Annotated in this window: 51 protein-coding genes and 2 tRNA genes (1 of these 53 running past the window's edge); 29 read left to right on the top strand and 24 right to left on the bottom strand. The window is 63.4% G+C overall.

Features of this window, described 5'->3' with window-relative positions; genetic code table 11:
• A protein-coding gene (locus F6X42_RS00770; RefSeq protein WP_246529902.1) for an AAA family ATPase crosses the window boundary here: on the top strand, positions 1-280 show its 3' portion. Its footprint begins 1652 nt before the window's first position; only the last 280 of its 1932 coding nucleotides appear in the window; its start codon lies off the left edge, out of view; it ends in the stop codon at positions 278-280.
• Positions 281-856: 576 nt separating this feature from the next.
• Here the strand turns inward: F6X42_RS00770 and F6X42_RS00765 are convergent.
• Positions 857-1762 carry a hypothetical protein gene (locus F6X42_RS00765; protein WP_187632373.1) on the bottom strand — a complete coding sequence of 302 codons (906 nt, stop codon included), beginning with the start codon at positions 1760-1762 and terminating at the stop codon, positions 857-859.
• A 596-nt stretch (positions 1763-2358) separates the two neighbouring features.
• Between F6X42_RS00765 and F6X42_RS00760 the strand changes: the two genes are divergently transcribed.
• Both F6X42_RS00760 and F6X42_RS00755 read left to right on the top strand, forming a co-directional pair.
• Positions 2359-2907, top strand: coding sequence for a hypothetical protein (locus F6X42_RS00760; protein WP_187632372.1), 549 nt, complete (start codon positions 2359-2361; stop codon positions 2905-2907).
• 39 nt (positions 2908-2946) lie between these two features.
• Positions 2947-3999 carry a hypothetical protein gene (locus F6X42_RS00755; RefSeq protein ID WP_184061692.1) on the top strand — a complete coding sequence of 351 codons (1053 nt, stop codon included), beginning with the start codon at positions 2947-2949 and terminating at the stop codon, positions 3997-3999.
• A 630-nt stretch (positions 4000-4629) separates the two neighbouring features.
• Here F6X42_RS00755 and F6X42_RS00750 read toward each other — a convergent pair.
• A tRNA-Lys gene (locus tag F6X42_RS00750) sits at positions 4630-4705 on the bottom strand.
• A 203-nt stretch (positions 4706-4908) separates the two neighbouring features.
• Here F6X42_RS00750 and F6X42_RS00745 point away from each other — a divergent pair.
• Positions 4909-5313, top strand: coding sequence for a PaaI family thioesterase (locus F6X42_RS00745; protein WP_187632371.1), 405 nt, complete (start codon positions 4909-4911; stop codon positions 5311-5313).
• Positions 5314-5387: 74 nt separating this feature from the next.
• Entirely contained in the window at positions 5388-6266 is an 879-nt protein-coding gene (locus F6X42_RS00740) for a patatin-like phospholipase family protein (RefSeq protein ID WP_187632370.1), read from the top strand.
• A 51-nt stretch (positions 6267-6317) separates the two neighbouring features.
• Here F6X42_RS00740 and F6X42_RS00735 read toward each other — a convergent pair whose 3' ends face one another.
• A complete protein-coding gene (locus F6X42_RS00735; RefSeq protein WP_187632369.1) occupies positions 6318-7331 on the bottom strand; it encodes a D-2-hydroxyacid dehydrogenase family protein in 1014 nt (337 codons plus the stop codon).
• Positions 7332-7716: 385 nt separating this feature from the next.
• On the opposite strand from F6X42_RS00735, the gene F6X42_RS00730 reads away from it, so the two are divergent.
• On the top strand, positions 7717-9573 hold the full coding sequence (locus F6X42_RS00730) for a phosphoenolpyruvate carboxykinase (GTP) (protein WP_187632368.1): 1857 nt from the start codon (positions 7717-7719) through the stop codon (positions 9571-9573).
• A 113-nt stretch (positions 9574-9686) separates the two neighbouring features.
• Here the strand turns inward: F6X42_RS00730 and F6X42_RS00725 are convergent, their stop codons facing one another.
• Entirely contained in the window at positions 9687-9857 is a 171-nt protein-coding gene (locus F6X42_RS00725) for a hypothetical protein (protein ID WP_187632367.1), read from the bottom strand.
• 60 nt (positions 9858-9917) lie between these two features.
• Here F6X42_RS00725 and F6X42_RS00720 point away from each other — a divergent pair, with 60 nt between their 5' ends.
• Positions 9918-11024, top strand: coding sequence for a LysR family transcriptional regulator (locus F6X42_RS00720; protein WP_187632366.1), 1107 nt, complete (start codon positions 9918-9920; stop codon positions 11022-11024).
• Positions 11025-11152: 128 nt separating this feature from the next.
• Here F6X42_RS00720 and F6X42_RS00715 read toward each other — a convergent pair whose 3' ends face one another.
• The 3 genes from F6X42_RS00715 to dprA form a co-directional block, all read right to left on the bottom strand.
• Entirely contained in the window at positions 11153-13822 is a 2670-nt protein-coding gene (locus F6X42_RS00715; protein WP_187632365.1) for a DNA topoisomerase III, read from the bottom strand.
• Positions 13823-14132: 310 nt separating this feature from the next.
• Positions 14133-14510: a thioredoxin family protein gene (locus F6X42_RS00710; protein WP_187632364.1), complete on the bottom strand. Its 378-nt coding sequence runs from the start codon at positions 14508-14510 to the stop codon at positions 14133-14135.
• 101 nt (positions 14511-14611) lie between these two features.
• Complete coding sequence (dprA, locus tag F6X42_RS00705; RefSeq protein ID WP_187632363.1) at positions 14612-15841, bottom strand: DNA-processing protein DprA; 1230 nt, start codon at positions 15839-15841, stop codon at positions 14612-14614.
• Positions 15842-16119: 278 nt separating this feature from the next.
• On the opposite strand from dprA, the gene def reads away from it, so the two are divergent.
• From def to F6X42_RS00635, 14 genes are all read left to right on the top strand, one after another.
• On the top strand, positions 16120-16623 hold the full coding sequence (gene def / locus F6X42_RS00700; protein ID WP_187632362.1) for a peptide deformylase: 504 nt from the start codon (positions 16120-16122) through the stop codon (positions 16621-16623).
• 28 nt (positions 16624-16651) lie between these two features.
• Positions 16652-17647 (top strand): methionyl-tRNA formyltransferase, encoded by a 996-nt coding sequence (gene fmt / locus F6X42_RS00695; RefSeq protein WP_187632361.1) that lies wholly within the window; start codon positions 16652-16654, stop codon positions 17645-17647.
• Positions 17648-17761: 114 nt separating this feature from the next.
• Entirely contained in the window at positions 17762-18403 is a 642-nt protein-coding gene (locus tag F6X42_RS00690; protein ID WP_187632360.1) for a LysE family translocator, read from the top strand.
• 105 nt (positions 18404-18508) lie between these two features.
• Positions 18509-19366 carry a zinc metalloprotease HtpX gene (gene htpX, locus F6X42_RS00685; RefSeq protein ID WP_187632359.1) on the top strand — a complete coding sequence of 286 codons (858 nt, stop codon included), beginning with the start codon at positions 18509-18511 and terminating at the stop codon, positions 19364-19366.
• 199 nt (positions 19367-19565) lie between these two features.
• Positions 19566-21005, top strand: coding sequence for a 16S rRNA (cytosine(967)-C(5))-methyltransferase RsmB (gene rsmB, locus F6X42_RS00680; protein ID WP_187632358.1), 1440 nt, complete (start codon positions 19566-19568; stop codon positions 21003-21005).
• Complete coding sequence (locus tag F6X42_RS00675) at positions 21002-21601, top strand: DUF4390 domain-containing protein (protein ID WP_187632357.1); 600 nt, start codon at positions 21002-21004, stop codon at positions 21599-21601. The genes rsmB and F6X42_RS00675 overlap by 4 nt, the downstream gene beginning before the upstream one ends.
• On the top strand, positions 21591-24017 hold the full coding sequence (locus F6X42_RS00670) for a sensor histidine kinase (protein WP_187632356.1): 2427 nt from the start codon (positions 21591-21593) through the stop codon (positions 24015-24017). The genes F6X42_RS00675 and F6X42_RS00670 overlap by 11 nt, the downstream gene beginning before the upstream one ends.
• The gene (gene esaR / locus F6X42_RS00665) at positions 24018-24707 is read left to right on the top strand and encodes a response regulator transcription factor EsaR (protein WP_187632355.1); all 690 of its coding nucleotides are present in this window, start codon (positions 24018-24020) and stop codon (positions 24705-24707) included.
• A gap of 95 nt (positions 24708-24802) precedes the next feature.
• Positions 24803-24878: transfer RNA gene (locus tag F6X42_RS00660), tRNA-Phe, on the top strand.
• Positions 24879-25230: 352 nt separating this feature from the next.
• Positions 25231-25962, top strand: a complete 732-nt coding sequence (queC, locus tag F6X42_RS00655) for a 7-cyano-7-deazaguanine synthase QueC (protein ID WP_187632354.1) — start codon at positions 25231-25233, stop codon at positions 25960-25962.
• Between the two features lie 72 nt (positions 25963-26034).
• A complete protein-coding gene (queE, locus tag F6X42_RS00650) occupies positions 26035-26667 on the top strand; it encodes a 7-carboxy-7-deazaguanine synthase (RefSeq protein WP_187632353.1) in 633 nt (210 codons plus the stop codon).
• A 9-nt stretch (positions 26668-26676) separates the two neighbouring features.
• Positions 26677-27120 (top strand): 6-carboxytetrahydropterin synthase QueD, encoded by a 444-nt coding sequence (gene queD / locus F6X42_RS00645; protein ID WP_187632644.1) that lies wholly within the window; start codon positions 26677-26679, stop codon positions 27118-27120.
• A 200-nt stretch (positions 27121-27320) separates the two neighbouring features.
• Entirely contained in the window at positions 27321-28103 is a 783-nt protein-coding gene (locus F6X42_RS00640; protein ID WP_187632352.1) for an HpcH/HpaI aldolase family protein, read from the top strand.
• Positions 28100-28822, top strand: coding sequence for a tetratricopeptide repeat protein (locus F6X42_RS00635; protein WP_187632351.1), 723 nt, complete (start codon positions 28100-28102; stop codon positions 28820-28822). Before F6X42_RS00640 ends, F6X42_RS00635 begins: the two co-directional genes overlap by 4 nt.
• Before the next feature lie 65 nt (positions 28823-28887).
• On the opposite strand, the gene rodA is transcribed toward F6X42_RS00635, so the two are convergent.
• The 5 genes from rodA to F6X42_RS00610 form a co-directional block, all read right to left on the bottom strand.
• Entirely contained in the window at positions 28888-30036 is a 1149-nt protein-coding gene (gene rodA, locus F6X42_RS00630) for a rod shape-determining protein RodA (RefSeq protein ID WP_187632350.1), read from the bottom strand.
• A 10-nt stretch (positions 30037-30046) separates the two neighbouring features.
• Positions 30047-32434 carry a penicillin-binding protein 2 gene (gene mrdA / locus F6X42_RS00625; RefSeq protein WP_187632349.1) on the bottom strand — a complete coding sequence of 796 codons (2388 nt, stop codon included), beginning with the start codon at positions 32432-32434 and terminating at the stop codon, positions 30047-30049.
• 79 nt (positions 32435-32513) lie between these two features.
• Positions 32514-33026 carry a rod shape-determining protein MreD gene (gene mreD, locus F6X42_RS00620; protein WP_187632348.1) on the bottom strand — a complete coding sequence of 171 codons (513 nt, stop codon included), beginning with the start codon at positions 33024-33026 and terminating at the stop codon, positions 32514-32516.
• On the bottom strand, positions 33023-34159 hold the full coding sequence (gene mreC / locus F6X42_RS00615) for a rod shape-determining protein MreC (protein WP_187632347.1): 1137 nt from the start codon (positions 34157-34159) through the stop codon (positions 33023-33025). The genes mreD and mreC overlap by 4 nt, the downstream gene beginning before the upstream one ends.
• Before the next feature lie 150 nt (positions 34160-34309).
• Positions 34310-35353: a rod shape-determining protein gene (locus F6X42_RS00610; RefSeq protein ID WP_004189550.1), complete on the bottom strand. Its 1044-nt coding sequence runs from the start codon at positions 35351-35353 to the stop codon at positions 34310-34312.
• Between the two features lie 374 nt (positions 35354-35727).
• Here F6X42_RS00610 and gatC point away from each other — a divergent pair, with 374 nt between their 5' ends.
• The 5 genes from gatC (at position 35728) to F6X42_RS00585 (ending at position 40963) form a co-directional block, all read left to right on the top strand.
• Positions 35728-36027 (top strand): Asp-tRNA(Asn)/Glu-tRNA(Gln) amidotransferase subunit GatC, encoded by a 300-nt coding sequence (gene gatC / locus F6X42_RS00605; RefSeq protein ID WP_187632346.1) that lies wholly within the window; start codon positions 35728-35730, stop codon positions 36025-36027.
• 154 nt (positions 36028-36181) lie between these two features.
• Positions 36182-37669, top strand: a complete 1488-nt coding sequence (gatA, locus tag F6X42_RS00600) for an Asp-tRNA(Asn)/Glu-tRNA(Gln) amidotransferase subunit GatA (RefSeq protein ID WP_187632345.1) — start codon at positions 36182-36184, stop codon at positions 37667-37669.
• Between the two features lie 5 nt (positions 37670-37674).
• Positions 37675-39150: an Asp-tRNA(Asn)/Glu-tRNA(Gln) amidotransferase subunit GatB gene (gene gatB, locus F6X42_RS00595; protein ID WP_187632344.1), complete on the top strand. Its 1476-nt coding sequence runs from the start codon at positions 37675-37677 to the stop codon at positions 39148-39150.
• A gap of 141 nt (positions 39151-39291) precedes the next feature.
• Complete coding sequence (locus tag F6X42_RS00590) at positions 39292-40131, top strand: PPK2 family polyphosphate kinase (RefSeq protein WP_187632343.1); 840 nt, start codon at positions 39292-39294, stop codon at positions 40129-40131.
• Positions 40132-40183: 52 nt separating this feature from the next.
• Complete coding sequence (locus tag F6X42_RS00585; protein ID WP_187632342.1) at positions 40184-40963, top strand: exodeoxyribonuclease III; 780 nt, start codon at positions 40184-40186, stop codon at positions 40961-40963.
• A 59-nt stretch (positions 40964-41022) separates the two neighbouring features.
• On the opposite strand, the gene F6X42_RS00580 is transcribed toward F6X42_RS00585, so the two are convergent.
• The 7 genes from F6X42_RS00580 to argB all read right to left on the bottom strand — a co-directional run bounded on the left by F6X42_RS00580 (position 41023) and on the right by argB (position 48354).
• On the bottom strand, positions 41023-42345 hold the full coding sequence (locus tag F6X42_RS00580) for a M48 family metallopeptidase (protein ID WP_187632341.1): 1323 nt from the start codon (positions 42343-42345) through the stop codon (positions 41023-41025).
• Positions 42327-43721 (bottom strand): AmpG family muropeptide MFS transporter, encoded by a 1395-nt coding sequence (locus F6X42_RS00575; protein ID WP_187632340.1) that lies wholly within the window; start codon positions 43719-43721, stop codon positions 42327-42329. The genes F6X42_RS00580 and F6X42_RS00575 overlap by 19 nt, the downstream gene beginning before the upstream one ends.
• A 14-nt stretch (positions 43722-43735) precedes the next feature.
• A complete protein-coding gene (metW, locus tag F6X42_RS00570; RefSeq protein ID WP_187632339.1) occupies positions 43736-44344 on the bottom strand; it encodes a methionine biosynthesis protein MetW in 609 nt (202 codons plus the stop codon).
• The gene (gene metX, locus F6X42_RS00565) at positions 44341-45486 is read right to left on the bottom strand and encodes a homoserine O-succinyltransferase MetX (RefSeq protein WP_187632338.1); all 1146 of its coding nucleotides are present in this window, start codon (positions 45484-45486) and stop codon (positions 44341-44343) included. Before metX ends, metW begins: the two co-directional genes overlap by 4 nt.
• Before the next feature lie 318 nt (positions 45487-45804).
• Complete coding sequence (slmA, locus tag F6X42_RS00560) at positions 45805-46488, bottom strand: nucleoid occlusion factor SlmA (RefSeq protein WP_187632337.1); 684 nt, start codon at positions 46486-46488, stop codon at positions 45805-45807.
• Between the two features lie 41 nt (positions 46489-46529).
• Positions 46530-47297: a pyrimidine 5'-nucleotidase gene (locus tag F6X42_RS00555; RefSeq protein ID WP_187632336.1), complete on the bottom strand. Its 768-nt coding sequence runs from the start codon at positions 47295-47297 to the stop codon at positions 46530-46532.
• Positions 47298-47454: 157 nt separating this feature from the next.
• Positions 47455-48354, bottom strand: a complete 900-nt coding sequence (argB, locus tag F6X42_RS00550; RefSeq protein ID WP_187632335.1) for an acetylglutamate kinase — start codon at positions 48352-48354, stop codon at positions 47455-47457.
• Between the two features lie 264 nt (positions 48355-48618).
• Here argB and F6X42_RS00545 point away from each other — a divergent pair, with 264 nt between their 5' ends.
• The 3 genes from F6X42_RS00545 to F6X42_RS00535 all read left to right on the top strand — a co-directional run bounded on the left by F6X42_RS00545 (position 48619) and on the right by F6X42_RS00535 (position 50896).
• A complete protein-coding gene (locus F6X42_RS00545) occupies positions 48619-48843 on the top strand; it encodes a cysteine-rich CWC family protein (RefSeq protein ID WP_187632334.1) in 225 nt (74 codons plus the stop codon).
• 203 nt (positions 48844-49046) lie between these two features.
• Positions 49047-50357, top strand: coding sequence for an ATP-binding protein (locus F6X42_RS00540; protein WP_187632333.1), 1311 nt, complete (start codon positions 49047-49049; stop codon positions 50355-50357).
• Positions 50354-50896, top strand: a complete 543-nt coding sequence (locus tag F6X42_RS00535; protein WP_187632332.1) for a response regulator transcription factor — start codon at positions 50354-50356, stop codon at positions 50894-50896. Before F6X42_RS00540 ends, F6X42_RS00535 begins: the two co-directional genes overlap by 4 nt.
• A 134-nt stretch (positions 50897-51030) precedes the next feature.
• Here the strand turns inward: F6X42_RS00535 and hslU are convergent, their stop codons facing one another.
• The 5 genes from hslU to F6X42_RS00510 form a co-directional block, all read right to left on the bottom strand.
• The gene (gene hslU, locus F6X42_RS00530; protein WP_187632331.1) at positions 51031-52377 is read right to left on the bottom strand and encodes an ATP-dependent protease ATPase subunit HslU; all 1347 of its coding nucleotides are present in this window, start codon (positions 52375-52377) and stop codon (positions 51031-51033) included.
• Positions 52378-52387: 10 nt separating this feature from the next.
• The gene (gene hslV, locus F6X42_RS00525; protein WP_187632330.1) at positions 52388-52924 is read right to left on the bottom strand and encodes an ATP-dependent protease subunit HslV; all 537 of its coding nucleotides are present in this window, start codon (positions 52922-52924) and stop codon (positions 52388-52390) included.
• Positions 52925-53262: 338 nt separating this feature from the next.
• The gene (dksA, locus tag F6X42_RS00520) at positions 53263-53682 is read right to left on the bottom strand and encodes an RNA polymerase-binding protein DksA (protein WP_008923580.1); all 420 of its coding nucleotides are present in this window, start codon (positions 53680-53682) and stop codon (positions 53263-53265) included.
• A 679-nt stretch (positions 53683-54361) separates the two neighbouring features.
• On the bottom strand, positions 54362-55468 hold the full coding sequence (locus tag F6X42_RS00515; RefSeq protein ID WP_187632329.1) for a CobW family GTP-binding protein: 1107 nt from the start codon (positions 55466-55468) through the stop codon (positions 54362-54364).
• Between the two features lie 234 nt (positions 55469-55702).
• Entirely contained in the window at positions 55703-56905 is a 1203-nt protein-coding gene (locus F6X42_RS00510) for a class I SAM-dependent rRNA methyltransferase (protein ID WP_187632328.1), read from the bottom strand.
• Positions 56906-56914 lie beyond the last annotated feature (9 nt).

The following is a 56914-nucleotide window of genomic DNA, read 5'->3' as shown; positions in this document are numbered from 1 at the left end:
CGACGATAGCGAGGCTCCGGCCCCGGTGCGTCGACTCGGGCCGACACAAAAAATCGTTCACGACGTTTTGCAGATGTTACTGCGAGAGTCACCGCATTCCGGTGAAGCTGGCGCGCCGGCTGGACAGTCGTGCGTGCGTGAAGCTGACGTGGTTCCAGTCATTGCGGAACGGCTGTCGTGCGATCCCACCCGGCGAAACACGATGGTGCGACGGGCGCTAAACGATTTTTGCGCTTCTCGAATCGTTCATTTGCGCGACGGGTGGATTTGGGCCGTGTGACCCGTGCGAAGCGGAGGTGAGTCGGGCCGCACATCTTGCACAAAACTGCACAAGTGCAAGATGTGCAGCCTTCCCCTCGCACACACTGCACAACACCCTATAGGGGTGTGCAGTTGTGCAGAAGCGCCGCGCGGTATCTGCTGACTTTTGAAAGGGATTGGCAATGGCATCGACAAACGCTGCCCGACTGGCGCAGCATAAGGTCCGACTCCGGGCGGCGGGGTTCAAGCGGCTATCGCTTTGGGTCTGTTCTGACCTTGTATCGATGCTCGCGGCCGAACGGCGGCCGGGCGAATGCACCGGTCGAACACTGGAGCGGCTCTTGTTGGGCGCGGCGGCAGGGCGGCCGGAATACTGGACCGATGAGGAGCGGGAAGCCCGAAAGCGAATCGATCAACAGTAACAAGCTACGCGCGCGCTCGTAAGTGTGAACACGCTCACTTCCGTCGGGCAGAAACCGACCCATTGCAGACCTTCGTCGCGCCGGAAAGCGGTCATCCATTGGTCGACTAGCATCCAGCCGCACGTGACAAACAGAACCCAAGCCGAATCGGCGGGATTAGCTGTTCATTTAGCTTATGAAGTCGGCGACCCTGAGTAGAAATTTTCCATGGCTTCTAGAATACTTAAGTAGTCTGCCATTTTTTGGGCATCATTCCTAAAGGCAAGCTCAATGTAGCGAGAGAAATATGGTCTAATGTCCTTCGCAATTTCTTCATCGACGCCCACTATTTTCCATGTGTCATTCTTGCCATCGACGACCTCTCGTGACACAAGGCCAGTTGCGTACATGCAATGCATAAACCCGGTTAAAAGGCTGGGATAATTTCGCTTTATCAACTTGCAAACTTCTTCGATAGAAAGCTCTCTGTCGTGTTTGTTGGCGAGTACGCATGCATACGTTATGAAATTCCCCGAAACGGGGGCTGCGGCATTAAAACTGCTAGCTTGTTCGGGCGAAAAACCTTGCGGATGATTAGATTGCGGCACAGTCGCGACCGGTTGCTTCTCCTTTTCGATCATCTCTTTAAGCGAGTCGAGTCGCATTGGAACGATGCGTATCGTCTGTTGCAACTCATCCGTTTTGCTGGACATTGCAGCAAGTGTTTCGGAAAGAGTCAAAACACTTGACTGAACATGCTGCGAAATGTCGCGCATGTTCTTGATATTCTCGTCATGGTTTCCAATAAGTATCTTCGATTGATCTAGCACATTTCCGATTTTTGATTCAGATAGCTTTAGACTCTCGGAGACGCCGGTTATATTGCCTAAGCTCGCAGACAAATTGTTATTGGAGATAAAGGAATAAAAAATGGCGACGACGCCAAGAACTATCGAAATTCCAGCGGCAGCATTCCCAAGATATTCGGTGAATTTTGGCTCAGGTGTAAATTTTGATACTGCGGAGTAGATAAGTAAAGAACTTAAAATTCCTATCCAATACAGATAATGTATTCTCTCGCTGCTTTTTCCGCTGTCCACGTCAACTCCAAATATCAAATTATTGATTAGTTTTAATTCGCCTTGCAAATTTATCGCAAAGCGCTTCGGATTAGTTGCAAAACGACCCGCTTTCTGCGTCGATTTGGCGAAGAAGATACTAGCACCAGCTTTGGCGGGATGCGATAAGGATCGCGCAGCGAAACGTCTGCGCTATCGACCCGCTGGCCGCTTCGTGCTGTCATTCATCGCCGGGCGCAAACACATGGAGAAGTCGAGCGTCTTAAATTGGCCGGTCACTGCCTCAGACAAAACCTCATGCGCCCGCGAATCTCGCAAGGTCGCGATCGGCGGCACGCGACCCGTTTCGGTCTGCGGAAATAAGTCCACTGCAAGGGCGGCTCTCTGACTACAGCGGACATTTACCCGGCACCTTTGAGCCAACCGCCTTCACACGGCAGCGACGCCCCGCGCCCCAATTCCAGCAACCGCGCACCCTCCGAAATTCTCAGACGCGTTCGAAGGAGGGCCAATGGGGGAAAGCGGAGGGCCGCGCGCGGGCGCTGTCCTCACGGATTATCAGACCAATTTTCGGTCCGGGTGCGCTACAGTTCTGCCAAACCACACTGGGGGAGACCATGAACAAATGGACCGTGCATTCTGTCGTCGCGCTGCTGGTCTGCGCTTGCAATGTCGCGGTTGCTGAGTCGCCGCCAGCTCGCATCCTTCACTGCGAGGGCACTATGAAAACCTCAGGCATCAACGCCCCAAGTGATGTCCAGACGGGCGATGCCACGACCGTCACGGCGATCTACACGTTGAAGGACAACACGTTGATCGAGAACGACGATGGGACACACGAGATTCGGTATCCGCTCTGCCGCACGACCGACACGAGCTACGTCTTCTCGGACGACTGCTCGACAAACCGCAATCGCTACATCGGGGAGTGGTTAAAAGTGTCAGACCAGTCCTCAGTGGATCGCTTCCTCTCGCAGCATCAAAACACAGAGTTCGCGATGAACATTGTGGTGATTGACAGAGTAAGCCTTCAGGTGAACGGCGAACAACTCGACACTCAAGAGCGTACCGAGGTAGATCGAAAGAAGATGAAGGCGTGGTTCAAGCCGTACCTTATATCTCAACAGTTCGTCGGGAGTTGTCAACTTGCGACGCCGAAGCTGTAACCCGAAGCGCGCTGTCCCGGCCTCAATCGAAGGGTAAATATGAAGCGAATTGCCAGAACCCCGGAAACCTTCGAGGCGCTCAACCTTTTCACGGCTGTTGGCTTGAAAGAAGGGTACCGGGTCGACAACGAAGCTCACCAGAGGCAATTCATCACCGCGATCGAAAATTCGCTCAAAGCTGCGCACGGGAATCTCAGAATACTCTACGGAAAGCGCATCGAGGCGCTATTCGCTCACGTGGCCGGGGCCTTGGGACAGTGTTTGATGGTAAAGGTCGAAGATTCCGGCGATATCTTCACCGCTGATGGAGATGTGAAGGCTCCCGACTACCGGCTAACACTCCGGGACCGCCGCCAAATGCTGATCGAGGTCAAGAACTGTCACGCAGATGGTCTGGACCGGCCGTTTTCTTTAAAACGAAGTTATTTCGAACAGTTGGATCGATACGCGGACATCAATTCGACACCGCTGAAGATTGCTATCTTTTTCTCCCGTTGGAATCGATGGTGCCTGCTCTCACGGCACTCTTTCGAAGAAAAGGGAGACAGCCTTATTACAGGCGTAATGAACGCAATGGCAAAAAATGAGATGTCCGCAATCGGGGATGTGTCGCTCGCTACATTGCCTGAGCTTCGGCTTGAGTTATTAGCAAATCCCACAGAGGCGAAGGAGATCGACGATGACGGTCAGGCGCAGATCATCTTCCGAAGCTCCCGATTGTTTTGCCGCGGTATGGAGATCATCGAGCCGGCGGAGAAAGAAATTGCCTTTCGGCTGATGAGATACGGGGATTGGCCTGACACCTCTGAGGCCATTGTCGAGAATGGAAAACTGCTGGGGATGGTCATCACTGCAACGCCGCGCGAAACACACGAAGGGCAGGATTTGGAGGTGATTGGCAATCTCAGTTCGATGGTGAGTGCCGCCTTTGCAGAAATGACGGTCGCTGACAGGCGTCCTGTCGCACTTGATGTCGCTGTCGATCCGAGCGCGTTTGCTCTTTACATCCCGGAGGGTTTCAAAAGCGACGTCTTCCCCCTCCTGCGGATCGTTCAGAAGCCAAATTTTGAATATGAGGCCCGAGAGCAGTAGTGCCGACATTCGGGACCGGTCGATATGTCGCCCCGTGAGCCATCCGCTTCCGAATGCGTGCCAGCGCAACAGGGCCAACGATCGACAAGCAAAACTTCGACGGGTTGAACGGCCGGTGTCTGAGTGGAGCCGACGCCTGAATGCCTGGGCGATGGCACGATCGGATGACGCTTCCTGGCCGCCTGCTGCCTGACGCGTATGCTCCTAGCGACGCGAAGCGGTGTTCGCGGTGGTCGCGTGCGGACTCGCTGGCCGGCGGCGTCCTTTTCTTTACGGCGCGAAGCGGATTCGCGCGGCGCTCGCATACCGGGCGCAACGAAAAGCGGAACAGAATGGGCTTTAGGATGAACGTGAGCGGCTCACGGTCCACCGTCGGCAGCAGATATGCGACGAAAACGGCTACATGCGCTTTGGTGACGGCCGCGACGCGTGCATAGCGCGGTTCGGGTTCACGCATGCCATTCTCGCCGGCCTCACGCGCTTGGGTCAGGGCGGCAGTGCACCTCAGCACCTTTCGGGCAGGGAGGTCGTGTCGACTCGTGTTGACCGAATCCGGTTACATGGCGGTTACACGGAAGCCAGAAAGCAAAAAGCCCGGTCGCAATGACCGGGCTAAGTGCTTGATTTCTTTGGTGGGGCGTGAGTGACTCGAACACTCGACCTACGGATTAAGAGTCCGCTGCTCTACCAACTGAGCTAACGCCCCGACAGAAACGAGATTATGCAGGATGTTTTCGAGATTGCCAACCCCATTTAGTAGTTTTATTAAAAGGATCACATCGCCCGAGATTGAGTCTTTCCTCGACAAAGCCGCCGTCCGGAAAGCACCGACGCGTCCAATCCTGCCGGTATCATGTCGCGGACATCTCGCCGCGCGCAGCATCGTGTGGCTTTCGACCGGGGACTGCCATGGATGACAAAGAGATCACCGAGTTGCTCGACCGAGTTCTCGCGCCATGGGTCCGAGCGCTCACGCTGACGCCGGTCAACGTCGACGAGGAAAGCGCGACGCTGCGTCTGCCGTTTTCCGGCGAGTGGCGTCACTCAGGCGGCATGATCAGCGGCCAGGTGTTCATGGCGGCCGCGGATACGGCGATGGTCGTCGCCATCACAGCCGCGCTCGGCGGCTTCAAGCCGATGAGCACGGTGTCGCTAAACATCAATTTCATGCGCGCGGTCCGCAAGGGCGACGTGTTGATCAAGGCGCGCGTGCTGCGCATGGGCCGTAATCTGGTGTTCGGCGAAGTCGAGCTGTTCGACGAAGGCGGCAATATGGCCGTTCACGCCACCACGACTTACGCGCTGCTGGGGTGAGTGCCCGCCGGACCCGAGCCGGCGGCCACGCAACCTACCCGTAGCAAGAGCAAAGGAAAGCAAGGAAAAGCAGCATGTTCGATCAGGTCGTATTCGCAGGCGGGGGCAACCGCTGTTGGTGGCAGGCGGGTTTTTGGGACGTCGTGCAGCCGCAACTCGACATCCGCCCGCGCGTGATCACCGGCATCTCGGCCGGCGCCGCGACCGCGTGCATGATTTACACGCGCGGCGATTCCGACTGGGTCATGCGCTATTACGAGGACGCGCTGCGCCACAATACGCGCAACGCCTACTGGGGCAATCTGCTGCGCGGCGAGTCGGTGTTCCCGCATTACCGGATCTACCGGCAGGCGCTGCTCGACATCTACGGCGACAGGTTTTCCAGGCTCGCGCAGGCGCCGGAAATCCGCATCGGCGTGTCGCATCTGCCGCGCTGGCTGGGCGCGAGAAGCGCGGTCGCGGCGGGGCTGGTCGCATACAACATCGAAAAATACGTGCGCAAGACGCTGCATCCGACGCTTGGTCGGACGCTCGGTTTTCAGCCGGAATTCGTGCGCGCGCAGGATTGCGCGAGCATCGACGAGTTGGCGGACCTGATCCTGCAATCGTCGAGTACGCCGCCGTTCACGCCGGTTCTGCGGCGCAACGGCCGGCCGGTGCTCGACGGCGGCATGGTCGATAACGTGCCGGTCGGCGCGCTCGACGCCGATGCGCCGGGCAACGTGCTCGTGATGGTCACGCGTCTTTATCCGCGGCCGCAGATGTTCGTCGTCCCGCACGGCGTGCAGCAGCGGCTATACGTGCAGCCGTCGCGCAAGGTACCGATTTCGAGTTGGGATTACACGAGTCCGTCGCAGATGGTGCACGCGTACAACCTCGGCCGCGCGGACGGCGAGACCTTCCTTGGGCGCATACCCGCATTGATGGAGGCGGGAGCGCACGAAGCACGGTGAGCGACGCGGCCCGGCGGGCCGAACCTGGCCGCCAGCCGCGCCACCCGCCAATCATCGCCGACGGCCGCCCTGCAATGCCTCCGGATTCGCGACACTGGCGGTATCGCCGGCATCGAACGCGAGAATGTTCCTGAACGCCGCGGCGAAATACAGCTCGTAGCTCTCACGCTCCACATAGCCAATGTGCGGTGTGCAGATCACGTTTTCCATGCGCAGCAGGCTGTACCCCTGCAGGATCGGCTCGCTTTCGTAGACGTCGATCGCGACCATTCCTGGACGATTGTGCGACAGCGCGCTCACCAGCGCATTCTCATCGAGCAGTTCGGCGCGGCTCGTGTTCACGAGCAGTGCGGTCGGCTTCATGCGCATCAGGTCGTCCTGCTTGACGATGCCACGCGTGTCGTCGTGCAGACGCAGATGCAGCGACAGCACATCGCTGTTCTCGAACAGCTCCTCACGACTCGCCTCGACACCGTAGCCGTCGGCGCGAGCGGCTTCGCGCGAATGCTCGCGGCCCCACACCAGCACGTTCATGCCGAAGGCCTTGCCATAGCCGGCCACGAGCCGGCCGATCTTGCCGTAGCCCCAGATCCCTAGCGTCTGTCCGCGCAGCACCTGACCCAAACCGAAGTTCGGCGGCAGCGCCGATGTCTTTAGCCCCGATTGCTGCCAGGCGCCCTGTTTAAGGTTTGCCACGTATTGCGGAATACGCCGTTGGGCGGCCATGATGAGTGCCCACGTCAGCTCGGCCGGCGCGACCGGCGAACCGCTGCCCTCGAGGACGGCGATGCCGCGCTCGGTACAGGCCGCGAGATCGATGTGGCTCGACACCTTGCCGGTCTGACTGATCATGCGCAAACGTGGCAGCTTGTCGAGCAGTTGCGAGGTGATGCGGGTACGTTCGCGAATCAGGACGAGGGCGTCGACTTCCGCGAGACGGCTCGCCAGTTGTCCGAGACCGCGCACGGTATTGTTGAATACTTTGACTTCCTGGTCGGCCAGCAATTGAAAGCAGTCGAGCTTGCGAACGGCGTCCTGGTAATCGTCAAGGATGGCAATCTTCATGGTATGTACTTTGCTGCGCACCTCGGTGGTGCGAACAGAATGTTATGCTGACTGTCCCAGCATGTGATGTAGGTCACACGCTGGTCTGGCTGAATGTCCTACCGTAGAAGCTTTCGCACGCAAAAGAACGGTAGCGCTACGTGAAGGCGAATTGAGAACGTTTTTAGCAGTTTGTTGCGTGTTGAGGCAAGCCGCTTTACACAAGGTTGCAGAAGCCGTGTACGAAGCGCGCCTCCGCCTGGCAAGCTGTGTGGCCCAGGACGATCTGCGCAATCGTGCGCGGCAGTCGAAAGTTGACACGTCATCGCGATGAATTCAATGCCTCTCGCATGCAGCGTCCCCGGGCTTGTACCGTTTTTCCATTGCTTCAAACGGAGACAAGTCGATGAATCATCCCTCGTTCGAAGGACAGCCCACTATCGAGGCGCCCACATGGGTCAAACACCGCAAGCTGATCGACTGGGTCCAGCGCATCGCCGCGCTGACCAAGCCCGAAAAAGTGGTCTGGTGCGACGGCTCGCAGGAAGAATATGACCGCCTGTGCGCGCAGATGGTCGAAGCCGGGACCCTGAAGAAACTCAACCCCGCCAAGCGTCCCAATTCCTATCTCGCCTGCTCCGATCCGTCCGACGTCGCGCGCGTCGAGGATCGTACCTTCATCTGCTCGCAGCGCGCCGAGGACGCGGGCCCCACCAACAACTGGGTCGCCCCGGCCGAAATGCGCTCGACGCTCGACGGCCTGTTCGACGGCGCAATGCGCGGCCGCACGATGTACGTGGTGCCGTTCTCGATGGGTCCGCTCGGCTCGCCGATCGCGCACATCGGCGTCGAACTGAGCGACAGCCCGTACGTCGTGACCAATATGCGCATCATGACGCGCATGGGCCGCAAGGTGTACGACGTGCTCGGCGAGGAGGGCGAGTTCGTGCCGTGCGTGCATTCGGTCGGCGCGCCGCTCGCGGCGGGCGAGCAGGATGCATCGTGGCCTTGCAACAAGACCAAGTACATCGTGCATTTCCCCGAATCGCGCGAAATCTGGAGCTTTGGCTCGGGCTATGGTGGCAACGCACTGCTAGGCAAGAAGTGCTTCGCGCTGCGCATCGCATCGACGATGGGGCGCGACGAGGGATGGCTCGCCGAACACATGCTGATTCTCGGCGTCACCTCGCCGGAAGGGCGCAAGCATCACGTCGCGGCGGCGTTCCCGTCGGCGTGCGGCAAGACCAACTTTGCGATGCTGATCCCGCCGGCGGCACTGAACGGCTGGAAAATCTCCACGATCGGTGACGACATCGCGTGGATCAAGCCGGGCAAGGACGGCCGCCTGTACGCGATCAATCCGGAAGCGGGTTATTTCGGCGTCGCGCCCGGCACCAGCGAAAAGACCAATTACAACGCGCTCGCCACGTTGAAGGAAAACGTGATCTTCACGAACGTTGCGCTGACCGACGACGGCGACGTCTGGTGGGAAGGCATGACCGACGAGCCGCCGGCGCACTTGATCGACTGGCTGGGCAACGACTGGACGCCGGCCGACGCAAAGGAAACCGGCCGTAAAGCGGCGCACCCGAACGCGCGCTTCACGGCACCTGCGTCGCAGTGCCCATCGATCGATGCGGACTGGGAAAACCCGGCCGGTGTCGCGATCGACGCCTTCATCTTCGGCGGTCGTCGCTCGACCACCGTGCCGCTCGTCACCGAAGCGCGCAACTGGGTCGAGGGCGTCTACATGGCGGCGACGATGGGCTCCGAAACCACGGCCGCGGCGGCGGGCCAGCAGGGCGTGGTGCGTCGCGATCCGTTCGCGATGCTGCCGTTCTGCGGCTACAACATGAGCGACTATTTCAGCCATTGGCTGAAAACCGGCGAGCGTTTGCAGCAGCTGAGCGCGAAGCTGCCGAAAATCTTCTGCGTGAACTGGTTCCGCAAGGGCGCGGACGGCAAGTTCGTGTGGCCAGGCTTCGGCGAAAACATGCGCGTGTTGAGCTGGATCGTTGGGCGCGTCGAGGGCACCGCGCAGGGCGAAGATCATGCGTTCGGTATTTCGCCCCACTACGAGGACATCGACTGGAGCGGCCTGAACTTCAGCCGCGAGCAGTTTGAGCAGGTCATTTCCGTCGACGACGCTGCATGGCGTGACGAACTCGTGCTGCACGCAAAGCTGTTTGACACGCTGCAACAAGGTCTGCCGCCGGCACTGACTGAAGCGAAGCACGCGTTCGAGGGAAAACTCACGGCCTGATCATGTGAGTGCTCACTTACAGTTAAAAAGCCGCCCGTTGGCGGCTTTTTCTATGTGCGCCTCGTTAATGGTCGACCCTTCGACTCCCGCAATGCCCTGAACGACGTTTGCGTCTATTCGAACAAAAAACATCGAGCAAGCTGCGGCGCAGTAAATTGTTTTGTTTTTGGGAATAATAGCTGTTCAGGCCCCGGTTGAATTGACACAGTAGTACCAAAATTGACAATATTTTCCGGTTCGCGGGCAACTTCTGCACGATTTTGCGAGTCGTAGGAGAATTCCAAGTTCGCTTCCACTGGTTTCCACCAATTGTCAGGAAGCAGTAACAAGGCAGGAGTTGTCCTATGGATCATTTGCAGTCGATGCGAGTTTTCGTCAAGGTGGCGGATCTCGGCAGTTTTGCCCGCGCCGCGAGCGCAATGGATATTTCCAACGCGGTCGCCACCCGCCACGTTGCAGACCTCGAGGGCCGTCTTGGTACGCGGCTGCTCAATCGCACGACCCGCAGCTTGTCGCTGACCGAGTCCGGTCAGGTCTATCTCGAGCGCGCCCGTCAAATTCTCGACGAACTGGAAGACGTCGAACAGATGGTGGTCGCGCGCAATCACGAACCCGTCGGCACGCTGCGCATCGTCGCGCCAGTCGTGTTCGGGCTGCATAACCTCGCGCCCGTGCTGCAAACGTACGCGGAGCGCTATCCGAAGGTCATTCCCGACGTCACGCTGGTTGACCGTCAGGTCGATCTCGTCGAGGAAGGTTTCGACGTCGGCGTCGTCATCGCGCGGCAAATGCGCAGCGCGAGCATCGTCACGCGGCGTCTGACCACGGGCTGCATGACCGTCTGCACGACCCCGGCGTATCTGGAAAAGCATGGCACGCCGAGCCGCCCTGAACATCTGCTCGAACATCCGTGCCTGAGCCTGCCGTCCGAATACTGGGGCGACGAGCGCGTGTTCACGGGGCCCGAAGGGGAAGTGCGCGTGCGGCCGTCGAACGTGATCGTCGCGAACAATACGGAAATGCTGCGCCAGTTTGCGCTGCTCGGCATGGGCATCGCGATCCTGCCGAGCTACCTGATCGGCCGCGACATGACGCGCGGTCGGCTCGTGCGTCTGCTCGGCGACTACCGTTTGCCGCAGGTCGAGATCAACATTGCGTACCCGAGTCGCCGTCACCTTCCGGCCAAAGTGCGCACGTTCATCGACCATCTGGTCGAGCATTTCAACCAGACGCCGAACAGCGTGCTCGGCGAACAGTGGATCAAGGACGGTCTCGAACGCCCGGCGACGTCGGCCGCGTTCGAGACAGCCGAGTCGCGCGCGCCGGAAGCGTTCGATGGCGCCGAGCCGCTGTCGCGGCTACTCGATAGCGAGCTGTCGCCAGCCGTGCCAAAGCCGCTGGCGAAGTCGCCCAACCGCAGCACACGGCCAACGGCGTTGTCGCCGCTGTAAGTCTCCGGATGTCAAAGCCCGCGGGGATACGGGCGGCCGATAAAAAAGGCGCGGTCACTTCGAGTGACCGCGCCTTTTTTCATGGACACTTGCGGCTGCCACCGCGCGCCGCCGATCCGAAGCCCGGCTTACGAGCCGGTCTTACGCGCGGCAGTTTTCTTCGCGGGCGCCTTCTTGGCCGCCGCGGTCCTGGCGGCGGGCGCCTTCTTGGCCGCCGCCTTTTTTTCCGCTGGCTCGGCCTTCACGGCCACGGCGGTATCGCCTTCGTCCGCTTCCGGCATCGCTTTCGCCGTGGAACGAGCACCCGAAGTCTTGGCCGCCGCGGTTTTCGCCGCCGCCGGTTCCTTCTTCTCGAACTCGAAGCCGATCTTGCCGTCGTTCTGCTTGACGAGGAACGCCTTGAAGTTACGACCCGTGCGCGACGATTTAAAGTTCGTCAGCAGATCGGTGCGACCTTCCTCGAGCAACTTGGACATCTGCTCGCGGGCGATTTCCTGCTGCAGAATCACCTTGCCGGAGCGAAAGTCGCACGTCTTCGGACTCGCCACCGAGTTTTCGCACACGTAACTCATGCCGTGCTCGAACACGCGGCCGTGACACTTTGGACACGCGCCGACCGGCTGCTGATCGGAGAAGTCGGGCGGTTCGCCGTCTTCGCCGGCCGCATCCTGGCCGAAGTCGAACTCGAGCTTATAGTTCTTGATTTCATCGTCGAGCGACAGTTTCAGGATCGCCGAGAACGGCCGACCCATCTTGCTGCGGAAGCCCGACAGCGGCCCGATCGTCTTGTTCTGAAGCAGTTCTTCGACTTCGGCGATCTCGAACTGACGACCGCCCGGAATCTTCGAGATCGAGAACTCGCATTTCGAGCACGCGAAACGCCGGTAGTTTTCCTTCACCTGGCCGCCGCAATTCGGGCAAGGGGTCTGCAACGTCGCGTAATCGCCGGGTATCGTGTCGGAATCGTATTCCTTCGCCCGCTTGACGATGGTCTGCGTCATGCGCGCGATTTCCTGCATGAACGCGTCGCGCGGCAGGTTGCCGCGCTCCATCTGCGAGAGCTTGTATTCCCATTCGCCGGTTAGCTCCGGCGCGGTCAGCTCTTTCACGCCGAGGCCGCGCAGCAGCGTCATCAGCTGGAAGGCTTTGGCGGTCGGAATCAGATCGCGGCCTTCGCGGATCAGGTATTTTTCGGTGAGCAGACCTTCGATGATCGCCGCGCGCGTTGCCGGCGTGCCGAGCCCCTTGGCCGCCATCGCTTCGCGCAATTCGTCGTCTTCGACCAGTTTGCCCGCACCTTCCATCGCCGACAGCAGCGTCGCTTCGTTGTAGCGTGCTGGTGGCTTCGTGACCAATTGATGCGCGGCGATCTTGTCGGTCTTGACCTTTTCGTCTTTCTGCACCGGCACGAGGTTCGCGTCATCGCCGCTGGTTTCGCGGCCGTAGATCTGCAGCCAGCCCGGCTCGACCAGCACCTTGCCTTCGGTCTTGAAGTGATGGCCGACCACCTCGGTGATACGCGTCGTCACACGGAATTCGGCGGCCGGGAAGAACACCGAAAGGAAGCGCTTCACGACGAGGTCGTAGAGCTTCTGTTCGGGTTCGGACAGATTCTTCGGCGCCTGCAGCGTCGGGATGATTGCGAAGTGGTCGCTGATCTTCGAATTGTCGAAGATGCGCTTGTTCGGTTTCACCCAGCCCTTATCGAGCGCCTGCTTCGCGAACGGCAGGTAGTTGTTGCTCTCCTTGAGCATCCCGAGCGTCTGCTTGACCGTGTCCAGATAGTCTTCCGGCAGCGCGCGCGCGTCGGTTCGCGGATAGGTCAGCACCTTGTGCTTTTCGTACAGCGCCTGAGCGAGACCCAGCGTGTTCTTCGCCGAAAAGCCGAAGCGGCCGTTGGCTTCACGCTGCAGACTGGTCAGGTCGAAGAGCGCGGGCGACAGCTGCGTTGACGGTTTCGACTCCTCGGTCACCGTGCCCAACTGACCGCGGCAAGCCGCGACGATCGTCTCTGCCGCTGGCAACGCCCAGAGGCGCGAATCGCGCTTCTCCGGATCGAACTCGTCGCGCTTGAATTTCGGATCGAACCAGCGGCCTTCGTAGAAGCCGCCCGCGCAGACGAACTCCGCCTTCACTTCCCAGTAATCGCGCGGCACGAAGCGTCGAATCTTCTCTTCGCGCTCGACGACGATCGACAGCGTCGGCGTCTGCACGCGCCCGACCGTGGTCAGGAAGAAGCCGCCGCCCTTGCTGTTGAAGGCGGTCATCGCGCGCGTGCCATTGATGCCGACGAGCCAGTCCGCCTCCGAGCGGCACCGCGCCGCATCGGCGAGCGGCTGCATCTCTTCGTCGCTGCGCAGACGCGCGAAACCGTCGCGGATCGCGCCGGCCGTCATCGACTGCAGCCACAGCCGCTGCACCGGCTGTTTGGCTTTCGCGTGCTGCGCGATCAGGCGGAAAATCAGCTCGCCCTCGCGTCCCGCGTCGCATGCGTTGATCAGACGGTCGATGTCCTTGCGCTTCAACAGCCGGGTCAGCAACTTCAGACGCGACTCGCTCTTCGCGATCGGATTGAGATCGAAATGCGGAGGAATGACGGGCAGATTGGCAAAGCTCCACTTGCCGCGCTTGACTTCGTATTCGTCGGGCGCGGCAATTTCCAGCAGGTGGCCCACTGCCGATGAAAGCACGTAGTCGTCGCTTTCATAGTACTCGTCATGCTTGGTAAAGCCGCCCAAAGCGCGCGCGATGTCGTTCGCGACAGAAGGCTTTTCGGCGATGATCAGTGCTTTGGACATGACTCGATGTGAGGTTGGAAGATGCGGGTGGGTGGTCTTGAGCGCCAACATGGCGCGCGGCGCTCGCTTGAGACCTTGTTCGACCCAATAACGACCGCTTTATAGCACAAGGCGCGAACCGAACGTGCCAGGTGCCATAAAAGCGCGCCAACATAATTGCGCGTCCAGCGCTTGATCAACTGCGGCAAACGCCGCGTGCGGACAGCGATGCCAGCGGTGAAGCTGCCCCAAAAATTGTCGGCGACGGCCCGTGCCGCAAGCCGCGGGTCGGGAGGCTTTCGGTTGGGCCAGGCGGCGCGCCGGGCCGCCTTCAGGCGACCGCCAGCGCCGGCCGCAGCTTCGGCGCGCCGGTCACACCGGGCAGCGCGGTCAGATCCGACAGCATCCGCTCGACGATCGACACCTGCGGCAAAACCGTACCGAAAAAACGTGTCGTCACCGAGTCTTCGATCAGGACGGTCGGGAAATTCTCGACATCCAGATCGTCGAAGCGATCCGCATGAGTTTCGATGTCGATCCATGCGAAACAGACTTCCGGGTGCCGCTCGGCCAGCCGGTTGAAAGCGTCCCGGTACTCGCGACACGTTCCGCACCACTCCGCGCACAGGCATGCAACGAACAATGTGTCGGGTTCGTTGACGCGCTCGGCGATCCGGTCCTGGTCGGTGTCGAGGTTCAGCGCGGGCATGAAGTGGTTTCCTTGTGTACTTTGTCGGGTGCTTTGGCGCGAATGTAGCATGGCCGATCGCGAAGAGTGGCCAATCTGCGTTGATGCCGGTCAGTCTCGGCTCAGTCATGATGGGCTCGCATGAAGCGACCGCCGGGCAGTAGCGTGACCTCGCCGGCTAGTTCGAGTCGAAGCAAGGTGGCGTGCAGGGCAGCATCCTCCATCTCGGTGCGGGCGGCGAGAATTTCAAGCGTTGTCGGCGAATGGCCGAGCGCGGCGAGCAGACGCTGGGCGTCGGAGGCGAGCGCAGGCTGCGGGGCCGGTCCGGACGGTGGCGAGTCGGCGAAGGCGGCGCTCGTAGCTTGAGGAGCCTTCCCATCCGACGAAGCGCACAAACCCGTATGCTGCAGCGGCACAGCACGCTTCGCCGCGCGTCCCGCGGTGCGCGCCGGCCGCGGGGCAGAACCTAGTTCCTCCAGCACCTCGTCAGGCGTTTCCACGAGCCGCGCCCCCTGCTTGATCATCCGATGACAGCCGCGCGACAACGGCGCGTGAATCGATCCGGGCAATGCGAACACGTCGCGCCCCATCTCGTTGGCGAGCCGCGCGGTAATCAGCGAGCCGGAGCGCATAGCCGCCTCGATGATCACGACCCCGCTGACCAGCCCGGCGATCAGCCGATTGCGCTGTGGGAAATTGGCGGCGCGCGCCGGCGTGCCGAGCGGCCACTCCGACAGGATCGCGCCTTGCGCCGCGATCTGCCGCGCGAGCGCATGATGCGCGGCCGGATACACCAGATCCGCGCCGGTGCCGACCACCGCGACCGTCCCGCCGACGCCTTCCAGCCCGCCCCGATGCGCGGCGCCATCGATGCCGAGCGCGAGCCCTGACACGACCGTCACGCCCGCCGCCGACAGGTCGCGCCCGAATCGCCGCGCATCCTCGATGCCCTGCGGGGTCGCGCTGCGGCTGCCCACCAGCGCGACGGCTCGCGTATGCAGCAGATCGAGCCGGCCCTTTATATATAGAAGCGGCGGTGGATCCGGCATCGTCAACAGCGTGGGCGGATACGCGGGATCGTCGAGCGTGACGATCTGGTTGCCCGGCAGATCGCGCCATGCGAGCACCGCATCGAGCTCACCGTCGAACGCGGGACCCGGCGGCGTCAGCACCGCGCGCGCCGCAGCTTCGCCGGCGACCTCGGCGAGCGCCTCCCGCGACTGCGTGAAAATCGCTTCCGGCAGCCCGAATGCGCGAAGCAACAGGCGCAACGCCGCCGGTTTGAGGCCCGGCGCAATCGACAACCGCAGCCAGGCGGCCAGTTCGATACGGGTTGCGGACAAGGTCTGCATGCGGGTTGCTCCTCTGGCGGGGCCTGCGGGCAGGCGGGCGCCATGCTAAAATTTTCATCATCCGAAATAAAACCGCGGAAATAAAACGGCAATGAGCCACGAACAACCGCGGCGCCGCGCTGACCGGCGCGGGTTCGTCGTGGGGCGCACGAGGCGTGTTGAATCGAACCGGTTCGACATCATCTATCCTCTGCGTATTACGTCGGGCTCACAACCTGGCCGAATGGCCAACGCGAGCCTTCCAACCGTTGGCGGCGTCTCAAATCACACTCGAAATCATGGCTTTACTGAGCATCCTCAATTACCCGGACAAACGGCTGCACAAGGTGGCCAAGCCAGTCGCGGAGGTCAACGACCGTATCCGCCGTCTCGTCGCGGACATGGCCGAAACGATGTACGCGGCGCCCGGCGTCGGCCTCGCCGCCACCCAGGTGGACGTGCACGAGCGCGTCATCGTGATCGACGTGTCGGAGACGCACGGCGAACTGCTCGCATTCATCAACCCTGAAATCGTCTGGTCGAGCGATGCGAGGAAGCTGTCGGAGGAGGGCTGCCTGTCGGTGCCCGGGATCTACGACAACGTCGAGCGTGCCGAGAAAGTGCGCGTGCGCGCGCTGAACGAGAAGGGCGAAACGTTCGAGCTCGATTGCGAGGGGCTTCTCGCCGTGTGCATCCAGCACGAGATGGATCATCTGATTGGCCGCGTGTTCGTCGAATATCTGTCGCCGCTGAAGCAAACGCGCATCAAGAGCAAGATGAAGAAGCTCGCCCACGCGATGTAACCCGCTTTCACTTGCCTTCCGCCCATTCATGAGTCATTCGTTGCGCGTCATCTTTGCCGGTACGCCGGAATTCGCCGCGGCCGCGCTGGCCGCGATTCATCGCGCCGGGTTTGCCGTGCCGCTCGTGTTGACGCAGCCGGACCGGCCCGCGGGACGCGGCATGAAGCTGCAGGCGAGTCCGGTCAAGCGCTACGCGCAGGAACATGGCCTCGCGGTCGCGCAGCCCACGTCGCTGCGCCGCGCCGGCAGATATCCGCAGGAAGCCGCCGCCGGCATCGAGCAATTGCGCGCGACACCACACGACGTGATGGTCGTCGCCGCCTACGGGCTGATCCTGCCGCAGGAGGTGCTCGACATTCCGCGCTTCGGCTGCATCAACATTCACGCGTCGCTGCTGCCGCGCTGGCGCGGCGCGGCGCCGATTCATCGCGCGATCGAGGCGGGTGACGCGCAAACCGGCATCACGCTGATGCAGATGGATGCCGGCCTCGATACCGGCGCGATGATTTCCGAAGTGCGCACCCCCATCTCCGTCGACGACACCACCGCCACGCTGCACGATCGTCTCGCCGGGTACGGCGCGCAGCTGATCGTCGATGCGCTGATCGAGCTCGAGCACAGCGGCAAGCTGACGTCGACCCCGCAGCCGACCGACGGCGTGACCTACGCGGAGAAAATCGCCAAACACGAAGCGGCACTCGACTGGCGCCGCCCGGCCGAGGCGCTTGGGCGGCAGGTGCGCGCGTTCGACCCATTCCCCGGCGGCGCCGGCACGCTCGAAGACGGCAGCACCATCAAGATCTGGGCCGCCACCACCGTGGCCTCGCTGGCGTCTGACAGCAACAAGGCGCCGGGCACCATCACCGAGGTTTCGCCCGACGGCGTGCTGGTCGCTTGCGGCGAAGGCGCACTGCGTCTGACGCAATTGCAGAAGCCCGGCGGCAAGCGCCTGCCGGTGCGCGAATTCCTGGCCGGCTCGCCGCTCGTCGCAGGCCAGCGCTTCCAGCTTCTCGATGCGGAATAAGCGCATCGCGCACGCCAGGACATCGTCCATTCGGACGATGTTCTTCGCACCCGCCGCGAGTGCGCCGCGCGTTAGAATCCTCCATGCAGCAGACCAGTTCCGAGGGTTCATCACATGTTCGGCATCGTTCATTTCGAGTTTTTCATCGTCGCGGTTTTTCTCCTGAACATCACGCCGGGGCCGGATACCGCCTATATCGTTGGGCGCAGCGTCGCCCAAGGCCGCGGCGCGGGGCTGATGTCGGCGCTCGGTATTTCGGCGGGCTGCTGCATTCACTCGCTCGCCTGCGCGTTCGGGCTGACCGCGCTGCTGGCCGCCTCGGCTACGGCGTTCACCATCGTCAAATTCGTCGGCGCAATTTATCTGATCTATCTGGGCGTGCGCCTGATCTTCACGAAACCGGCCGCAGATGCGCCCGCCGGCGACGCGCGTGTGCCGTCCACGCCGAAATCGCTGCGGCAGTTGTTCCGGCAAGGCTTCTGGACCAACGTGCTGAACCCGAAGGTCGTGCTGTTCTTCGTGTCGTTCTTCCCGCAATTCGTCGCGACGAGCAGCGAACACAAGACCTTCGCGTTTCTCACGCTCGGCGCGGTTTTCGTGCTGATGAGCATGGTCTGGAACAGCTTCGTCGCATGGATCGCGGGCAGCGTCACGCAGCGTTTCTCGGGCAAACCCACAGTCAAGCGCTGGCTCGATCGCGGCGTCGGCAGCGCGTTCGTCGGCTTGGGGATCAAACTCGCGACCGCCTCTCGGTAATTGAATTTTCCCGCATCGCCCATATCTAACATTTCGCTTACGATCTGACGCCGCAATCGCGCGGCACGGAGATGAAGGCCACGCTCGGGGCAAGGAGTTGCAGACATGTTTAATTGGGTGAAAACCGCGATGTTGATGGCCGCGATCACGGCCCTTTTCATCGTGATCGGCGGGATGATCGGCGGGTCGCGCGGCATGATGATCGCGCTCGTGATCGCCCTTGGGATGAATTTCTTCTCGTACTGGTTCTCCGACAAAATGGTCCTGCGCATGTACAACGCGCAGGAAGTCGACGAAAACAGCGCGCCGCAGTTCTATCGGATGGTGCGCGATCTCGCCACGCGCGCGAACCTGCCGATGCCGCGCGTCTACCTGATCAACGAAGACGCGCCGAACGCGTTCGCCACTGGCCGCAATCCGGAGAACGCCGCGGTCGCGGCGACCACCGGCATTCTTCGCGTGTTGTCCGAGCGTGAAATGCGCGGTGTGATGGCGCACGAACTCGCGCACGTGAAGCATCGCGACATTCTGATCTCGACGATTTCGGCGACCATGGCCGGCGCGATTTCAGCGTTGGCGAACTTCGCGATGTTCTTCGGCGGCCGCGACGAAAACGGTCGTCCCGCGAACCCCATCGCGAGCATCGCGGTTGCGCTGCTCGCCCCGATTGCGGGCGCGTTGATCCAGATGGCGATTTCGCGTGCGCGCGAATTCGAAGCCGACCGTGGCGGCGCGCAGATTTCGGGCGACCCGCAAGCACTGGCGTCGGCGCTCGACAAGATCCATCGCTATGCGAGCGGCATTCCGTTCCCGACGGCCGAGGCGCATCCGGCCACCGCGCAGATGATGATCATGAATCCGCTGTCGGGCGGCGGCATCGCGAGTCTGTTTTCGACGCACCCGGCGACCGAGGAACGCATCGCGCGTCTGATGGAAATGGCGCGCACCGGCCGTTTCGACTGAGGCGCCGCGTCGCTCGGCGCGTCAAGCCTGAAATACTGAAGAGCGGGCCCGCGAGGCCCGTTTTTTTTCGCTTCTTTCGTCGCCACTGCGCGACAGCATCTGCGGCCACCGCCCACGCACGGCGGCGCCCCATCGGCGCCACGCTACAATGTGCGCTGATTGCGCCGCGCGCACCGTGCGGCTTGCCCTTGCTCCCTTCATGACTTCAAAGCCTTCTTCGCGTTCTGCTTCCTCGTTGGCGCGTTCACGCGAATCCCATTTGTCGACGCTGCATCTGTCGCCCGAATCGCTCGGGTTTGCGCTCGACTGCGCCGCCCAGGCCGTCGGCGCCGTGCGTCTCGGCGCGGCTCTGCCCGCGGCGCTGCAAAGCGTCTTCGTGGCGGTGCCCGAGGGCAACGCCGCGGCGGCGCGCGGCGCGGTGCAGGACATCGCCTATCGCACGATGCGCCGTCTCGCGACCGCCGAGTGGCTGATTGCGAAGCTCGTGAAGAAAGCGCCCCCGCCGCACGTCGCGCATGTGCTCGCGTGCGCGCTCGCACTGCTCGTCGACGACGGAGCGAGCGCCGCCTACACACCGTTCACAGTCGTCGACCAGGCGGTCAGCGTGATCGGCGCGCGCCAGCATTTCGCGTTTGCGAAGGGACTCGTCAACGCGGTGCTGCGTAACTTTTTGCGCGAGCGCGATGCGCTGCTCGCCGCCGTGCAAGCCGACGAAGTGGCGCGCTGGAACTATCCGGCCTGGTGGATCGACTCGGTGAAGCGCGCATGGCCCGAGGCGTGGCAATCGGTGCTGGCCGCCGGCAACACGCAAGGTCCGCTGACGTTACGCGTGAACGCGCGCCATTCGACGGTCGACGCCTATCTGCAAGAGCTGCAACGCCAGCAGATCGCCGCAAGCAAGGCTGGCGAGTACGCGGTCACGCTTGCGACGCCAATGCCGGTCGAGCGCATTCCGGGCTTCAGCGAAGGTGTCGTGTCCGTACAGGACGCAGGGGCGCAACTCGCCGCGCGATTGCTCGGCGTGAGTGACGGCATGCGCGTGCTCGACGCGTGCGCGGCGCCCGGCGGCAAGACCGGCCATCTGCTCGAACTCGCGAATATTCAACTGGTCGCGCTCGAAAGCGATGCGTCGCGCGCCCGCCGCATCGGCGAAAACCTGCGGCGTCTGAAGCTCGAAGCGGAAGTGCGCATCGGCGACGCGGGCAACCCCGCCCAATGGCAAGACGACCTCGACCAGCCATTCGAGCGCATCCTCGCCGACGTGCCGTGCTCGGCGTCGGGCATCGTGCGGCGTCATCCGGATATTCGCTGGCTGCGTCGCCAGTCCGATATCGCCGCGCTCGTCGCCGAACAGCGCCGCATTCTCGACGCGCTGTGGCCGCTCGTGAAATCAGGCGGCGAGTTGCTTTATGTTACCTGTTCGATCTTCCCCGAAGAGGGCGAGTTGCAGGCACAGTGGTTTGGAAACCAGCATCAGGATGCGGTACGATTGGACGCGCCGGGGCAGCTTTTACCCTCAGTTGCCCGCGCGCCCGCCGACCCATCGGCCGGTTCTCATGCTGGACGACCCGCTGAATTCAGCGCCGGCACGAACTCAGACCACGACGGATTTTTCTACGCGCGCTTTCAGAAACGGTGACCATAAAACGCTTCTTCCCGCTTCGGCTCGCTGCCGTGCTCTGGATCGCGCTGGCCGTCTGGCTTGCAGCGCCGGGTGCGGCGCACGCTGACTCGATCGCGGTGCAGCGGGCGTCGCTGCAGGCCGACAACGGCGGCTGGAGTCTCGACGCGCATTTCGAATTCGAGCTGAACAACAATCTCGAAGACGCGGTCAACAAAGGCATTCCGCTTTATTTCACGACCGATTTCGAACTGAGCCGGCCGCGCTGGTACTGGTTCGACGAGCAGCCGGTCAGCGTGTCGCAAAGTTTGCGGCTGTCGTTCCAGCCGCTCACGCGCGAATATCGCGTGTCGAGCGTGCAGTCGGGCGGCTTGCAGCTCGGCTTTTCCACGCTCAAGGATGCGCTCGCGGTCATCAAGCACGTGACCTCGTGGCACGTGATCGACCGCAATCAGGTACGTGTCGGTGAAACCTATAACGCGTCGGTGCGCATGCAGCTCGACATTGGGCTCATGCCCAAGCCGTTCCAGATCGACGCCGTGAACAACCGCGACTGGAACCTCGCCTCCGATTGGAAGCGCTTCACTTTCACGGCGGCCGATCATGCTAAATAAAGTGCGCTCCTCGTCCACCAGCGTCAGCAGCATCGTCGTGCGCGTGCTGGTGTCGACGGTCGCGGTGACGGCCGTGCTGCTGCTCGTGCTGCTGGCCGCGGCGAGCGCGAACACCGAATTCTTCGACCGCTACTACCAGTGGCTGTACGCGGCCAACGTCGCGGTCGCGATGATCTTTCTGCTGGTGGTGGCGACGCTCGTCGTCATCATTATCGTGCGATTACGCACGGGTAAATTCGGCACACGGCTGCTCGCGAAGCTCGCGTTCTTCATGGCGCTGGTCGGTGTGGTGCCGGGCGGCATCATCTACATCGTGTCGTATCAGTTCGTGTCGCGCAGCATCGAGTCGTGGTTCGACGTGAACGTCGAAACCGCGCTCGCGTCCGGCCTCAATCTCGGGCGCGGCATGCTCGACGCGTCGCTGTCCGATCTGCAGACGAAGGCGCGCCTGATGTCCGAGCAACTCGCGAGCGCGGACGCCGCCGGCACCACGCTGACGCTGCTGCGTCTGCGTGACCAGTTCGGCGTGCAGGACGCGACGATCGTGGAGCCGACCCGCAGCATGTCGGGCGCGACGCCCGACATGCACGTGGTCGCGCAGGCATCCGGCAACTACGCGATACTGCTGCCGAGCGATCTGCCGACACCGCTGATGATCGAGCAGGCGCGCGGCCACGGCTATGCGGCGATCGAGGGCGAAGTGGACGGCGATGCGCACGCGCAAGGCAGCAAAGGCGTGCTGCGTCTGCGTGTGGTGCAGCGTATTCCCGATGCCAACGCGTCGCTATTGCAGCCCGCCGAACGCTTCCTCCAACTGACGCAGCCGGTGTCGACGACACTCGCGCGCAATGCCGATTCGGTGCAGCGCGCGTATCGCGAGTATCAGGAGAAGGCGCTCGGCCGCACCGGCTTGCGCAAGATGTACATCGGCACGCTGACGCTGTCGCTGTTTCTCGCGACTTTCATCGCGATGATGCTCGCGCTCGCGCTCGGCAACCAGCTCGCGCGGCCGCTATTCCTGCTCGCGCAGGGCACGAAGGAAATTACCGAGGGCGACTACACGCCGAAGCGCGAGATCAAGTCGCGCGACGAACTCGGTTTCCTCACGCAGTCGTTCAACGCGATGACGCGGCAGTTGTCGGAAGCGCGCGGGGCGGTCGAGAAAAATCGTATCGCGCTCGAGCATTCGAAGGCGTATCTCGAGAGCATCCTCGCGAACCTGACCGCGGGTGTGTTCGTGTTCGACCGGCAGTTCCGGCTGACCACCGCGAATCGCGGCGCCGAGCGGATTTTCCGTCAGCCGTTCCAGGCGGTGCTCGGTTCGTCGCTGGATCAGATCGGCGTGCTGGGCGAATTCGGCGCAATGGTGCGCAAGCCATTCGCCGACCGGGAAGCGGCGAGCGAAGACGGCCGTGACGACAACGGCCATTGGCAGCAGCAGTTCTCGGTGCCGGTGCCCGGCGAAACCGAGCCGCTCACGCTGCTCGTGCGCGGCGCGCGCCTCGTCGCGGCGAACGAGCGCGACGCCCAAGGCTTGCAAACCTCGGGCTACGTGATCGTGTTCGACGACATCTCCGACGTGATCTCCGCGCAGCGTTCGATCGCATGGGGCGAAGTCGCACGCCGGCTCGCGCACGAGATCAAGAATCCGCTCACGCCGATTCAACTCTCGGCCGAGCGTTTGCAGATGAAACTCGCCGACAAGCTCGCGCCGTCGGATGCGGACGTGTTGAAGCGCGGCGCGACGACGATCGTCAATCAGGTCGCCGCGATGAAGCAGATGGTCGACGATTTCCGCGACTACGCGCGTACACCGCCCGCGGTGCTCGCGCATCTGCAATTGAATGATCTGGTCAGCGAGGTGCTCACGCTGTACGGTATCGAGGAAGGCAAGGGTGCGATCCAGGTCGAACTCGCGGCCTTGCCTGCGATACGCGGCGACGCAACGCAGTTGCGTCAGGTGATCCACAACCTGCTGCAGAACGCGCAGGACGCGGTCGCCGAAGTCGCGCATCCGCGTGTTTTGCTCGAGACGAGGACAGTAGAATATGGAGACCCCGACGCGCAAGGCAAGGCACGCGTCGCGGTACGTCTGACAGTGTCGGATAACGGACCAGGCTTTCCCGCGCGTATCCTCACGCGCGCGTTTGAGCCGTACGTGACGACTAAGGCCAAAGGTACGGGTCTGGGACTTGCGATGGTGAAGAAGATCGTCGACGAACATGGCGCGCGCATCGACATTCGCAATCGCATGAAGGCCGGCGATGTGATCGAAGGCGCGCAGATTTCGATTCTCTTCCTTCAACTGGCGGACGACCTCGCGCAGCCGGGCGCACCTGGTTCGGGTGCGCATCCGGCGCGCGCTGGCGCGTCGCAGGGAACGACAAAAGCAACAGTGCAGACAAGGGCAGCGTAAATGGCAACCATCCTGGTGGTAGATGATGAAATGGGCATCCGGGAATTGCTCTCGGAGATCCTGAGCGACGAGGGACACGTCGTGGAGGCCGCGGAAAACGCGCAGGAGGCGCGCGAGTTCCGTTTGCGTCAGGCGCCCGACCTGGTGCTGCTCGACATCTGGATGCCGGACACCGACGGCGTGACGTTGCTCAAGGAATGGGCCGCGCAAGGTCAATTGACGATGCCCGTCATCATGATGTCCGGTCACGCGACGATCGACACCGCGGTCGAAGCCACCAAGATCGGCGCGCTCAATTTCCTCGAAAAGCCGATCGCGCTGCAGAAGCTGCTAAAGGCGGTCGAGCAGGGACTCGCGCGCGGCAATTCGGCGGCCGTGCCTGGCGGCGTGGCCGCGAAGCCGGCGTTGCCGGTTAGCGCGTCGTCGGTCGCGTCATCGGCCGCGTTGCCGATACTGTCGTCCGATGGCGTCAGCGGCGGCGCGCTCGCCGCGCAAACCGCATCGATCTCGTTCGACATTCCGCTGCGCGATGCGCGCGACGCGTTCGAGCGCGCGTACTTCGAATATCACCTCGCGCGCGAGAACGGCAGCATGACGCGCGTCGCGGAGAAGACCGGTCTCGAACGCACGCATCTTTATCGAAAGCTGAAGCAACTCGGCGTCGATCTCGGCAAGAACAAGGGAGAGTGAGCTCCACGTGTTGCATGCGAACGCCGGCCCGACAGGGTTTTCCATGAAAGGGCTTGCTGAACTGCGGATCGCTTGATATAGTTTCGTTCTTCGTTGGCCCGGTAGCTCAGTTGGTAGAGCAGCGGATTGAAAATCCGCGTGTCGGTGGTTCGATTCCGCCCCAGGCCACCAGGATTTAGCCCTAGGAAATCGCAAGATTCCTGGGGCTTTTCCGTTTGGCGGGCAAGTCGTTACTTCGGCTTGTCATGCAGTTAGAGCCGCGCGTGTGGGACAGCTGGCGCCGGTGAGATTCGGTGTCGCGTGATAAAATCGCGCCAGTTCAAGGACTTGCATGCAGGCGTCGCACAGAAGCGCCCAATCTTTCGCCCGACGATCGGCGGTATAAGCGCCCAGCCACGTTCACGCGCAACGCGCGACCTATACTGCTTTGGGCCGGCACAATGCCGGCACACGTCGCGCCGCGTTGCTCGTATGGCGCACCTCGCGCAGCGCGACGTGGCACTCTCATTCACGGAGTATCACGGTGATCCGCAAAGACGCTAAGCGTAGCGCGCTCGTGCTGTTTTCCGGCGGCCAGGATTCCGCCACATGTCTCGCCTGGGCGCTCGATCGTTACGACACGGTCGAAACGATCGGCTTCGATTATGGACAGCGGCATCGCGTCGAGCTCGAATGCCGCGAGGGGTTTCGTCAGGCCATCGCGCGTGCGTTTCCGGCGTGGGCCGATCGTCTCCGCGACGATCACATGATCGACCTGTCGCTGCTCGGCGCTATCAGCGACACCGCGATGACGCGCGAGATCGAGATCGAAGCGACGACGAATGGTTTGCCGAACACGTTCGTACCGGGCCGCAATCTGATGTTCATGACGTTCGCCGCGGCCATCGCGTATCGGCGCGGTTTGCAGGTGCTGGTCGGTGGCATGTGCGAGACAGACTTCTCGGGCTACCCCGATTGCCGCGACGACACGATGAAGGCGCTGCAGGTCGCGCTGAATCTGGGCATGGACACGCGCTTCGCGCTCGAGACGCCGCTGATGTGGCTCGACAAGGCCGACACGTGGCGCCTCGCGCACGAACTCGGCGGCGAGGAGCTGGTTGAACTGGTGCGCGTCGAAACGCATACCTGCTACGTCGGCGAACGCGCCGAGTTGCACTCATGGGGCTTTGGCTGCGGCGAATGCCCGGCATGCCGGTTGCGCAAACGTGGCTATGAGGCTTACCTCGCCGGCGATAAAGTGACCGAGCCGGTGTGACGGTTCGCGCGAGAGCGCGCATCATCCGCTAGTCGCGCATCATTGATTCAGGAACACAGGACAGAAAGCAGCATGACGTACGCGGTCAAGGAAATTTTCTACACGCTGCAGGGCGAGGGCGCGAATGCCGGCCGGCCGGCCGTGTTCTGCCGTTTCGCGGGCTGCAATCTGTGGTCGGGCCGCGAAGAGGATCGCGCGGAAGCCGTCTGCCGTTTCTGCGACACCGATTTCGTCGGCACCGACGGCGAGAACGGCGGCAAGTACCGCACACCTGACGAACTCGTCGCGATGATCACGTCGCAATGGCCGCAAGGCGAGGGCGAGCGTTTCGTCGTGTGCACCGGCGGCGAGCCGATGCTGCAAATCGATCAGCCGCTCGTCGACGCGCTGCACGCGGCCGGCTTCAAGATCGCGATCGAGACCAACGGCTCGCTGCCGGTGCTCGACACGATCGACTGGATCTGCGTGAGTCCGAAGGCCGACGCGCCGCTCGTCGTGACGAAGGGCAACGAGCTGAAGGTCGTGATTCCGCAGGACAACCAGCGCCTCGCCGACTACGCGAAGCTCGACTTCGAGTATTTCCTCGTCCAGCCTATGGACGGTCCGTCGCGCGACATCAACACGAAGCTCGCGATCGACTGGTGCAAGCGTCATCCGCAGTGGCGCCTGTCGATGCAGACTCACAAGTATCTGAACATTCCCTGATTTGCCGTGCTGACGATTACCCGAAAACTCGAATTCGACGCGGGCCACCGCATTCCCGATCACCGCAGCCAGTGCCGTAATCTGCACGGCCATCGCTACGTGCTCGAAATCACGCTGCAAGGCGATCTGGTCGACACCGAAGGCGCGCCCGATCGCGGCATGGTGATGGACTTCGCCGATGTGAAGTCGCTCGCGGTCGAGCATCTGGTCGACAAGTGGGACCACGCGTTTCTCGTCTACAAAGGCGACACGCAGGTGCGCAGCTTTCTCGAGAGCATGGTGGGTCACAAGACGGTCGTGATCGATCGCATTCCCACAGTCGAAAACCTCGCCGCGATTGCATTCGACATGCTCGCGAACGTGTACGACGCACACTACGGCGTGAACCTGCGCCTGCATAAAGTGCGTCTATACGAGACGCCGAACTGCTGGGCCGACGTGGTCCGCGACTAGCTCTCGCGTCAATCCACGCCCCGCCGCGGGCGAACTCTCGCGTTATTGTCACGGTATGATCGTTCCGACAACCACACGGAGCGAGACATGCCGGTCATTGCATTGCGTCGCAGCAGGCATCGAGGCCGTCAGCGCCCCGGCGCCTGCCTGATCCGCTATCTGGCCCCGCTTCGCGTTGCAAACCTGCGCGAGGCCAGCCGATGAGCACCTTCACCAACTCCCTCAAACAACGTCTGAAGGACAACGCGCCGCTATTCGGGCTGTGGCTGTCGCTCGGTAGCGAGACCGCGGCCGAAGCGCTCGCGCATGCCGGCTTCGACTGGCTGCTGATCGACATGGAACACGCGCCGAACGACAGCGGCGGCGTCGAGTCGCAGTTGCGCGCGATCGCGGCCGCCCATCTGCCGAGCGAGCCGGTGGTGCGCGTGCCCGCGAGCGAGCCGTGGCTCGTCAAGCGCGTGCTCGACGCCGGCGCGCGCACGCTGATGTTCCCGAACATCGAATCCGCAGACGACGCGGCACGCGCCGTGCGGCTCACCCAGTATCCGACTGCCGAGGCGCTTGGCGGCCTGCGCGGCGTCGCGGGCGTCGTGCGTGCGGCGGCTTACGGCATGCGGCGCGATTACGTGCAGACGGCCAACGCACAGATCGCGACGATTGTGCAGATCGAATCGGCGCGCGGCTTGCAGGAGGTCGAGCAGATCGTGGCGACGCCGGGCGTCGATTGCGTGTTCGTCGGGCCGGCCGATCTCGCCGCGAGCCTCGGTCATCTCGGCGACGCGAAGCACGCGGACGTGCAGGCGGCGACGGCGCGTATCGTCAGCGCGGCGGACACGGCCGGCATCGCCGCCGGCATTTTCGCGATGGACGTGGCGAGCGCGCGGCAGCATCGCGACGCCGGTTTTCGCTTCGTCGCGCTGGCCGCCGACGTGATCTGGATGTTGCGCGCGACGCGCCAGGCATTACAGGAGGTGAGGTCATGAACGGCAGAGTGCAGCGGGGCGCCGGGCGGACGGTCGCGCAAGTGACCATTGCGGCGGCGCTGCTCGCGAGTGTCGCGTGGCACGCCGCGTATGCGCAGGATCGCGTCGCGAAGGCGAACGATCCGCAGACGCAATCCGCGGTGGCCGACTACAACGCCGGCAACCTCGGCGCGGCGCTGGCCGAATTCCGCGAGGCCGCCGAGCGCGGCAGCCGGCTCGCTCAGTTCAACTACGCGATGATGCTGCTCAACGGCGAAGGCGCGCCGGCCAACGTCGACGAAGGCAAGAAGTGGCTGCGCAAGGCCGCCGACGCGAACATGTCGCACGCGCAATACGTGTACGGCAAGATGTACGACGATGGCGAGTTCGTCGGGCGTGATCCGGTGGAGGCGCATCGCTGGTTCATGAAGGCGGCCGCTCAGGGGCATGTGCAGGCGGAGCTCGCGCTCGCAAATCAGTTTCTCGACGGACGCGGCACCGAGCGTGACAACAAGCAGGCGTTCGTCTGGTACAAGAAAGCGGCGCAGGGCGGCGACATGACCGCGCAGTACGTGACCGGGTCGTTCTACGAGCGCGGCGGCGATGGTGTCGACCGCAATCTGAACGTGGCACGCGCGTATTACGCGGCCGCGGCGGCGCAGGGCGACCCGGCGGCGCGCCTCAAGTATCAGCAGCTGAGCGCACAGCTGCGCGATCAGAAGGAAGTGAAGCCGCAGTGACGAAAAAGGGCGCTCGCAAGGAGCGCCCTTTTGCATTTTCGACCGCTGCTTGCCGCTAGCTGCGGTTAGCTCTGCATCAACCTCTTCTGTCGCGCGACGCTCATGATCAGTCCGATCGCGACGCCCAGTGTAGTCAGCGCCGTGCCACCGTAACTCATGAACGGCAACGGCACGCCGACCACCGGCAAAATCCCGCTCACCATGCCGATATTGACGAACGCGTAGGTGAAGAACGCCATCGTCAACGAGCCGGCCAATAATCGCCCGAATAGTGTCGCGCCATTGGCCGCGATGTAGAGCCCGCGCGCGATCAATAGCATGTACAGCGTGAGCAGCACGATCCCGCCCGCCAAACCGAACTCTTCCGAAAACACCGCGAAGATGAAGTCGGTGTGCTTCTCGGGAATGAACTCCAGATGCGCCTGCGTGCCCTTCAGCCAGCCCTTGCCGAGCGGGCCGCCCGAGCCGATCGCGATCACCGCCTGAATCGTGTGGAAGCCTTTGCCGAGTGGGTCCGAGGTCGGATCGAGCAGCGTGCAAATACGGTGCTTCTGGTAGTCGTGCATCAGCGGCCACTGCACTTCGGGCTGACAGATCTTGTCCTGGAACGCCGCGATCGACGCAACCGCAATCACGGCCGCGATCAGCACCGGCACGATCAGCCTGAAGCTCAGTCCGGCGAAGTAAATCACGAATAAGCCGGCCGCGAACACGAGCACGGCCGTGCCCAGGTCGGGCTGCTTCGCGATCAGGGCGACCGGCACGATGAGGATCACGAAGCCGACCAGATAGTCGTACCAGCGCATCACGCCTTCGCGGCGCTGGTAATACCAGGCTAGCATCAGCGGAGTCGCGATCTTCAGGATTTCCGACGGCTGGATCACTACGCCGACGTTGATCCAGCGTTTCGCGCCCTTGCGCGTGAGGCCGAACATCGCGACCGCGACCAGCAGCGCGATCCCGAACGTGTAAAGCGGGACTGCGAAGCGCATCAGCGTATTGGGCGGCACATTGGCGAGGGCCCACATCAGCACGAAGGTGAGCAGGATGTTGCGCAACTGGTCTTCGACGCGGCCCGGCATGTCGAGCGTCGCGCTGTACAGCGTGACGATGCCGACGCACAGCAGCAGAAACACGATCAGTGCGAGCGGACGGTCGAAGCCCACGAACATCCGCTTGATGCGCTCGAGCCAGGCGCGCTTGTCGAATTGCATGCCTTTCTCCTTATTCGATGCCGCCGGCGGCCGGCTGGCGCGGCGACGCGCGCTGGATGCTGTCCTCACGCGACGGCGCCGCTACGGTCGGCGCCGGCTCGCTTGCGGGACGGGGTTTGTGCGGGGCGTCAGGCGTATGCGGCGCGGACTTCTTTGCCGCGACCGAAGCCGAAGCGGGCTTCGCCGCCGACGCCGCTCGCGCCGCGGTGGCCGAAACCGCTGCGGGTGCGCTGGCCGACGCCATTGCCGCAGCGCCCGCCGATGCCGCGCCGGCCGATGCCGCGACCGGCGCCGACGCGCCATTCAGGCCCGAAGCGGAAACAGCCGCCGACGCACCGGAGGCCGCCGCGGCAGGGGCGGCTCCCGGCACAGGCAGTGCCGTAAAGCCCGCCGCAATCTTGAGCGGCTGAGCGCCATCATGCGATGCCGGCGTATCGCCGACCTGCGGCGCGGATGCTTCGAGCGTGGTCGATGCCGCCGCTGCGACGGCCGCTTGCTCCGCGCCGGGCTTGTTTTTGCCGATCAGGTAGTAGTCGAGCACCCTGCGCGCGATCGGACCGGCCGCCTCCGCGCCCCAGCCGCCGTTTTCGACGACCAGAGCGAGTGCGATCTTCGGTTGATCGACTGGCGCGAACGCGATGAACAGCGCGTGGTCGCGCAAATTCTCGGCAACCGCGTGACCTTTGTAGTTCGCACCCTGCAGCGAGTAAACCTGCGCGGTACCGGTCTTGCCGGCGGCCTGGTACGGCGCGCCCGCGAACACCTTGGCCGCCGTGCCGTTCGTCACCACGCCTTCCATCGCGCGCTTGATGAAGTCGATGTCCTGCTGCTTGACCGCGATCTTGTCGCTCGGATCGCGCACCACCGGCCGCGTGTCCTTCGTGATCGGATTTTCGATGTCGCGCACGAGGTGCGGTTTCATCACGACGCCGTCGTTCGCGAGCGTTGCGGTGGCATGCGCGAGTTGCAGGATCGTGAACGAGTTGTAGCCCTGGCCGATGCCGAGGCTGACCGTCTCGCCTTCGTACCACTTCTGCTGCTCGGGCCGGCGGTACGCGTGGCGTTTCCAGTCGGTCGACGGCAGGATGCCCTTCGCCTCGCCGGCGATGTCGATACCGGTGACCTGCCCGAAGCCCCACGGCTTCATGAAGTTCGCAATGTTGTTGACGCCGAGATCGTGCGCAAGCATGTAGAAGTACGTGTCGTTCGACACGACGATCGCGCGGTTCATGTCGATCCAACCCTGCCCGGAGCGCACGTCGTTGCGGAACGTGTGGCCGCCGAACGTGTAGTAACCGGGGTCCTGGAAGCCCCAGCTCGGCGTGCGCTTGTGCAGCGTCAGCGCGGCGAGCGCCATGAACGGCTTGTAGGTCGAGCCCGGCGGATAGGTGCCGTGCAGTGGCCGGTTCAAAAGCGGATGGTCGGGCGAGTTGTTCAGTTCGTCCCAGGTCTGCTGGTCGATACCGTCGACGAAGGAATTCGGATCGAAGCTCGGCGCCGACACGAACGCGAGCACGTCGCCGGTGGACGGCTCGATCGCGACGAGCGCGCCGCGGTGTCCGGCGAACGCCTGCTCGGCGACCTGCTGCAGACCGATGTCGAGCGACAGCTCGAGGTTGTTGCCCGGCGTCGCCTGGGTGCGCGACAGGGTGCGCACAGGGCGGCCGCCCGCCGTCACCTCGACTTCCTCGAAGCCGGTCTGGCCATGCAGCTCGGTCTCGTAGCTCTGCTCGACGCCGATCTTGCCGATGTAGTCGGTGCCCTTGTAATTGTTCGCATCCAGACGCGGATCGTAGTGATCCGGGTCGCTGTCGTTCTGATCGCTCGCATCGTCGATGCGGTCCTGGTCGCGCTGCGAAATCCGTCCGATGTACCCGATCACGTGCGCGGCAGTCGGCCCGAGGGGGTACTGGCGGAACAGCCGCGCGCGCACTTCTACGCCAGGAAAGCGGAAGCGCTGCGCGGTGAAGCGCGCGACTTCGTCGTCGGTCAGGCGCGTGCGGATCGGCAGACTTTCGAAGTTCTTCGAGTCTTCCTGGAGCTTCTTGAAGCGGCGGCGGTCGCGCGCGTCGATCGACACGACGGTGGCGAGGTTGTCGACTACGTTGTCGAGCGTGTCGTTCAGCTTCGACGGCGTGATTTCGAGCGTGTAGGCCGAGTAGTTCTTCGCGAGCACGACGCCGTTGCGGTCGGTGATGATGCCGCGGTTCGGCACGATCGGCGCGACGGAGATGCGGTTTTCATCGGCCTGCAGCGAGTACTTGCTGTAGTGCCAGACCTGCAGGAACAGGAAGCGGAAGCCGATCAGCCCGAAGCAGACGAACACGAACAGCCCCGCCGCCGCGACGCGCAGGCGGAATATCGTGAGCTGCTGTTGAGTGTCCTTGAATTCGGTCATGCGATTCTGCAAAAGGCCGGCATGCGGCGATCAAGAGTGTGCGCCCAAACCGGCCGCAGCCGGTGGGTCTGTTGCGGGATCAAATGGGGCGCGTATCGTCCGGGTCGGCGGGGCGGCGCTGCGGCATCAGCAGCAAGATGCTCGCGACCGGCCACAACGCCGCTTCGACGAAACCGTCGATCAGATAGCTCCAGCCTGGAAAGGCCGCGCCGGTCAACAACCGGATCACGAACGGCACCAGCTGCGCGACGACGAGCAGCGGCATCACCGCGAAGGTTTGTACGCCGAGCGACATCCACAGCACGCGGCGGTGAATCGTGATCGCGCCGTACGACAGCAGCGTGTATGCGAGCGCGTGCTCGCCGAGCAGGCTCGCGTTGTGCACGTCCATCAGCAGGCCGAGCAGAAACGCGATGCCCATGCCGACCTTGCGCGGCTGATGCACATTCCAGAACAGCAGCACGAGTGCGACGAAGTCGGGAACGCCGGCGAGACGCCCCCACGGCATCAGGTTCAGCAGGAACGCTGCTGCGAGGCTGAACGTGATGAAGTATGGGTTGACCGGCTGCAGGATATATTGCGGGCGATTCATGGCTGAGCCCCCGGCTCGGCTTGTGGCTTCGCGTTCTTCGCGGCGGCCGCCTTTTCGGCTTTCCTGTCGGCTGCTGGCTTCTCGGACTTCTTGTCGGCGGCAGCTTTGGCCGGCGCCTTTTCCGTTGATTTGGCCGCAGGCTTTTCGGCGGCGGTTTTGTCGGCGTCGTTCCTGTCGCCAGGCCTGGCGGCGGATTTATCCGCCGCGCCCTTGCCATCCGCGGCTTTGGCGCCCTTTTTCGCTTTCACGTCCTTCGCGACGGTTGCCGCGTCGGGTGCGTCAGCCGGGCGCGGCAGCGCGTCGTCGTGGACGTGCAGCACGAGCACCTGACGCGCCCCGCGCACCGCCGCGACAGGCAGACTGACCACATGCGCAAACGCAGTGTCGGCCTGCTTGTCGACGCGCACGACCTTCGCGACCGGCAGCCCCGGCGGATACACACCGTCGAGTCCGCTCGTGACGAGCTCGTCGCCAGTCTGCACGTCGGCGCTGATTGGCACGAAGCGCAGATCGAGCGTGTCGCCCTTCGGCGTGCCGTAGATCACGCTGCGCAAGCCGGTGCGCAGGATTTCGACCGGTACGGCCTGGTCCTTGTCCGTCAGCAGCGTGACTTCAGCCTGCAGCGGGAACACCCGTGTGACCTGGCCGATCACCCCGTCTTCGTCGACGACCGGCGAGCCGTTCTGAATGCCTTGCTGCGCGCCGCGTCCGATCACGACCTTCTGCGTGAACGGATCGCGCGTGTCGTACTGGATTTCGGCGGGCAGCGATTGCGTGGTGAGGCGCTGCGACAGTTCCAGCAGCGCGCGCAGATGGCCATTTTCGGCGGCGAGCGACGCGGCCTTGTTGGCCTGCTGCGACAGTTGCAGATCCTTCGCCCGCAGCTTTGCGTTCTCGTCGCGCAGCGTGGCGCTCGTCACGGCGAGGTCGGCGGCGCCCATGAAGATATCGCGCGGCACGAGCGCTGCGCGCTGCAACGGATAAAGACCCGCGCCGACCACGCCGCGGACGATTTCGAGCGTCCGGAAGCGGGCATCGGAGATCAGCAGGGCGAGCGCCAGCACGACGAAAAACACCAGCCGGGCGAGAGCGGAGGGGCCTTGCTTGAACAGGGGCGGCGGACTGTATTCCATGGTCGGCGCCGGGGGCGTGAGCGGTTGGGTGAGACGGCGACGCGCGAGGCGCGGTCAGCGCGCGGAGGCTGGTCGGCCCAGCCAACGACAAAGCGGCCCGCAAGGGGCCGTGTGCCAGATCCGCGTTACTGACATGGGAGGAAGGCTCGCTTACTCGTACGAGAAGATGCTGCCGAGCTTGTCCATGCGCTCGAGCGCCATGCCCGAGCCGCGCACGACGCAGGTCAGCGGGTCTTCGGCGACGAGCACCGGCAGGCCGGTTTCTTCAGCGAGCAGGCGGTCGAGGTCGCGCAGCAGCGCGCCGCCGCCGGTGAGCATCATGCCGCGCTCGGCGATGTCCGCGCCGAGTTCCGGCGGCGTCTGTTCCAGTGCGATCTTCACCGACGACACGATCTGGTTTAGCGGATCGGTCAGTGCTTCGAGGATTTCGTTGCTGGAAATCGTGAAGCTGCGCGGAATGCCTTCCGACAGATTGCGGCCCTTCACTTCCATTTCCTTGACTTCGGAGCCCGGAAACGCGGAGCCGATTTCCTTCTTGATGGCTTCGGCGGTCTGTTCGCCGATCAGCATGCCGTAGTTGCGGCGAATGTAGTTGACGATCGCTTCGTCGAATTTGTCGCCGCCGACGCGCACCGAGCCCTTGTACACGATGCCGCCGAGCGAGATCACGCCCACCTCGGTCGTGCCGCCGCCGATATCGACGACCATCGACCCCGTTGCTTCCGATACCGGCAGGCCCGCGCCTATCGCGGCGGCCATCGGCTCTTCGATCAGATACACCTGCGAGGCGCCCGCGCCGTGCGCGGCTTCCTTGATTGCGCGGCGCTCGACCTGGGTCGAACCGCAAGGCACGCAGATGATGATGCGCGGCGACGGCGAGAACATGCGCGATTCGTGAGCAGTCTTGATGAACTGCTTGATCATCTGCTCGGTGACGGTGAAGTCGGCGATCACGCCGTCTTTCATCGGGCGGATCGCCTCGATGTTGCCCGGCACCTTGCCGAGCATCTGCTTGGCTTCCTTGCCGACTGCCTGAATGGTCTTCTTGCCGTTGGGGCCGCCTTCCTGGCGGATCGACACGACCGACGGTTCGTCGAGAACGATGCCCTTGCCGCGCATGTAAATAAGGGTGTTGGCGGTGCCGAGGTCAATCGCCAGATCGTTGGAGAAGTAGCTGCGCAAAAAACCGAACATTCAAAATCCTGTCTCGCTGGGGGCCGGGCCTCGCACCGTATGCGTAGGGCGGCAGCGGAAAAATAACAGCTTCAACCGGGCGGTAGCGTCGCCACATGAACTTGAAGCTGCGGGGAAGTCTACCGGAGGCGGTTGCAAACCGAGGGCTGAAAGCGCCGGACGTTCCTGGAAAATGTCCGTAAGGCCTTGGTAAGTCGCTCCGGGTTTGGGTCGAACGCGTAATGATACCTTATAATTTTGGATGTTTTGAAGGAAACGGAGCGCACATTTTGACGTTGCCGCGCCTTTTCGTGGATTGTCCTATCTTGTCGTAACCCGCTGTTACAACGCGACTTTTTTGCGTGTTGCGACATTCCACCCATTCCGGTGAATGCATGGCTCTGACCCTGACCGATGTAAAACGCATCGCGCATCTCGCGCGGCTCGAACTGGCCGATGCCGACGCCGAGCACACGCGTGCCCAGCTCAATGATTTTTTCGGCCTTGTCGAGCAGATGCAGGCGGTCGATACCGCCGGCATTGCGCCGCTTGCCCATCCGATCGAGCAGATCGAAGACGTTGCGCTGCGTCTGCGTGACGACGCCGTCACCGAGACGGTCGAGCTCGAGGCTTTCCAGCGCCCCGCGCCGGCCGTCCAGGACGGCCTGTACCTCGTGCCGAAGGTGATCGAATAAGACCTGACGGGCAGACCCCGGTCTGGCGTCGGCGCGAACCGCCATGCCGCAGCGCGGCTTCGCCGCGAACCTTGCCGGGCCGGTCTGCCGACGGGCAACCGAACGCCTCCACGGCAGCGTGACCACGCTGCCGCGCTTTCCAGGATAAAACGCAATGCATGAAAAAAGTCTGACCGAATTGCGCGCCGCGCTCGCGGCCAAGCAATGCTCCGCAGTCGAACTGGCGCAGCTGTACCTGAAGCGGATCGACGCGGCCAATAGCCTGAACGCGTTCATCCAGGTCGATCCCGAACTGACGCTCGCGCAGGCGAAAGCCGCCGACGCGCTGTTGCACACCGGCCACGCCGGCCCGCTCGTCGGCCTGCCGATTGCGCACAAGGACGTGTTCGTCACGAAGGGCTGGCGCTCCACGGCCGGCTCGAAGATGCTCGCGAACTACGAAAGCCCGTTCGACGCGACAGTGGTCGCACGTCTGCAGACCGCAGGCATGGTGTGCATGGGCAAGACCAACATGGACGAATTCGCGATGGGTTCGTCCAACGAGAATTCGTACTTCGGCGCCGTGCAGAATCCGTGGGACCGAAAGGCCGTGCCGGGGGGCTCGTCGGGCGGCTCGGCTGCGGCCGTAGCCGCGCGTCTCGCGCCGGCCGCGACCGGCACCGACACTGGCGGCTCCATCCGCCAACCGGCGTCGTTCTCGGGCATCACCGGAATCAAGCCGACGTACGGCCGGGTGTCGCGCTACGGCATGATCGCGTTCGCGTCGTCGCTCGACCAGGGCGGCCCGATGGCGCAAAGCGCGGCTGACTGCGCGACGCTGCTGAACGCGATGGCCGGCTTCGACGAGCGCGACTCGACCAGCCTGTCGCACGAGCACGAAGACTACACGCGCTACCTCGGCAAGTCGTGGCAAGACGGCGGTGCGGACAAGCCGCTCGCCGGGCTGCGCATCGGCCTGCCGAAGGAGTACTTCGGCGCCGGTCTCGCCGACGACGTGCGCGCGTCGATCGACGCCGCGTTGAAGCAGTACGAAGCGCTCGGCGCGACGCTCGTCGAGGTGTCGCTGCCGAAGACCGAACTATCGATCCCGGTCTACTACGTGATCGCGCCGGCGGAAGCATCGTCGAACCTGTCGCGTTTCGACGGCGTGCGGTTTGGCCATCGCGCGGCCGGGTACCGTGATCTGCTCGACATGTACAAGAAGTCGCGCGCCGAAGGCTTCGGCCCGGAAGTGAAGCGCCGCATTCTGGTCGGCACCTACGTGCTGTCGCATGGCTATTACGACGCGTACTACCTGCAGGCGCAGAAGATTCGCCGCATCATCGCGCAGGACTTCCAGCAGGCGTTCAAGCAGTGCGATGTGATCATGGGCCCGGTCGCGCCGTCGGTGGCGTGGGATATCGGCGCGAAGGGCGACGATCCGGTGCAGATGTATCTGGCCGACATCTACACGCTGTCGGTGAGCCTCGCCGGCCTGCCCGGCATGAGCGTGCCGTGCGGCTTCGGCGCGGGCGCGAATGCGCAGCGTCCGGTCGGTCTGCAGATCATCGGCAACTATTTCAATGAAGCCCGGATGCTGCAGGTGGCCGACGCGTTCCAGCGCGCGACCGACTGGCACCGTCAGGCACCGGCAGGAGTGTGAGCACCATGACCAAACAATGGGAAGTCGTGATCGGTCTGGAGACCCACACGCAGTTGTCGACGCATTCGAAGATCTTCTCGGGCACCGCGACGAAATTCGGCGCCGCGCCGAACACGCAGGCCAGCCCCGTCGATCTGGCCTTGCCGGGCACGCTGCCGGTGATGAACCGCGGCGCGGTCGAGCGCGCCATTCAGTTCGGCCTCGCGATCGGCGCAACGGTCGCGTCGCGCAGCATCTTCGCGCGCAAGAATTACTTCTACCCCGATCTGCCGAAGGGCTACCAGATCAGCCAGTACGAAATCCCCGTCGTGCAGGGCGGTCAGGTGACGATCCAGGTGCCGGCCAATGAAAAGGCGGGCAAAGAAGCGTACGAGAAAACCATCAACCTGACGCGCGCACACCTCGAGGAAGACGCGGGCAAGTCGCTGCACGAAGACTTCGCGGGCATGACCGGCATCGACCTGAATCGCGCCGGCACGCCGCTGCTCGAAATCGTCACCGAGCCGGAGATGCGCAGCGCGGCCGAGGCCGTTGCCTACGCGAAGTCGCTGCACACGCTGGTCGTGTGGCTCGGCATCTGCGACGGCAACATGCAGGAAGGCTCGTTTCGCTGCGACGCGAACGTGTCGGTGCGTCCGGTCGGCCAGAAGGAATTCGGCACGCGCACCGAGACCAAGAACCTGAACTCGTTCCGCTTCCTCGAGGAAGCGATCCAGTACGAAGTGCGTCGCCAGATCGAGCTGATCGAAGACGGCGGCACGGTGGTGCAGGAAACGCGTCTGTACGATCCGGACAAGCGCGAGACGCGTTCGATGCGCAGCAAGGAAGACGCGCACGACTATCGCTATTTCCCCGACCCCGACCTGATGCCGCTCGTGATCGACGCCGCGTGGGTCGAGCGCGTGAAGAGCGAGATGCCCGAGCTGCCGGAAGCGATCCAGCAGCGCTTCGTGTCGCAGTACGGCCTCACGCCATACGACGCGAACGTGCTGACCTCGAGCAAGGCGACGGCCGCTTACTTCGAGGCGGTGGTCGCGAAGGTCGGCCCAGCCAACGTGAAGGTTGCGGCGAACTGGGTGATGGGTGAAGTGTCGTCGCATCTCAATCGCGAAGGCCTCGACATTGCCGCGTGCCCGGTCTCGGCCGCGCAGCTCGCGCTGCTGCTGCAACGCATTGCCGACGGCACGATTTCGAACAAGATCGCGAAAGAAATCTTCCTCGCCATCTGGGAAGAGAAAGCCACCGACGATGCCGCCGCCGATCGCATCATCGAGGCGAATGGTTTGAAGCAGATTTCGGACACTGGTGCGCTCGAAGCAATCATCGACGAAGTGCTTGCCGCGAATCAGAAGTCGGTCGACGAATATCGCGCCGGCAAGGAAAAGGCGTTCAACGCGCTGATCGGACAGGCGATGAAAGCGACCAAAGGCAAGGCCAACCCTGCTCAGGTCAACGAATTGCTCAAGAAGAAGTTGTCCTGAGTTGAAGTGCCGCGGGCGGGCGTGATCACGCCTGCGCCACCACGGGCTGTTGCCGGATTGAAGCAGGGCAACGGCCCGTTCTATTTTGCGAACCCGCTTCACCGGTTAATCGTAGGTAAGCGTAGATCACGGAGTATGTGCATGGCAAAGCAACCCGATCTCGACGATTTCCTCGTGCCGTATTTCGACGACGGCAAGAAAAACGGCCACTTCTCGCTCGACGATTTCGATCCCAAGGCGAAGCCGTTTTCGAGCGGCTCGAAAGATGCGGACCGCGCGCGTCTGTCGGAGATCGGCCTGCTGCTCGACAATTTGCAGGAACGGCTGCATGCGCAGCGCAAGCGCCGCATGCTGCTGGTGCTGCAAGGCATGGACACGAGCGGCAAGGACGGCACGATCCGCGCGGTGTTTCACGAAGTCGATCCGCTCGGCTTGCGCATCGTGCCGTTCAAGGCGCCGACGCCGGTCGAACTCGCGCACGACTTCCTGTGGCGCGTGCATTCGCAGACGCCCGCGGCCGGCGAGCTGGCGATCTTCAACCGCAGTCACTACGAAGACCTGCTGGTGCCGACCGTTCAGGGCGAGATCGACGCGGAGGCGTTCCTGCAGCGTTGCCGCCACATCCGCCAATTCGAGGAGATGCTTGCATGCAGCGGCACGGCGATCCTCAAGTGCATGCTGCACATTTCGAAGGACGAGCAGCGCACGCGTTTGCAGGCGCGCATCGACGATCCGCTGAAGCACTGGAAATTCGACGTGTCGGATATCGAAGCGCGCAAGCAGTGGAACGTGTATCAGTCCGCGTATCGCGACGCGCTCGCCGCGACGTCGACCGAATACGCGCCGTGGTACGTGATTCCGGCCGACTCGAAGACGCATCGCAACGTGATGATCGCCGAACTGCTGCTGCGCACGCTGGACGCGTTGAAGCTCGAATATCCGCCCGCCAAGGAGTCGCTGAAGGGCATCAAGGTCGAATGAACGCGGCCTCGCCCCCTGGTTTCACAAACGAATCGAACAAAAGAGGAACGACATGTTGCGTGTGATTACCGCCAACCTCAACGGCATCCGTTCGGCGGCGAAAAAGGGCTTTTTCGACTGGTTCGGCGAACAAGCCGCCGACGTGCTGTGCGTGCAGGAAATCAAATGCTCGCAGGACGACATGACACCGGAGTTTATGGCGCCGCACGATTTCACCGGCTATTTCCAGCATGCGGTGAAAAAGGGTTATAGCGGCGCGGGCGTCTATACGCGGCACGAGCCGGACGAAGTGGTGATCGGCTTCGGCAGCGAAGAGTTCGACCCGGAAGGGCGCTATGTCGAGCTGCGTTTCGGCGAGCTGTCGGTGATCTCGGTGTACGTGCCGTCAGGCTCGAGCGGCGACGAGCGCCAGCAGGCCAAGTTCCGTTTCATGGACGAGTTCATGCCGCATCTCGCCGAGCTGGCGAAGGAGCGCGAGGTGATCGTGTGCGGCGACGTGAACATCGTGCACAAGGAAATCGACATCAAGAACTGGAAGAGCAACCAGAAAAATTCGGGGTGCCTGCCCGAAGAGCGCGCGTGGCTCGACCAACTGTTCGACGAAGTGGGTTACGTCGACGTGTTCCGCACGCTCGACCAGCGGCCAGAGCAGTACACGTGGTGGAGCAATCGCGGTCAGGCGTATGCGAAGAACGTCGGGTGGCGGATCGATTACCAGATCGCGACGCCGGGTATCGCGAGCAAGGCGAAGCGCACCGACGTGTTCCGCGATATCAAGTTCAGCGACCATGCGCCGCTGACCGTCGACTACGACCACAAGGTCAAAAAGTAAGCCTACCGAGCGCGGCGCATGGCGCGCCGTGGCCCGCCAGCAGTCGGCAGAAGCGGGTATCAGTCGCGCACCGGCTTGCGGGTCGGCCGGCCGATCCCCGCGAAATCGGGCAACTCGTCGACGCTCCTGCCGATTGCCTTCGCGTAGAGCGCCAGCATGTCCGGCAGCCGCTTGATGATGTCTTCGCGGCGCGCCGGCGTGTACGGGTGCACGTAGATGAAGCCCTGTTCGCGATTGCCGCGCGTCACCTGCGCGAGCTTGTCCCACAGCGTGACCGCCGCGCGCGGATCGAAGCCCGCGCGCGACGCGATATCGCTACCGATCACGTCGGCTTCGGTTTCGTCGGTGCTCTCGTACTTCATTTCCAGCAGACGCGAACCGATGCCGAGCGGCGCCATGCCGAGATCGGCGAGGCCGAACAGCTGCGGGATCGTGCCGGACGAATCGAGCTGGCTCGCCTGCAACTGACCGAGTCGCATCCTCGCATGCTCGCGCAACGCGTGCGCGATTTCGTGACCGATCAGCATGCCGACCTCGTTGTCGTTCAGGCGCGCGCGATCGAGTATCCCGCTATAGACGACGATCTTGCCGCCCGGCAGGCAGTACATGCGGATGTCGTTCGAGCGCACCACCGCGACTTCCCACTTCCAGCCCTTGGCTCGCTCGTTCCACTTCAGCGAATACGGAATCATCCGGTTGATGATCGAGCGCACGCGCGTCACGCGCGCGTCCGTGTCGCCGTACAGGCGGTTCGCGTGGCTGGCGCCGTAGACGATCTGGTTGAATTCCGCTGCGGCCTGCGCCTCAAGCATCGACGACGGGATCAGGTTACGGAACACCATGTAGCCGCCGTAGCGCAGTTGCGGACTCACGTAGTACGGCGGCGGTACGGCTGCGGCGGCCGATGCCGCTGCGGCCGATGCCGCGGCGGGCGCTTTGGCGGTAACGGGCGGTTGCGCGGACTGAGGCGCGGAGCCCGAGGTGGCGGCGGGCGGAGCGCTGCCGCTATTACTGGGCGTGCCTGGGGCACCGGCGTTAGCGCCGGTGGTGCTGTTACCCGTGCCAGCATTTACACCGCCAGCGTTGTTGTTGCCGGGCGAGGTCGGTGTCGTGTTTTCCGCGCTGGGGCCGCTTGTCGCGGATTTGGCCGCAGGCGTCGGAGCGGGATTGGGTGTCGCACCGCTCGTGGCCGCGGCGGCAGCAGCCGGCGCGGGAGCTTGCGCGCCGCTCACCGGACTGGCGCCAGTCGCCGCCGCGCCGGCCGCATAGGCGCTCACTGGCATCGCCAGCGCGACGCTCGCGCAGCCGAACATGCAGACGGCGCTGAGTGCGGGGCCGCGCGGGCGAGTCGGAAACTGTGCCTTCACGACCGTTCCCTCCATGGCGCGATACGCAACAGCAGCAGCATGCCGGGCACCGCGAGCGCGGTACAGAGGATGAAGTAGTCGAACCAGCCCATGCGCGCGACCACATAGCCGCTCGCCGCCGACGCGAGCGTGCGCGGTACCGATGCGAGGCTCGTGAACAGCGCGAACTGCGTCGCGGTGTAGCGCGGATCGGTGGTGCTCGCGATGTAGGCGGTGAACGCGGCCATCGTCAGCCCGGTGGCGAAGGTCTCGAAGCCGTACACGAGCGCGAGCGCGACCGAGCGGGGATCGAGCTGTACGCTCCAGTCGATGCCGACGAACGACAGCAGCCTCGACGTGCCCTCGCTGAGCGCGACCGCGATGTTGTAAATCGCCGCAAGTCCGGGCGAATCCGGGCCGAGATGCGCGAGCCACGCGAAGCCGAGCGTCGACACCATCTGCAGCAAACCGAAAATCCACAGGCCACGGCCGATGCCGATCTTCATCAGCCAGATCCCGCCGATGATGCCGCCCGCGAGGCTCGCGCCGAACGCCGTGGTCTTCGCGATCACGCCGATCTGCGTGCGCGAGAAGCCGATGTCGAGGAAGAACGACGTGGACAGCGTGGTCGCCATCGTATCGCCGAGCTTATACATGAAGATAAAGCCGAGCACGAAAAGGGCAGCGCGCCAGCCGTCGCGCTGGATGAATTCCCTGAACGGCTCGACGATTGCCTCGCGCAGATTCTTCGGCGGCTCGCCGTGCACCTCGGGCTCGCGCACGACCAGCGTCATCAGAACGCCCGGCAGCATGAACGCGGCGGTCACGATGAACACGGTGCTCCACGGCAGATGATCGGACAAAATCAGCGCGAGCGAACCGGGCACGAGCGCTGCGATCTTGTACGCGTTGACGTGCACGGCGTTGCCGAGGCCCTGCTGCGTGTCGCTGAGCAATTCGCGCCGGTAAGCGTCGATCACGATGTCGGAGCTCGCGCCGAAGAGTGCGACCAAAGCGGTCAGCGCGGCGACGGTCCAGATCGATTCGCGCGGCGACACGAAACCTAGCGTCGCCATCGCGCCTGCCACGAGCAATTGCGTGACCAGCATCCAGCCGCGCCGTCTGCCGGGCCGCCAGCCGGGCAGACGCGGCACATACCGGTCCATCAGCGGTGCCCAGACGAATTTCCAGGTGTACGGAAACTGGATCAGCGCGAAGAGGCCGATTTCCTTCAGATTGACGCCTTCCGAGCGCAGCCACGCCTGCACGAGGTAGACGAGCGTAAACAGCGGCAATCCCGACGTGAAGCCGAGAAAGACGCAAATCAGCATGCGCGTATTCAAAAACGCGCGCCAGCCGGGATGTTCTTCGTGAGCGGTAAGTGCGGGCGCCTCGTGCGGCGGGTTCGACATGTGGATAAGTGAGGTTAGCTTTTCTTGACGCGATAGACCGCAAGACTACCACGCCAGTTCACGCCCCAACGCACCACTTGTCCGTCGTGCAGCACGACGCGATCGAGAATCTCGATGCCGACTTCGGGCGCGAGCGCTTCGAAGTCCTTGATCGTCAGCACGCGAACGTTCGGGGTGTTGTGCCACTGATAAGGCAGCGACTTCGACACCGGCATGCGCCCCTGCAACACCGACAGCCGATGCGCCCAGTAGCCGAAATTCGGAAACGACACGATGCATTGCTTGCCGACGCGCACCGTCTCGCGCAGGATCGCCGCGGTCTGATGAATGGTCTGCAGCGTTTGTGACAGCACCGCGAAATCGAAGCTGCCGTCTTCGAACAGGCGCAGGCCGTCTTCGAGATTTTGCTGGATCACGTTGACGCCCTTCTGCGTCGCGGCGAGCACGCCGGCGTCGTTGATCTCGATGCCGTAGCCCTGCACGTCCAATTCCTCGTTCAGCAGCGACAGCAGCGAGCCGTCGCCGCAGCCGAGATCGAGCACCGTCGCGCGCGGTTCGACCCAGCGGGCGATCGCGCGGAAGTCCGGGCGCAATGCCAGGTAATCAAGTGCTCGCTGGTTCATGCGTTGACCTCGTTTGCAATGCGTTCGTAGTAGGCCCGCAGCAGGTTGTGATAGCGCGCGTCGTCGAGCAGGAAGGCGTCGTGGCCGTGCGGCGCGTCGATCTCCGCGTAGGTGACCGTGCGCTTGTGGTCGAGCAGCGCCTTCGCCAGTTCGCGCGAGCGTGCCGGCGCGAAACGCCAGTCAGTCGTGAAGCTCGCAATCAGATACTTCGCGGTGGTGTGCGCGAGCGCGGCGGTCAGATCGCCGTCGAAAGCCTTGGCCGGATCGAAGTAGTCGAGCGCGCGCGTGATCAGCAGGTAGGTGTTCGCGTCGAAGTAGTCGGCGAACTTGTCGCCCTGATAGCGCAGATACGATTCCACTTCGAACTCGACGTCGAAGCTGAAGTTGTAGTCATCGAGCGCGCCTTCCGCGCGACGCAGCGAGCGGCCGAATTTCTCGGCCATGTCATCGTCCGACAAATACGTGATGTGGCCGATCATCCGCGCGACGCGCAGGCCGCGCTTCGGTTTCACGCCGTGCGCGTAGTAGTTGCCGCCGTGGAAGTCGGGGTCCGACAGGATCGCCGAGCGTGCGACCTCGTTGAACGCGATGTTCTGCGCGGACAGTTTCGGCGTCGATGCGACCACGATGCAATGGGCGATCCGCTGCGGATACATCATGCTCCAAGCGAGCGCCTGCATGCCGCCGAGACTGCCGCCCATCACGGCGGCGAAGCGCGTGATGCCGAACGCGTCGGCGACGCGCGCCTGCGCGTTGACCCAGTCTTCGACGGTGACGACCGGAAAGGTCGCGCCATACGGCTTGCCGGTCGCGGGGTCGATGCTCATCGGCCCGGTCGAGCCGAAGCACGAGCCGAGGTTATTCACGCCGATCACGAAAAACTTGTCGGTATCGAGCGGCTTGCCCGGGCCGACCATGTTGTCCCACCAACCGATGTCCTTCGGATTGTCGGCGTACACGCCCGCCACGTGATGCGATGCGTTCAGCGCGTGGCACACGAGCACCGCGTTGCTGCGCGCGGCATTGAGCGTGCCGTAGGTTTCGACCATCAGGTCGTAGCCTGCGAGCGAACTGCCGTTGCGCAATGGCAGCGGCTCGGTGAAATGCATTTTTTGGGGAGCGACGATGCCGATGGATTCCATTCATTCCGCCATTGAGTCAACAGGGCGGCTAAACGGCGTCGGCGATGCACGAAGAGAAGGGCTGTGCGCAGCTGACGACCTCTTTAGCCGCATTTATAGTGAACCGCGGGCCTGGGGCCAAGGGTTCGCGCGCCCGCAATCGAGTCAGCAAATCGGCGCGTGAAAGGGGGTGAAACCGGGTGCAACGTGTTCGGGATGCCTTGGCGCGGTCCGTTGTGTATCGGAAGACCGCGGCGGCGTCAGGCGCAAAGTATAGCGGAAAATTCCGCGCGGCAGCGGCGCGGGAGGTGCCGCGCGAAGGGCTCGACTCCTCGCGGACTACTGAAGAATCAGCAGCAGTTGCTCGTCCGCGTGTTCGGCGGGCGGCCGCGCGAAACCGCTGCGCACATAGCGATGCCAGCGGCCGATCACGTAGCTGACTAGCAGGCTCGCGCGAATCGCGGGATCGTAGCCGGCGGGCAGCGCGGCATTGCCGTTGGTGTCGTCATCAGCATGTTGAAGCGCTTCGACCTGTGCAAGCCGCAAGCACTGCTTCAGCGATGCTTCGACGCGCTCGAGCATCTGGTTCACGCGCTCGGTCAGCCGCTCGTGCTCGCCGACCAGCGCCTCGCAGGTCAGCACGCGCGTCATGCCGGGATTTTTCGCCGGAAAGTTGAGCAGCATCAGCGAGATCGCGCGCGCCTGCAACACGCCGTTGCTTTGCTGACCGGTGATCTGGTTGATGAGCCCGAACAGCGTCTGCTCGATGAACTCGATCAGCCCTTCGAACATCTGCGCCTTGCTAGCGAAGTGGCGGTACAGCGCGGCTTCGGACACACCGAGCCGGGCGGCGAGCGCGGCCGTGGTGACCTTTTCGCTCTTCGGCGCCTCGAGCATGCTGGCGAGCGTCTGCAGGATGTGCACGCGACGCTCGCCCGGCTTCGGACGCGCTGGGCGCGTGGCCGCGGGCGCCGCGGGGGAGGCTGCGGCTAAGGCTTCGTCAGGCTTGTCGATCGGCTGCATGGCTGTCGTCCCCCGGCTGATGTCTTTGTCGGCTTTGGTCCCTACTGTCCCGGCTTGCGTCCCTTCCATCGAACCGGGCGCGTGCCCAATCGTAGCGATTTTAGCGAACGAATACTGCAGTCGACATAATGCGGCCGGCCGGTGCCCGGCAGGCGTGTCGGTACGCCGTCCACGTGCGGTTTGCGCGGCAGATGACCGGTGATCCACACGGTGCGGATGCCGAGCCGCCGATAGTTTTTCAGGTGCGAACGCGTGTCCTCGACGAGGATCGCGTCTTTCAGCGACACGTGCGCGTCGCGCATCGCGCGGCGCAGCATCGCGTGATCGGGCTTCGCACGCCATTGGCGGCGATCGCGCATGTGCTCGATCGCGATCACGCGCTCGAATAGCCGCTCGATGCGCAACTCGGCGAGTACCGCGCGCGCGTAGGTTTCGGGCGCGTTGGTGAGCACGATCTTGCGGCCCGGCAGCGCCGCGACCAGACGCGCGATACCGCGCTCATGACGGATCATCGAGCCGAGGTCGGGGAACGTGTGCACGACTTGCAGGAAGTCGTGCGCGTCGAGCGGATGGTGGCGCGTGAGGCCGAGCAGCGCTGCGCCGTAACGCAGCGTGTAGCCGGTGCGCAGACGGTTGGCCTCGTCGATGTCGACGTGCAGCGCGTCGATGATGTACTGGGTCATCCCGCGATTGATCGCAGGGAAAATGGCATGCGACGCGCGGTGCAGCGTGTTATCGAGATCGAACAGCCAGACTGGTTTGCCGCACGCGATGTCGGGACGGCGGCGCCGCGAAGTGGGGGTGCGCATGGTGGAGATCTTCAGCCGCTGACGGGCGCTTGATGCTGCGGATGAACAGAGTTTGCCGCATCAACGCTCGGGTGGGTGCAGAGCCTGCCAGCCGCGAGGGAGGGTGCAGGCGTCGCGCCGCTGGGATGCAACGCCCGTGCAGGGGATTCCGCCGCGATCAATGCGAGCGGATCATCGTGCCGAACGGCTGCTCGGTCAGGATTTCGAGCAGCACCGAGTGTTCGATGCGACCGTCGATGATGTGCACCGAGCGCACGCCGCTCTTCGCGGCATCGAGCGCGGACGAGATTTTCGGCAGCATGCCGCCGGAGATCGTGCCGTCTTCGAACAAGCCGTCGATTTCGCGCGCGGACAGGTCGGTCAGTAGATTGCCTTCCTTGTCCATCACGCCGGGGATGTTGGTCATCATCACGAGCTTTTCGGCGTTCAGCACGACCGCCAGCTTGCCCGCGACGAGGTCCGCGTTGATGTTGTACGACAGGCCGTCTTCGCCAGTGCCAATCGGCGAGATCACCGGAATGAACGCGTCGTCCTGCAGTGCCTTCACGACCGCCGGGTTGATCGACTCGACTTCGCCGACCTGGCCGATGTCGAGGTACTGGCCCGGATTGTCGCGATCGGGCATCAGCATCTTGCGCGCGTGGATCAGGCCGCCGTCCTTGCCGGTCAGGCCGACCGCGTGGCCGCCGAAGTGATTGATCAGCATCACGATGTCCTGCTGCACCTCGCCGCCGAGCACCCATTCGACGACTTCCATCGTCTCTTCGTCGGTGACGCGCATGCCCTGGATGAACGTGCCCTGTTTGCCGATTTTCTTAAGTGCCTGGTCGATTTGCGGGCCGCCGCCGTGCACGATGACCGGGTTGATGCCGACCAGTTTCAGCAGAATCACGTCGCGCGCGAAGCCCTGCTTCAGACGCTCTTCGGTCATGGCGTTGCCGCCGTATTTGATGACCACGGTCTTACCGTGATACTGGCGAATGTAAGGCAGCGCCTCGGCCAGAATTTCGGCTTTCAGGGTGGGCGCAATCTGCGAGAGGTCGGGAAGCTCGGACATGGCGGCAGGCTCGGGCACGGAACAGTTAAAACAGCGCGAATTGTACAGGACTGGCGCGCTGCAACAGGGTTTTCGGCAGCGGCGCGAGCGACGGGCGGTGCGGGCTTGGCGTACCGCACCATGGCGGCCACGGGGCGGGGCGAACGGCAAGCGTAACGCACTTGCGTGACGGCTGTGCATTGGCCGAACGGACGACTGCACCTGGCGTATTAGTCATGGCATCATGGCTTGATCGATGTCTCCGCCCCGCTACGCCGACCTGCAATGAAATCGTCTTCCGCCCGCTCCGGACGCAGCGCGCGCTGTCCGCGCTGCGGCAATGCCTTCGACTGCGGCATGCAGACCGAGCCGTCGAACTGCTGGTGCCGCGCGCTGCCGCCGCTACCGGCCGAGCGGTTGGAACCAGGCGGCCAGTGTCTGTGCCCGGAGTGTCTGGCCGCGGAGATCGCACAGGCCACACGCGAGGCGAGTGAGGACGAGCGGCCGTGATGGCCGGGTTTGCCCAAGGGCCGATGTGAAACCGCCTACGCGCCGCTCAGATGCGAGACCGATTGGCATGCGGTGATTGCGAGGTCGAGCGCGCTAACGAACGCGGCGGTGTCGCCGAAGGTCGCGAGGCTCGCGGTGTGATCGATCATGCGCAGGCCGGCCGCCTGGCCAGCGGGGCGTATCCGAACGGGTAGACTAGGGTGATGCACCGTATAACCAACACCGGCCGGGTCAATCTCGGTCATCTGTTCTGGCTGCGCAGCCTCGCGATCATCGGGCAGTTGCTGACGATCGCGTTCGTGCAGATCTTCATCGGCGTGAATCTGCCGTTGCCCGCGATGCTGCTCGTGATCGGGCTCGAAGTGCTGTTCAACGCGCTCACGTGGTGGCGCGTGTCGCAGCAGCGTCCCGAGTCCAACCTCGAGCTGTTCGGGCAGATCTGGGTCGATCTCGGCGCGTTGTCGGCGCTGCTGTTCCTGTCCGGTGGCACTACCAATCCGTTTGTGTCGCTGTACCTGCCGTCGCTCGCGATCGCGGCGGCCGTGCTGCCGTGGTATCTGATGGCGTGGCTCGCGGCGTTCGCGGTCGCCTGCTACGCGACGCTCAGCTTCGATTCCGTCCCGCTCAATCTCGAGAATCCGGCCAACCTGTTCGAGTACTACCGCTCGGGCATGTGGGTCAACTTCATGGTCAGCGTGGGGCTGATCGCGTGGTTCGTCGCGCGCATGTCGCGAGCACTGCGGCTACGTGACGCAGCGCTTGGAGAAGCGCAGCAGCGCTTGCTTCACGACGAACGGGCGGTCGCGCTCGGCGTGCAGGCGGCCACCGTGGCCCACGAAATCGGCACGCCTCTGTCTACAATCGCGATGTTGTCCGAAGAATTGCGCGACGCGGCGCGCACCGATGCGGGACTCGCACCCTATCGCGCCGATCTCGAGTTACTCGAGCAGCAGATGACGTTGTGCACGTCGGCGCTCGCGCGGTTGCGCAGCCGCGCAACGACCACGACGGACCGCCAGCCGGTCGACGAATGGCTCGAGTCGTTTGCCGAGCAATGGCGCCTGCGCCATCCGCACGTGACGTTCGAGCGACTCGGCACGCCTCCCGCCGATGTCAGTCTCAACGACACGGTGGCCGTCAGCCAGATACTCACGATCCTGCTCGACAACGCCGCGCGCGCGAGCCGCGATCACGTGACGCTGTCCTGCGCGCTCGCGCCACGCGGCGGCCAGATCGTGTTCGAAGTGTGTGACCACGGCCCGGGCATACCGAACGCGCTGCGCGGATCGCTCGGCGCGATGCCGGTGGACAGCACGCAGGGCGGCCACGGCGTCGGCCTGTATCTGGCGTTTTCGGCGGCGACGCGTCTGAAGGGATCGATCGAGCTGACCGACGCCAACGGCGGGAGGCCGCGCGGCACGCGTGCGGTGCTGCGACTGCCGCTCGCGACGCGCACGATTTCCGGAGCGAGCCCGCAAGGCGCCGCGCCATCCAACACGGAGAAACAGGCATGAGCGAAAAGAATTTTCTGGTGATCGACGACGACGAAGTGTTCTCCGGCATCCTCGCGCGCGGCTTGACGCGGCGCGGCTACACGGTGAGCGAAGCGCACAACGCGGACGAGGCGATCCGGCTCGCGAATCAGCAGAAGTTCAGCGAGATCACCGTGGACCTGCATCTGGGCAACGACTCCGGCCTTACGCTCGTCGCGCCGTTACGTGATCTACAGCCCGATGCGCGCATGCTCGTGCTGACCGGCTACGCGAGCATCGCCACCGCGGTGCAGGCGGTCAAGGACGGCGCCGACAACTATCTCGCGAAGCCCGCCAACGTCGAGACGATCCTGGCGGCGCTGCAAAGCGAGGCGAGCGCGTTGCAGGCCGAGGAGGCGATCGAGCATCCGCAGCCGCTGTCGGTGGCGCGGCTCGAATGGGAGCACATTCAGCGTGTGCTCGCCGAACACGGCGGCAATATCTCGGCGACCGCGCGCGCGTTGAACATGCATCGGCGCACGTTGCAGCGCAAGTTGGGGAAGCGTCCGGTGAAGCAGTAGGCGGCGATCGTGGCGCGGCGTCGGCTGTTCGAGGCAACGCCGGCGTGGCTCGAGCGGCACAAAACAAAACAGGCTGCCTTTGAAAAGGCAGCCCGTTTTTCAGACCTCAGTGGCTGGTGACATCACCGCACAGATCACAGCACGTAGCGCGACAGATCCTCGTCTTGCGCGACTTCGTTCAACGCGCGATCGACATACGCCGCGTCGATTTGCACAGCACGGCCCGAATGATTGCCGGCCGAGAACGACACCTCCTCGAGCAGCTTTTCGATGACCGTATAAAGACGCCGCGCGCCGATGTTCTCGGTCTTCTCGTTGACCGAGTACGCGATCTCGGCGAGACGGCGGATGCCATCGTCGGCGAATTCGAGGTGCACGTCTTCCGTCGCGAGCAGGGCCTGGTATTGCTTGACGAGGCTCGCATCCGTCGACACAAGGATCGATTCGAAGTCTTTGACCGACAGCGAATCGAGTTCGACGCGAATCGGGAAGCGCCCCTGCAGTTCCGGGATCAGATCGCTCGGCTTCGCGAGATGGAACGCGCCGCTCGCGATGAACAGGATGTGATCGGTCTTCACCATGCCGTACTTGGTGTTGATCGTCGTGCCTTCGACCAGTGGCAGCAGGTCGCGCTGCACGCCCTGACGGGACACTTCGCCGCCGCCCGCCTCGTTGCGCGACGCGATCTTGTCGATTTCGTCGAGGAACACGATGCCGTTCTGCTCGACGTTCTGCACCGCCTTGCTCTTCACCTCCTCGTCGTTCAGCATCTTGCCGGCTTCTTCGTCGGTGAGGACCTTCAGCGCTTCCTTGACCTTCATCTTGCGGCGCGTCTTCTTGCCGCCGCCGATGTTGGCGAACATCGAGCGGATCTGCTCGGTCATGTCTTCCATGCCCGGCGGCCCCATGATGTCCATGCCGACCTGCGGCTGCTCGACGTCGAGCTCGATTTCCTTGTCGTCGAGCTGACCTTCGCGCAGGCGCTTGCGGAACGTCTGACGCGTCGTGCTGCCTTCATCGGCGGTGTCGGTCGAGCTCGTACTCGAACCGAAGCCGACCGGCCGTGCGGTCGGCAGCAGGATGTCGAGAATGCGATCTTCGGCCTGGTCGCCCGCCTTGGTCCGCACCTTGCGCATTTCGGTTTCGCGAGTCTGCTTAACCGAAATCTCGATCAGGTCACGCACGATGCTGTCGACGTCGCGGCCCACGTAGCCGACTTCGGTGAATTTGGTCGCTTCGATCTTGATGAACGGCGCGTCCGCGAGCTTCGCGAGACGCCGCGCGATTTCGGTCTTGCCGACGCCGGTCGGTCCGATCATCAGGATGTTCTTCGGCGTGATTTCCTGGCGCAGCGGTTCGTCGACCTGCTGACGGCGCCAGCGGTTGCGCAGCGCGACGGCCACGGCTTTCTTCGCGCGGCCTTGGCCGATGATGTGTTTGTCGAGTTCGGAGACGATCTCGGCGGGGGTCATGGTGCTCATCGATGGGTCCTTACTCGATCGTCTCAACGACGCGGTTATGGTTCGTGTAGATGCACATGTCGCCGGCGATTTCCAGCGACTTCTCCACGATGTCGCGCGGCGACAGTTCGGTGTTGTCGGCGAGCGCCTTCGCGGCCGCCTGCGCGTACGCACCGCCAGAGCCGATCGCGCAGATGCCGCCTTCGGGATCGAGCACGTCGCCATTGCCGGTGATGACGAGTGTGGTGGTTGCGTCCGCGGCGATCAGCATCGCTTCGAGACGACGCAGCATGCGGTCGGTGCGCCAGTCTTTCGCGAGCTCGACGGCCGCGCGCGTCAGATTGCCTTGATGTTTCTCGAGCTTCGCCTCGAAGCGGTCGAGCAGGGAGAACGCATCCGCCGTGCCGCCGGCGAAGCCGACCAGCACGTTGCCGTTGTAGATGCGCCGGACCTTCTTCGCGCCGCCTTTCATGACGATGTTGCCTAGCGTCACCTGGCCGTCGCCGCCGAGCGCGACCTTGTTGCCGCGGCGCACGGAAACGATCGTCGTGCCGTGAAATTGCTCCATATGCGTTCCTCTTTGCAAAACGGGTAGGACGCGGTAGCGCTGCGCGCTACCGCATGAATCCAGTCAGCGGACGGCGCGCACGCTGGCGCGCTCGTGAGCGCATCTCCGGTCTATTTTAGGGCGCGCGCGGTCATATCAAGATCCGCCGGAAGGCATAGGACGAAAAACTGAAAATCCGCTCAGGGGGCCTGGAACAGACGCGGAAAGCGACGGCGGGGCGGGACGGATGGCGGAGCATGCGCGGATGTCGCGCAAAAAGAAAAGGCGCACGGTTCACCGTGCGCCTCTCGACGAAGCAGCGTTTTCAAGGCGCTGAGCCGAAGCCGCGCCGCAACTAATCAGTCGCCGAACAGCTTCTGGCGCAATTCACGGCGCTCTTGAGCTTCGAGCGACAGCGTGGCCGTGGGCCGCGCGAGCAGACGCGGAATGCCGATCGGCTCGCCAGTTTCCTCGCACCAGCCGTAGTCGCCCGCCTCGATTCGCGCGATCGATTGCTGAACCTTCTTCAGCAGCTTGCGCTCGCGGTCGCGCGTGCGCAGCTCCAGCGCATGCTCTTCCTCGATCGTTGCGCGATCGGCCGGGTCCGGCACGATGACCGTTTCGCGCAGATTCTCGGTCGTCTGGCCGGCATTGCGGAGAATGTCCGCCTGCAACTGTTCGAGCCTGTTCTTGAAGAAGGCGAGCTGATCCTCATTCATGTAATCCTTGTCGCTCATCTTCAGGATTTCGGCTTCGGTCAAGAGTCGTTTCGTCGTCATCTGGCTTACTTCTTCAATGTGAGGCAAAACTCATAGGGCCCGCACTTTCGTATTGCCTGCAAACGCGTCGCGCGGACGCGCAGCGCAGGGTGGCCACGAACGTTGGGCTGTCGTGACGCCGAAGCGCCTGGCGCCCACACGCCGGACGTTGCTAGCTACGCCGCTGCGGGGCCGAACTCCTCTGGAAACCGATTCTCAAATGCTCCTGAGGCATCGCTCGCCGACTAGCGCGTGCCCTTTCAGGCCGTGCCCGCCGGCGTTTTCGGCGCGTCTCCGGACAAGATTTTCCGGCGCCGTTTCAGGCCCGTCGCGGGATACGCGCGACCGGGCAATTCGTTGTCATTCTCCCAGTGGGCACGTATTGTAACTGAATCACAATCCGGCGCCGCATCTGCTGAAAGCCGGCCTGCGGCGCTGCGATATCCCGAAAATATAACGCGCACCAAGCCAAAAAGCGATGGTCGTGCACGCTTTAATACAGCAGGGTTTTCACGCGTTTTTCATATGGCCTGCTGTCGAACGGTCGCCCGCCGCGGCGTCGCTGTTTCAGCAGAGGATTCACGCCCCGCGCACCTGGCGGCGGGCGTCTCGGCACAATGCAGCAGCACGGCGCATGCCGCGAAGCGCGCGGCATGCCATGAGCTTTCCCGCGGGCTTGCGCCGCAGCGCTGCGCTCGCTTCAGGCGAGGCAGGCGTCGAGACCGTCGGTGATCAGGTCGCGCGGCAGTTCGATGCCGATGAACACCATCTTGTTGGTCTTCTTCTCGGCCGGCTGCCATTTCGCGGCGAGGTCGCTGCCCATCATCTGATGCACGCCCTGGAACACGACCTTGCGATCGACACCCTTCATGTACAGCACACCCTTGTAGCGCAGCAAGTGCTCGCCGTAGATCTGCAGGATGCCGCCGAGGAAGTCTTCGAGCTTGTTCGGATCGAACGGACGGTCGCTGCGGTATACGAACGACTTGATCTTGTCGTCGTGATACGCACGGTGGTGATGCCCATGATCGTGGCCTTCGTGATCGCAATGGCCGTGGTCGTGATCGCAGTTGGCGTGATCGTGGTCATGATCGCCGTGCGTGTGCGTGTGGCCGTGCTCGTCGTGCGCGTGCGCGTGGCTGTGCGCGTGTTCGTCTTCGCTCAGGAAGTCTGGATCGATTTCGAGCTTCGAGTTCAGGTTGAAGCCGCGCAGATCGAAAATTTCCTTGATGTCCGCTGCGCCGAAATTGACGACCTTGATCGCAGCCTTCGGGTTCATGTGCAGCAGACGGTGGCGCAAATCGCCCACGTGCTGCTCGTCGACGAGATCGGCCTTCGTGATGAACATCCGGTCCGCGAAACCGACCTGGCGCTGCACCACTTCGTGCTCGTCGAGCTGATGGTTCGCGTGCTTCGCGTCGACCAGCGTGATGATCGCGTCGAGCAGGAATTCGCTCGCGATCTGGTCGTCCATGAAGAAGGTTTGCGCGACCGGGCCCGGATTCGCGAGGCCGGTGGTTTCGATCACGACGCGGTCGAAGTCCACTTCGCCCGCCTGCTTCTTCGCGGCCAGATCGTTGAGCACGCGCGACAGGTCGCCGCGAATCGTGCAGCAGATGCAGCCGTTGCTCATCTGGATGATCTGCTCGCTCGTGTCCTGCACGAGGATCTCGTTGTCGATGTTCTCTTCGCCGAACTCGTTCTCGATGACGGCGATCTTCATGCCGTGCTTTTCGTTCAGGATGCGCTTGAGCAGAGTGGTTTTGCCGCTGCCGAGAAAGCCGGTCAGGATGGTGACTGGAATCATGTGGGTCGCCTGTAAGTCGTGAAACGGTGCGTGATCGAACGCTAGAGCAATGCTAGCCAGATGCGTTGGGCCGGCCGCCGCAGCCGGATGGCGCGGCCGTGTCTAGCCGGTTATTGAAACATATTTGCCAGGCGGGCGCAGGGGCGCTTGGGCTGCGGCCGGGTCATGGCCGCGTGCGCCGACGATGACCGCTGCCGCGGCCGGCACGCGCAATCACCGACAAAATAAGGGCGATCAGGCGATTTGCAACAGCAGCCCCTTCAGATACTCCCCTTCGGGGAACGCAGTGAGCAGCGGATGATCGACGCCCGCGCCAAGCCGCTTCAGGATGCGGGCATCGACGCGCGCGTCGGCGGCGGCGCCCGACACGATCTTCTGGAACAGCTCGGGATCGATCGCGCCCGAACACGAGTAGGTGAATAGCAAGCCGCCCGGGCGCAGCAGCTTCAGGCCCGTCAGATTGATGTCCTTGTACGCGCGTGAGGCGCGGTCCACGTGCTCGCGCGACGGTGCGAATTTCGGCGGATCGAGCACGATCAGGTCGAAGCGCTCGCCTTCGTCGTGGAGGCGCCGCAGTGTCTTGAACGCGTCGGCGTCGAGCCAGCTCGCGCGGTCCGCATCGAAGCCGTTGGCCGCGACGTTCTGCTGCGCGAGCGCGAGCGCTTCACCCGACGAATCGACCGACACCACGCGCTCCGCGCCACCCTTGAGCGCCGCGAGCGAAAAGCCGCCGGTGTAGCAGAAACAGTTCAGCACGTCGCGATCTTTCGCGAACTGCTGCACGAGCAGTCGGTTATCGCGCTGATCGACATAGAAGCCGGTCTTGTGGCCATTGCGCACGTCGACGTGATAGCGCACGCCGTTTTCGCTCGCGACCAGCTTCTCCGACGGCGGCTCGCCCGCAAGCACGCCGGTGATCTGCTCGAGCCCTTCTTTCTGACGGATCGACACGTCGGAGCGCTCGTACACGTTCGGGCAGCCGGTCGCGCCGACCAGCGCGGCGACGATCGCATCCTTCCACGCCTCGACGCCAGCCGCCATGAACTGACAGACGATCTGGCTGCGCTGATCCGCGTCCTCGGCGACGTAGTAATCGACGATCAGGCCCGGCAGACCGTCCGCCTCGCCGAAGATCAGCCGCACGGCGCCGGTGTCGCGCACCATCGCCTGACGATGCGCGAACGCGCGCTGCACGCGGCGCTTGAAGAACGCGTGATCGATCGGCTCGGCTTCGTCGAAGCTCCATACGCGTGCGCGGATCTGCGAGTGCGGGCTGTAGGCGGCGCGCGCGAGAAAACGGCCGTCGTGCGCGCGCACGAGCACGGTCGCGCCGGGCGCGGGGCGGCCGTCGACGTGCTCGATCGCGTTGGCATAGACCCACGGATGGCGGCGCAGCAGCGATTTTTCCTTCGATGGTTTGAGCGTAACGGTATTCATCAGATGTCG

The organism is Paraburkholderia podalyriae, assembly GCF_014397785.1.
Taxonomy (GTDB): Bacteria; Pseudomonadota; Gammaproteobacteria; order Burkholderiales; family Burkholderiaceae; genus Paraburkholderia; species Paraburkholderia podalyriae.
This window is presented reverse-complemented; position numbering and strand designations above follow the sequence as displayed.

Bases quoted from the DNA above. Each gene is read 5' to 3' on its own strand.
- F6X42_RS00640 (WP_187632352.1), top strand. From the start codon at position 27,321: ATGAGCACCTTCACCAACTCCCTCAAACAACGTCTGAAGGACAACGCG.
- F6X42_RS00755 (WP_184061692.1), top strand. From the start codon at position 2,947: ATGAAGCGAATTGCCAGAACCCCGGAAACCTTCGAGGCGCTCAACCTT.
- F6X42_RS00515 (WP_187632329.1), bottom strand. From the start codon at position 55,468: ATGATTCCAGTCACCATCCTGACCGGCTTTCTCGGCAGCGGCAAAACC.
- F6X42_RS00510 (WP_187632328.1), bottom strand. From the start codon at position 56,905: ATGAATACCGTTACGCTCAAACCATCGAAGGAAAAATCGCTGCTGCGC.
- mrdA (WP_187632349.1), bottom strand. From the start codon at position 32,434: ATGACCGAATTCAAGGACACTCAACAGCAGCTCACGATATTCCGCCTG.
- gatC (WP_187632346.1), top strand. From the start codon at position 35,728: ATGGCTCTGACCCTGACCGATGTAAAACGCATCGCGCATCTCGCGCGG.
- rsmB (WP_187632358.1), top strand. From the start codon at position 19,566: ATGACTTCAAAGCCTTCTTCGCGTTCTGCTTCCTCGTTGGCGCGTTCA.
- F6X42_RS00735 (WP_187632369.1), bottom strand. From the start codon at position 7,331: ATGAAGATTGCCATCCTTGACGATTACCAGGACGCCGTTCGCAAGCTC.
- mreD (WP_187632348.1), bottom strand. From the start codon at position 33,026: ATGAATCGCCCGCAATATATCCTGCAGCCGGTCAACCCATACTTCATC.
- gatA (WP_187632345.1), top strand. From the start codon at position 36,182: ATGCATGAAAAAAGTCTGACCGAATTGCGCGCCGCGCTCGCGGCCAAG.
- F6X42_RS00690 (WP_187632360.1), top strand. From the start codon at position 17,762: ATGTTCGGCATCGTTCATTTCGAGTTTTTCATCGTCGCGGTTTTTCTC.
- F6X42_RS00545 (WP_187632334.1), top strand. From the start codon at position 48,619: ATGAAATCGTCTTCCGCCCGCTCCGGACGCAGCGCGCGCTGTCCGCGC.
- htpX (WP_187632359.1), top strand. From the start codon at position 18,509: ATGTTTAATTGGGTGAAAACCGCGATGTTGATGGCCGCGATCACGGCC.
- F6X42_RS00635 (WP_187632351.1), top strand. From the start codon at position 28,100: ATGAACGGCAGAGTGCAGCGGGGCGCCGGGCGGACGGTCGCGCAAGTG.
- F6X42_RS00720 (WP_187632366.1), top strand. From the start codon at position 9,918: ATGGATCATTTGCAGTCGATGCGAGTTTTCGTCAAGGTGGCGGATCTC.
- F6X42_RS00760 (WP_187632372.1), top strand. From the start codon at position 2,359: ATGAACAAATGGACCGTGCATTCTGTCGTCGCGCTGCTGGTCTGCGCT.
- F6X42_RS00730 (WP_187632368.1), top strand. From the start codon at position 7,717: ATGAATCATCCCTCGTTCGAAGGACAGCCCACTATCGAGGCGCCCACA.
- F6X42_RS00710 (WP_187632364.1), bottom strand. From the start codon at position 14,510: ATGCCCGCGCTGAACCTCGACACCGACCAGGACCGGATCGCCGAGCGC.
- hslU (WP_187632331.1), bottom strand. From the start codon at position 52,377: ATGAGCACCATGACCCCCGCCGAGATCGTCTCCGAACTCGACAAACAC.
- fmt (WP_187632361.1), top strand. From the start codon at position 16,652: ATGAGTCATTCGTTGCGCGTCATCTTTGCCGGTACGCCGGAATTCGCC.
- F6X42_RS00670 (WP_187632356.1), top strand. From the start codon at position 21,591: ATGCTAAATAAAGTGCGCTCCTCGTCCACCAGCGTCAGCAGCATCGTC.
- queE (WP_187632353.1), top strand. From the start codon at position 26,035: ATGACGTACGCGGTCAAGGAAATTTTCTACACGCTGCAGGGCGAGGGC.
- F6X42_RS00585 (WP_187632342.1), top strand. From the start codon at position 40,184: ATGTTGCGTGTGATTACCGCCAACCTCAACGGCATCCGTTCGGCGGCG.
- hslV (WP_187632330.1), bottom strand. From the start codon at position 52,924: ATGGAGCAATTTCACGGCACGACGATCGTTTCCGTGCGCCGCGGCAAC.
- F6X42_RS00590 (WP_187632343.1), top strand. From the start codon at position 39,292: ATGGCAAAGCAACCCGATCTCGACGATTTCCTCGTGCCGTATTTCGAC.
- F6X42_RS00540 (WP_187632333.1), top strand. From the start codon at position 49,047: ATGCACCGTATAACCAACACCGGCCGGGTCAATCTCGGTCATCTGTTC.
- metW (WP_187632339.1), bottom strand. From the start codon at position 44,344: ATGAACCAGCGAGCACTTGATTACCTGGCATTGCGCCCGGACTTCCGC.
- esaR (WP_187632355.1), top strand. From the start codon at position 24,018: ATGGCAACCATCCTGGTGGTAGATGATGAAATGGGCATCCGGGAATTG.
- def (WP_187632362.1), top strand. From the start codon at position 16,120: ATGGCTTTACTGAGCATCCTCAATTACCCGGACAAACGGCTGCACAAG.
- F6X42_RS00580 (WP_187632341.1), bottom strand. From the start codon at position 42,345: ATGGAGGGAACGGTCGTGAAGGCACAGTTTCCGACTCGCCCGCGCGGC.
- F6X42_RS00535 (WP_187632332.1), top strand. From the start codon at position 50,354: ATGAGCGAAAAGAATTTTCTGGTGATCGACGACGACGAAGTGTTCTCC.
- F6X42_RS00555 (WP_187632336.1), bottom strand. From the start codon at position 47,297: ATGCGCACCCCCACTTCGCGGCGCCGCCGTCCCGACATCGCGTGCGGC.
- argB (WP_187632335.1), bottom strand. From the start codon at position 48,354: ATGTCCGAGCTTCCCGACCTCTCGCAGATTGCGCCCACCCTGAAAGCC.
- gatB (WP_187632344.1), top strand. From the start codon at position 37,675: ATGACCAAACAATGGGAAGTCGTGATCGGTCTGGAGACCCACACGCAG.
- F6X42_RS00745 (WP_187632371.1), top strand. From the start codon at position 4,909: ATGGATGACAAAGAGATCACCGAGTTGCTCGACCGAGTTCTCGCGCCA.
- dksA (WP_008923580.1), bottom strand. From the start codon at position 53,682: ATGACGACGAAACGACTCTTGACCGAAGCCGAAATCCTGAAGATGAGC.
- F6X42_RS00740 (WP_187632370.1), top strand. From the start codon at position 5,388: ATGTTCGATCAGGTCGTATTCGCAGGCGGGGGCAACCGCTGTTGGTGG.
- F6X42_RS00575 (WP_187632340.1), bottom strand. From the start codon at position 43,721: ATGTCGAACCCGCCGCACGAGGCGCCCGCACTTACCGCTCACGAAGAA.
- dprA (WP_187632363.1), bottom strand. From the start codon at position 15,841: ATGCAGACCTTGTCCGCAACCCGTATCGAACTGGCCGCCTGGCTGCGG.
- F6X42_RS00715 (WP_187632365.1), bottom strand. From the start codon at position 13,822: ATGTCCAAAGCACTGATCATCGCCGAAAAGCCTTCTGTCGCGAACGAC.
- rodA (WP_187632350.1), bottom strand. From the start codon at position 30,036: ATGCAATTCGACAAGCGCGCCTGGCTCGAGCGCATCAAGCGGATGTTC.
- F6X42_RS00610 (WP_004189550.1), bottom strand. From the start codon at position 35,353: ATGTTCGGTTTTTTGCGCAGCTACTTCTCCAACGATCTGGCGATTGAC.
- mreC (WP_187632347.1), bottom strand. From the start codon at position 34,159: ATGGAATACAGTCCGCCGCCCCTGTTCAAGCAAGGCCCCTCCGCTCTC.
- metX (WP_187632338.1), bottom strand. From the start codon at position 45,486: ATGGAATCCATCGGCATCGTCGCTCCCCAAAAAATGCATTTCACCGAG.
- slmA (WP_187632337.1), bottom strand. From the start codon at position 46,488: ATGCAGCCGATCGACAAGCCTGACGAAGCCTTAGCCGCAGCCTCCCCC.